The sequence below is a fragment of the Nonomuraea sp. NPDC050383 genome, assembly GCF_044459125.1.
In the GTDB taxonomy this organism is placed as follows: Bacteria; Actinomycetota; Actinomycetes; order Streptosporangiales; family Streptosporangiaceae; genus Nonomuraea.
This window is the reverse complement of record NZ_JBITIP010000005.1, coordinates 298820-355756: the sequence shown is the minus strand read 5'-3', so window position 1 is coordinate 355756 and position 56937 is coordinate 298820. Positions and strand designations below refer to the sequence as shown.

Annotated in this window: 48 protein-coding genes (2 of these 48 only partly in view); 23 read left to right on the top strand and 25 right to left on the bottom strand. The window is 72.7% G+C overall.

What is annotated here, in order from left to right; translation table 11 throughout:
* The 6 genes from ACIBG4_RS15760 to ACIBG4_RS15735 form a co-directional block, all read right to left on the bottom strand.
* A protein-coding gene (locus tag ACIBG4_RS15760; RefSeq protein ID WP_397202357.1) for an MFS transporter crosses the window boundary here: on the bottom strand, positions 1-1061 show its 5' portion. Its footprint begins 160 nt before the window's first position; the window shows 1061 of its 1221 coding nt (coding positions 1-1061); it begins with the start codon at positions 1059-1061; its stop codon lies off the left edge, out of view.
* A 49-nt stretch (positions 1062-1110) separates the two neighbouring features.
* Positions 1111-1686, bottom strand: a complete 576-nt coding sequence (locus ACIBG4_RS15755; RefSeq protein ID WP_397202356.1) for a CGNR zinc finger domain-containing protein — start codon at positions 1684-1686, stop codon at positions 1111-1113.
* 161 nt (positions 1687-1847) lie between these two features.
* On the bottom strand, positions 1848-2597 hold the full coding sequence (locus tag ACIBG4_RS15750) for an MBL fold metallo-hydrolase (RefSeq protein WP_397202355.1): 750 nt from the start codon (positions 2595-2597) through the stop codon (positions 1848-1850).
* 22 nt (positions 2598-2619) lie between these two features.
* Positions 2620-3210, bottom strand: a complete 591-nt coding sequence (locus tag ACIBG4_RS15745; protein ID WP_397202354.1) for a DinB family protein — start codon at positions 3208-3210, stop codon at positions 2620-2622.
* 27 nt (positions 3211-3237) lie between these two features.
* Positions 3238-3972 (bottom strand): 2OG-Fe(II) oxygenase, encoded by a 735-nt coding sequence (locus tag ACIBG4_RS15740; RefSeq protein WP_397202353.1) that lies wholly within the window; start codon positions 3970-3972, stop codon positions 3238-3240.
* Between the two features lie 128 nt (positions 3973-4100).
* Entirely contained in the window at positions 4101-4556 is a 456-nt protein-coding gene (locus ACIBG4_RS15735; protein ID WP_310709611.1) for a MarR family transcriptional regulator, read from the bottom strand.
* 86 nt (positions 4557-4642) lie between these two features.
* On the opposite strand from ACIBG4_RS15735, the gene ACIBG4_RS15730 reads away from it, so the two are divergent.
* Positions 4643-5092, top strand: coding sequence for an SgcJ/EcaC family oxidoreductase (locus tag ACIBG4_RS15730; protein ID WP_397202352.1), 450 nt, complete (start codon positions 4643-4645; stop codon positions 5090-5092).
* 38 nt (positions 5093-5130) lie between these two features.
* Entirely contained in the window at positions 5131-5757 is a 627-nt protein-coding gene (locus ACIBG4_RS15725) for an NAD(P)-dependent oxidoreductase (protein ID WP_397202351.1), read from the top strand.
* Between the two features lie 78 nt (positions 5758-5835).
* Here ACIBG4_RS15725 and ACIBG4_RS15720 read toward each other — a convergent pair whose 3' ends face one another.
* Entirely contained in the window at positions 5836-6552 is a 717-nt protein-coding gene (locus ACIBG4_RS15720; RefSeq protein ID WP_397202350.1) for a FadR/GntR family transcriptional regulator, read from the bottom strand.
* A 315-nt stretch (positions 6553-6867) separates the two neighbouring features.
* Between ACIBG4_RS15720 and leuA the strand changes: the two genes are divergently transcribed.
* Positions 6868-8592 (top strand): 2-isopropylmalate synthase, encoded by a 1725-nt coding sequence (leuA, locus tag ACIBG4_RS15715; protein ID WP_397202505.1) that lies wholly within the window; start codon positions 6868-6870, stop codon positions 8590-8592.
* Here leuA and ACIBG4_RS15710 read toward each other — a convergent pair whose 3' ends face one another.
* Positions 8593-9546: an oxidoreductase gene (locus ACIBG4_RS15710; RefSeq protein ID WP_397202349.1), complete on the bottom strand. Its 954-nt coding sequence runs from the start codon at positions 9544-9546 to the stop codon at positions 8593-8595.
* Between the two features lie 53 nt (positions 9547-9599).
* Here ACIBG4_RS15710 and ACIBG4_RS15705 point away from each other — a divergent pair, with 53 nt between their 5' ends.
* Positions 9600-10016: a MerR family transcriptional regulator gene (locus ACIBG4_RS15705; RefSeq protein ID WP_397202348.1), complete on the top strand. Its 417-nt coding sequence runs from the start codon at positions 9600-9602 to the stop codon at positions 10014-10016.
* A 97-nt stretch (positions 10017-10113) separates the two neighbouring features.
* Here the strand turns inward: ACIBG4_RS15705 and ACIBG4_RS15700 are convergent, their stop codons facing one another.
* The 5 genes from ACIBG4_RS15700 to ACIBG4_RS15680 all read right to left on the bottom strand — a co-directional run bounded on the left by ACIBG4_RS15700 (position 10114) and on the right by ACIBG4_RS15680 (position 15769).
* Complete coding sequence (locus ACIBG4_RS15700; RefSeq protein ID WP_397202347.1) at positions 10114-11487, bottom strand: hypothetical protein; 1374 nt, start codon at positions 11485-11487, stop codon at positions 10114-10116.
* On the bottom strand, positions 11484-12149 hold the full coding sequence (locus ACIBG4_RS15695; protein ID WP_397202346.1) for an ABC transporter ATP-binding protein: 666 nt from the start codon (positions 12147-12149) through the stop codon (positions 11484-11486). Before ACIBG4_RS15695 ends, ACIBG4_RS15700 begins: the two co-directional genes overlap by 4 nt.
* A complete protein-coding gene (locus ACIBG4_RS15690; protein WP_310709620.1) occupies positions 12142-12666 on the bottom strand; it encodes a PadR family transcriptional regulator in 525 nt (174 codons plus the stop codon). Before ACIBG4_RS15690 ends, ACIBG4_RS15695 begins: the two co-directional genes overlap by 8 nt.
* 42 nt (positions 12667-12708) lie before the next feature.
* Entirely contained in the window at positions 12709-15039 is a 2331-nt protein-coding gene (locus ACIBG4_RS15685) for a polysaccharide lyase 8 family protein (protein WP_397202345.1), read from the bottom strand.
* 193 nt (positions 15040-15232) lie between these two features.
* Positions 15233-15769, bottom strand: coding sequence for an ATP-binding protein (locus ACIBG4_RS15680; RefSeq protein WP_397202344.1), 537 nt, complete (start codon positions 15767-15769; stop codon positions 15233-15235).
* Between the two features lie 319 nt (positions 15770-16088).
* Here ACIBG4_RS15680 and ACIBG4_RS15675 point away from each other — a divergent pair, with 319 nt between their 5' ends.
* The 4 genes from ACIBG4_RS15675 (at position 16089) to ACIBG4_RS15660 (ending at position 22651) form a co-directional block, all read left to right on the top strand.
* Positions 16089-18281 carry a sensor histidine kinase gene (locus ACIBG4_RS15675; protein WP_397202343.1) on the top strand — a complete coding sequence of 731 codons (2193 nt, stop codon included), beginning with the start codon at positions 16089-16091 and terminating at the stop codon, positions 18279-18281.
* 79 nt (positions 18282-18360) lie between these two features.
* Positions 18361-19197, top strand: a complete 837-nt coding sequence (locus ACIBG4_RS15670; protein ID WP_397202342.1) for an SAM-dependent methyltransferase — start codon at positions 18361-18363, stop codon at positions 19195-19197.
* A gap of 19 nt (positions 19198-19216) precedes the next feature.
* Positions 19217-20023 carry an SAM-dependent methyltransferase gene (locus ACIBG4_RS15665; protein ID WP_397202341.1) on the top strand — a complete coding sequence of 269 codons (807 nt, stop codon included), beginning with the start codon at positions 19217-19219 and terminating at the stop codon, positions 20021-20023.
* A 42-nt stretch (positions 20024-20065) separates the two neighbouring features.
* On the top strand, positions 20066-22651 hold the full coding sequence (locus tag ACIBG4_RS15660; protein ID WP_397202340.1) for a DUF6493 family protein: 2586 nt from the start codon (positions 20066-20068) through the stop codon (positions 22649-22651).
* Between the two features lie 49 nt (positions 22652-22700).
* On the opposite strand, the gene ACIBG4_RS15655 is transcribed toward ACIBG4_RS15660, so the two are convergent.
* Positions 22701-23483: an MBL fold metallo-hydrolase gene (locus ACIBG4_RS15655; RefSeq protein ID WP_397202339.1), complete on the bottom strand. Its 783-nt coding sequence runs from the start codon at positions 23481-23483 to the stop codon at positions 22701-22703.
* A gap of 63 nt (positions 23484-23546) precedes the next feature.
* Here ACIBG4_RS15655 and ACIBG4_RS15650 point away from each other — a divergent pair, with 63 nt between their 5' ends.
* Complete coding sequence (locus ACIBG4_RS15650; RefSeq protein WP_310709628.1) at positions 23547-23945, top strand: MerR family transcriptional regulator; 399 nt, start codon at positions 23547-23549, stop codon at positions 23943-23945.
* 7 nt (positions 23946-23952) lie between these two features.
* Here ACIBG4_RS15650 and ACIBG4_RS15645 read toward each other — a convergent pair whose 3' ends face one another.
* Entirely contained in the window at positions 23953-25137 is a 1185-nt protein-coding gene (locus ACIBG4_RS15645) for a hypothetical protein (protein ID WP_310709629.1), read from the bottom strand.
* Positions 25138-25247: 110 nt separating this feature from the next.
* Entirely contained in the window at positions 25248-26879 is a 1632-nt protein-coding gene (locus ACIBG4_RS15640; protein WP_397202338.1) for a dolichyl-phosphate-mannose--protein mannosyltransferase, read from the bottom strand.
* Between the two features lie 77 nt (positions 26880-26956).
* Here ACIBG4_RS15640 and rsmI point away from each other — a divergent pair, with 77 nt between their 5' ends.
* Both rsmI and ACIBG4_RS15630 read left to right on the top strand, forming a co-directional pair.
* The gene (gene rsmI, locus ACIBG4_RS15635; protein ID WP_357633478.1) at positions 26957-27805 is read left to right on the top strand and encodes a 16S rRNA (cytidine(1402)-2'-O)-methyltransferase; all 849 of its coding nucleotides are present in this window, start codon (positions 26957-26959) and stop codon (positions 27803-27805) included.
* A gap of 10 nt (positions 27806-27815) precedes the next feature.
* Positions 27816-29396: a dolichyl-phosphate-mannose--protein mannosyltransferase gene (locus tag ACIBG4_RS15630; RefSeq protein WP_397202337.1), complete on the top strand. Its 1581-nt coding sequence runs from the start codon at positions 27816-27818 to the stop codon at positions 29394-29396.
* Here ACIBG4_RS15630 and ACIBG4_RS15625 read toward each other — a convergent pair.
* The gene (locus ACIBG4_RS15625; protein ID WP_397202336.1) at positions 29332-30873 is read right to left on the bottom strand and encodes a hypothetical protein; all 1542 of its coding nucleotides are present in this window, start codon (positions 30871-30873) and stop codon (positions 29332-29334) included. The two genes, ACIBG4_RS15630 and ACIBG4_RS15625, sit on opposite strands and share 65 nt — an antisense overlap.
* Before the next feature lie 99 nt (positions 30874-30972).
* On the opposite strand from ACIBG4_RS15625, the gene ACIBG4_RS15620 reads away from it, so the two are divergent.
* Genes ACIBG4_RS15620 through ACIBG4_RS15610 form a run of 3 tightly spaced genes read left to right on the top strand, consistent with a single transcriptional unit; the run spans position 30973 to position 34972 of the window.
* Complete coding sequence (locus tag ACIBG4_RS15620; RefSeq protein ID WP_397202335.1) at positions 30973-32277, top strand: glycosyltransferase family 2 protein; 1305 nt, start codon at positions 30973-30975, stop codon at positions 32275-32277.
* 56 nt (positions 32278-32333) lie between these two features.
* A complete protein-coding gene (gene metG / locus ACIBG4_RS15615) occupies positions 32334-34115 on the top strand; it encodes a methionine--tRNA ligase (protein ID WP_397202334.1) in 1782 nt (593 codons plus the stop codon).
* A 2-nt stretch (positions 34116-34117) separates the two neighbouring features.
* Positions 34118-34972, top strand: coding sequence for a TatD family hydrolase (locus ACIBG4_RS15610; protein WP_397202504.1), 855 nt, complete (start codon positions 34118-34120; stop codon positions 34970-34972).
* A gap of 44 nt (positions 34973-35016) precedes the next feature.
* On the opposite strand, the gene ACIBG4_RS15605 is transcribed toward ACIBG4_RS15610, so the two are convergent.
* Together ACIBG4_RS15605 and ACIBG4_RS15600 are read right to left on the bottom strand one after the other, a co-directional pair.
* A complete protein-coding gene (locus ACIBG4_RS15605) occupies positions 35017-36228 on the bottom strand; it encodes a hypothetical protein (protein WP_397202503.1) in 1212 nt (403 codons plus the stop codon).
* Positions 36228-38099 carry a serine/threonine-protein kinase gene (locus ACIBG4_RS15600; RefSeq protein ID WP_397202333.1) on the bottom strand — a complete coding sequence of 624 codons (1872 nt, stop codon included), beginning with the start codon at positions 38097-38099 and terminating at the stop codon, positions 36228-36230. The genes ACIBG4_RS15605 and ACIBG4_RS15600 overlap by 1 nt, the downstream gene beginning before the upstream one ends.
* Positions 38100-38169: 70 nt before the next feature.
* On the opposite strand from ACIBG4_RS15600, the gene rsmA reads away from it, so the two are divergent.
* The 4 genes from rsmA to rox all read left to right on the top strand — a co-directional run bounded on the left by rsmA (position 38170) and on the right by rox (position 42939).
* Entirely contained in the window at positions 38170-39036 is an 867-nt protein-coding gene (rsmA, locus tag ACIBG4_RS15595; RefSeq protein ID WP_310709638.1) for a 16S rRNA (adenine(1518)-N(6)/adenine(1519)-N(6))-dimethyltransferase RsmA, read from the top strand.
* Between the two features lie 1011 nt (positions 39037-40047).
* Positions 40048-40440, top strand: a complete 393-nt coding sequence (locus ACIBG4_RS15590; protein ID WP_397202332.1) for a C40 family peptidase — start codon at positions 40048-40050, stop codon at positions 40438-40440.
* Between the two features lie 149 nt (positions 40441-40589).
* A complete protein-coding gene (locus ACIBG4_RS15585) occupies positions 40590-41162 on the top strand; it encodes a GNAT family N-acetyltransferase (RefSeq protein ID WP_397202331.1) in 573 nt (190 codons plus the stop codon).
* Positions 41163-41511: 349 nt separating this feature from the next.
* The gene (gene rox, locus ACIBG4_RS15580) at positions 41512-42939 is read left to right on the top strand and encodes a rifampin monooxygenase (protein WP_397202330.1); all 1428 of its coding nucleotides are present in this window, start codon (positions 41512-41514) and stop codon (positions 42937-42939) included.
* A 247-nt stretch (positions 42940-43186) separates the two neighbouring features.
* On the opposite strand, the gene ACIBG4_RS15575 is transcribed toward rox, so the two are convergent.
* Positions 43187-44362 (bottom strand): arginase family protein, encoded by a 1176-nt coding sequence (locus ACIBG4_RS15575; RefSeq protein ID WP_397202329.1) that lies wholly within the window; start codon positions 44360-44362, stop codon positions 43187-43189.
* 498 nt (positions 44363-44860) lie between these two features.
* Here ACIBG4_RS15575 and ACIBG4_RS15570 point away from each other — a divergent pair, with 498 nt between their 5' ends.
* The 3 genes from ACIBG4_RS15570 to ACIBG4_RS15560 all read left to right on the top strand — a co-directional run bounded on the left by ACIBG4_RS15570 (position 44861) and on the right by ACIBG4_RS15560 (position 49186).
* Positions 44861-45763, top strand: coding sequence for a 4-(cytidine 5'-diphospho)-2-C-methyl-D-erythritol kinase (locus ACIBG4_RS15570; protein ID WP_355447685.1), 903 nt, complete (start codon positions 44861-44863; stop codon positions 45761-45763).
* Between the two features lie 424 nt (positions 45764-46187).
* On the top strand, positions 46188-47279 hold the full coding sequence (trpS, locus tag ACIBG4_RS15565; RefSeq protein WP_397202328.1) for a tryptophan--tRNA ligase: 1092 nt from the start codon (positions 46188-46190) through the stop codon (positions 47277-47279).
* Between the two features lie 62 nt (positions 47280-47341).
* Positions 47342-49186, top strand: coding sequence for an ABC-F family ATP-binding cassette domain-containing protein (locus ACIBG4_RS15560; RefSeq protein ID WP_397202327.1), 1845 nt, complete (start codon positions 47342-47344; stop codon positions 49184-49186).
* Positions 49187-49204: 18 nt separating this feature from the next.
* On the opposite strand, the gene ACIBG4_RS15555 is transcribed toward ACIBG4_RS15560, so the two are convergent.
* Entirely contained in the window at positions 49205-49705 is a 501-nt protein-coding gene (locus ACIBG4_RS15555; RefSeq protein WP_310709646.1) for a MarR family transcriptional regulator, read from the bottom strand.
* A gap of 56 nt (positions 49706-49761) precedes the next feature.
* Here ACIBG4_RS15555 and ACIBG4_RS15550 point away from each other — a divergent pair, with 56 nt between their 5' ends.
* Together ACIBG4_RS15550 and ACIBG4_RS15545 are read left to right on the top strand one after the other, a co-directional pair.
* On the top strand, positions 49762-50568 hold the full coding sequence (locus ACIBG4_RS15550; protein ID WP_397202326.1) for a trans-aconitate 2-methyltransferase: 807 nt from the start codon (positions 49762-49764) through the stop codon (positions 50566-50568).
* Between the two features lie 71 nt (positions 50569-50639).
* Positions 50640-52130, top strand: a complete 1491-nt coding sequence (locus ACIBG4_RS15545) for a CHAD domain-containing protein (RefSeq protein ID WP_397202325.1) — start codon at positions 50640-50642, stop codon at positions 52128-52130.
* A 12-nt stretch (positions 52131-52142) separates the two neighbouring features.
* Here ACIBG4_RS15545 and ACIBG4_RS15540 read toward each other — a convergent pair whose 3' ends face one another.
* The 4 genes from ACIBG4_RS15540 to ACIBG4_RS15525 form a co-directional block, all read right to left on the bottom strand.
* Positions 52143-52982, bottom strand: a complete 840-nt coding sequence (locus ACIBG4_RS15540; protein WP_397202324.1) for an NUDIX domain-containing protein — start codon at positions 52980-52982, stop codon at positions 52143-52145.
* Positions 52969-55032 carry an RNA degradosome polyphosphate kinase gene (locus tag ACIBG4_RS15535; RefSeq protein WP_397202323.1) on the bottom strand — a complete coding sequence of 688 codons (2064 nt, stop codon included), beginning with the start codon at positions 55030-55032 and terminating at the stop codon, positions 52969-52971. The genes ACIBG4_RS15540 and ACIBG4_RS15535 overlap by 14 nt, the downstream gene beginning before the upstream one ends.
* Positions 55033-55085: 53 nt before the next feature.
* Positions 55086-55997, bottom strand: a complete 912-nt coding sequence (locus ACIBG4_RS15530) for a TetR family transcriptional regulator (protein ID WP_397202502.1) — start codon at positions 55995-55997, stop codon at positions 55086-55088.
* A gap of 79 nt (positions 55998-56076) precedes the next feature.
* Positions 56077-56937 carry the 3' portion of an acyl-CoA desaturase gene (locus ACIBG4_RS15525; protein ID WP_397202322.1) on the bottom strand. It continues 78 nt past the right edge of the window, so 861 of the gene's 939 nt are visible here — the last part of the coding sequence; its start codon lies beyond the right edge, outside the window; its stop codon occupies positions 56077-56079.

Sequence of the window (56937 nt, the reverse complement as noted above, 5' to 3'; positions counted from 1 at the left end):
ATCGTCGCGCCGGTCAGCAGGAAGCCGAACGCCATCTGCAGGGTCAGCGCCGTGCCCACGTAGCTCTGGTCGGCCAGCTCGGTGACCAGCGCGGAGAACTGCACCGAGTCGCCCACGACGCTGTACCCCCACACCAGACCGACCACGACCAGCAGCCAGAGCGGCGCCCCCATGAGCAGCCCGATGAACGCGGCGCAGGCAGCCGAGACGGCCATCATGCCGATCGCGGTGCGCTCGCGGCCGAAGCGGTCGCCGAGCAGGCCGCCGGTGTAGTTGCCGAGGCCACCGACGGCGAAGACGCCGAAGGTGACGTAGATCCCGAGGAGCGAGTCCTCCATCCCGTGGACGCGCAGCGCCGCTGAGACGAACAGCAGGAACCACGTCCACATGGCGTACAGCTCCCACATGTGGCACAGGTACCCGATCGTGGCCAGCCGGGTGCCGCGGTCGCGCAGGACGCGGCGGGCCTGGCGGGGGTCCAGCACCGCGGCGGGGAACGGGTACGGCCCCTCCTTGACGACCGTGAGCGTGACCAGCCCGCCGGCCATCGTGAGCACCGAGGTGGCCACGATGACAGTGCGCCAGTTCAGCCCGCCGAGGCCGTTGATCAGGTGCGGGACGCCGGAGCTCACGGTCAGCGCGCCGATCAGCAGCCCCATCGCGGCCCCGCGCCCGTCGCGGTACCAGGTCGCGACGAGCTTCAGCGACGGCGGGTAGACGCCCGCGATGAACAGGCCGGTGGCGAAGCGGGCCAGGCTGCCCGTGAGCGCGTCGTGGGTCAGGAGCAGGGCCAGGTTGGCGACGGCGGCCCCGATCGAGCTGAGGAAGATCAGCCTGATGGGCGGTAGCGCGTCGGAGACGACGAAGACCGCCGACAGCACCGCGCCCGCCACGAACCCCCACTGCACGGAGATCGTCAGCCAGGCGGCGAGGTCGGGCGTGAGCCCCCACTCCTGCCGGACCTGCGGGATCACCGCGGTCGCCGAGAACCAGGTGGACTTGAGCAGCAGCAGCGTTCCCGCGAGGACGAACAGGGTGCGGCGGGCGTCCGGACGGGCCACGGAACCGGTCCTTTCTCGACGGTGATCAGGCAGGCGACCAGGCGGGCATTCAGGCGGGCTCGGTACCGGCGGTTGGCGCTGCCCGGCGGGCGCGGTAGGCGGCGACCGTGTTGCGGTTGAGGCAGGTCTTGGAGCAGTAGCGGCGGCGAGGGCCGCGCGAGATGTCGGCGTAGACGCGCTCGCACGCGGCGTCCGGGCACACACCGAGCCGGCCTGCCCCGTACTCGCAGATCACGAACGCCAGCCCCACGGCGGTGTTGGCCCGGACACGGTCGACGAGCGCGGCGCCGGGAGGGCCGTAATGCAGGTGCGGGCCCTCGCCGTGGTCGGAGATGTGCGGGTGCATGGGCACCTCGCCCATGACGGTGTTGAGCAGGTCGACGGCCCGCGCCTCGTCGTTCTCGGCGAACACGGGCCGCAGCCGCCGCGCCCAGAGGCGCAGCGCCTCCGCCTCGTCCTCGGTCAGCGGATGCTCGACCTTGAAGTTGTACGAGGTCAGCAGGGCGCCCAGGGCCTCGGGGGTGGGGGCGGGGGCGTCGGCGGTCACCGCGTTGACCAGGGCGACCGCCGTGCCCACGCCGTCGTTGCGGTAGCCGGTCACCTCGGTGGGGCTGGTTCTCGCCATGAGTCCATCGTAATCTCAATACGCCAGGAATGACATTACGTCCACCCCATGCGCTGCGCGTGCGGCGGCATGGCGTGCGCCTGATCGCATGCGAGGAGTCGCCGCGGGCCGTCGCCGAGCTGACGGGGCCGGCGGGCCGGTTCGCCCTTCGGCGCGGTCCGTCAGACCTCCAGGACCATGCCGTCCTCGGCGAGTTCGAGGTCCAGCTCCGCCCGCCGCGCCAGGACCTGCGGCCCCGCGTGGATGAGCAGCAGCCGCCGGCATCGCAGCCGGTCGAGCCGGGCGATCAGCTCCGGCACGTGCAGGTGGTGGCGCACGGCCCGGTCGAACGTGTAGCCCTCGCAGAGGAACAGGTCGGCCCCGTCGGCGACGTCGATCAGCGTGTCGGTCCAGGCACTGTCGCCGCTGTAGGCGATCGTGCGGCCGCCCACCTCCACGCGCAGCGCCAGCGCGACCGCCCCGGCGGCGTGGTCCGCCTCGTACGCCCGTACCTCGACGTCCTCGACCAACGCGGACGAGCCGGGCGCCACCTCGTGGACGTGCACCGGGAACCGCCTGCTCACCGACGCAGAGCCCGGGAACAGCACCTCCATCGCCCGCTCCAGCCGCGCCTGCAGGCCGGGCGGTCCCACCAGGTGCAGCGGCCGCAACCGCCGCGTGAACTGGCCGTCCAGGATGAGGAACGGCAGCCCGCCGAAGTGGTCGCCGTGCAGGTGCGACACCGCCACGACCGAGACGGCGCCCGGCTCCAGCCCGAGCCGCTTCAGCCCGGTCAGAGCCGTGGCGCCGCAGTCCACGAGCAGCGCTCCGTCACTCCCCGCGGCCTGGACGTGCACGCACGTCTGCAGCATGCCGCCGTCGCCGAACGCGTTGCCGGCCCCCGCCAGCGTGACCCGTACAGGAGCGTCCATGGTCACGAGTCTGGCATGTGGCTCATTCTCCGGCCGCCTCCCGGGCCACGCGCTCCAGGCGGCTCCGGTAATCCTCCCACCACTCCGGGCCGGCCTCCGGCAGGTTGCCGGCGTCGGCGCGCAGGCCGGCGGCGCCGTCGATCAGCTCGCGCACGATGTCGGCGTGGCCGGCGTGCCGGTTGGTCTCGGCGGTCACGTGGATGAGGATCTTGTGCAGCGTGACCTCGTTCCGGTGCTCCGGCCACCACGGCACGCGCCCCGTCGACTCCAGCGCGAGCGCGCCGATCGTGGCGTCCGTGTGCTCCCACGCGCGGTGGTACAGCGCGATGATCTGCTCGCGGGACTCCTCGGCGGTGGCCCACAGGTCGGCGTTGGGCTCGGCGCCCTCCTCGTACCACGGCTGCGGCTCGGCCGACGGCCGTCCGAAGACATCGCCGAAGTACCCGAGCTCGACGCTCGCCAGGTGCTTGACCAGGCCCAGCAGGTTCGTGCCGGTCGGGGTCAGGGGGCGGCGGACGTCGTACTCGGAGAGCCCGTCGAGCTTCCACAGCACGGCCTCGCGGGCGGTCTGGAGGTAACGGTGGAGGTCCGCTTTGGGGTCGTAGCTGGTCATGCCGGGCATTGTGTCACCGATCGGGCGTCAGGCGGCGTCGTGGAAGACCAGGCCGAGCGTGCGCCGCAGACCGTGCCGTACCGTGCTGACGCCGTGCCGTACCGGAGCGGCCGACCAGCCCCGCGCCGAGGCGACGGGCCGGTCCCGGGTGGTGAACACGAGGCCGTGGCCCTGCGGCAGCAGCGTCACGGTGCCGCGCGACTGGGCGCGGGGCCGCTGCTCGACCAGCAGGAACTCCCCGCCGCCGTAGCCGGGTCCGGGCTCGTCCAGGCCGATCACCACCTGCAACGGGAACACCAGGTCCCCGTACAGGTCGCGGTGCAGGGCGTTCCAGTCGCCCTCGCGGTAGCGCAGCAGGATCTGCGTGGACTTGGTCTGGCCGGCCTCGTGGCACATCGCCAGCCACGCGTCGAGGGTGTCCGGCCACGGCGCGGGCCTGCCGAGCCGGGCCGCCCAGTCCCGGGCGATCGGCAGCAGGCGTGGGTACAGCGCCTGGCGCAGCTCCTCGACCAGAGCGGGGAACGGCCGGGCGAAGTACCGGTACTGCCCGCGCCCGAAGCGCAGCCGCTCCATGTCGACGGTCGAACGGAACAGCGCGGCCTCCTCGTACAGCTCCGCGATCCCCTGGCACTCCTCGGCCGTGAGGAGCGGGCCGGTCAGCGCGCAGCCGTGGGCGTCCATCTCCCCGGCCAGCCGTCCCCAGTCGGCCCGCCCGACCCGTTCGGGTGAGGTGAGCTGCGAGGTGAGCTGTGATGTGTGCATGGCGACTCTCCTTTCCCTCTCTTCAACACCGGAGGGCCCCGGAATCCCGGCGGTTTTCGGACGTCACGCTGCGGTCGCGCCGGTCCCCGGGCAGCCACACGTGAGGTCGCGGCCCGGGCTTCGGAGGGTCACGCGCGCAGGTCGTCCGTGGCCTCCTGGTACGCCGCGGCGGCACGGGTGAAGTAGTCGAACAGCACGTCGAGCTGCTCGGGCGAGTATCCGCGGAGGATCTCGCCCACCTTCTCGCGGGCCGGCGCCATGACCTCGTCCAGCCGGGCGGGCTTGCCGACCGTCTCCACGATGACCTTGCGGCGGTCGTCCGGCGACGGGGTGCGCCGTACGTACCCCGCCTGCTCCAGCCGGTCGATGAGGCGCGTGGTCGGCCCCGTCGTCAGCCCGGCGCGCTCGCCCAGCTCGCCCGGCGTCATCGCGCCGTTGAGCTCCAGGATGTTGAGCGCGTACAGGTCGGTGGCCCCGAGGTCGCAGGCCCGCGCGCCGGCCTGGCCGTGCAGCAGCACCGCGCTCAGATAGCGGCGGTAGACCGCGCCCGCGTCCGGTCGCATCCCCTGTGTTGACACCGTCACGCCTCCATGTCTAATCTCTTCCTCAAAGAAGAGAAATCTTCAGAGAAGAAACTTCTTCTGTGAAGCTACCATGGAGGAGCAGGGACATGAACCACCAGCGCACCACCGAGGCCGACACCGCCGCCGTCCGGCACCTGCTGGAGCGCTCCTGCGAGGCGTGGGGCCGCGGCGACGGCGCCGCCTACGGCGAGCTGTTCACCGACGACGCCACCGACGTCACCTTCGTCGGCACCGTCTACCAGGGCGGTGAGGAGATCGGCCGCGCGCACCAGGCCCTGTTCGACAGCTTCCTCAAGGGCACCCGCCTCGCCATGGAGATCCTCGACATCCGCTTCTACGGCGCGGACACGGCCGTGGTCGTCAGCCGCGGCGACGTCCACAAGGGCCGGCCGGGGAAGCTCGGCAAGGTCCAGACCTACACGCTGGTCCGCGGCGAGGACGGCCGCTGGCGCATCGCGGCCGTCCAGAAGACCAAGCGGCAGCGCCTGATGGAGGCCGTCTCCTTCAAGTTCCAGCCCGCCACCAAGCCCCGCTAACCCCGCAGATCCCGCCGACCCCCGAGAGCAGGACACACATGGCGACCATCGCCGTCATCGGCGCCACCGGCCGCACCGGGCGCGTCCTCGTGGAGCGGGCGCTGGCCTCCGGCCACGACGTCACCGCGATCGCCCGCCGCCCCGAGACCCTGGGCCTGCGGCACCGCCGCCTCACCCCGCACGCCGCCGACGTGCTGCGCCCCGGCGACCTCGCCGGGATCCTGTCCGGGCACGACGCCGTCGTCTCGGCCCTCGGCTCGACCGGCCGCGGCCCCACCACCGTCTACTCCGCAGGCACCGCGGCCATCGTCGCCGCCATGGGCACGAGCCGCCGGCTGGTCGTCCTGTCCTCGGCCGGGCTGGGGACGCCGCCCGGCGCGGGCCTCATGACCAGGCTCGCCGGCCGGCTGCTGTACCGCGTCATGCGCCACCCGTACGCCGACATGCGGCTGATGGAGCGGCTGCTGGCCGCCACGGACCTCGACTGGACCGCGATGCGACCCACCGGCCTGACCGACCGGCCCGCCACGGGCCGTCCGCGCGTGAGCGTCGGCGCCACGGAGCGCGTCGGCACCCGCACGTCCCGGGCCGAGCTGGCGGCCTTCATCCTCGACCGGCTCGACGACCCGGCGACCTTCCGCACCACGGTGGCCATCTCGTCCTGAGCCGAGCGGCGGATCATGTCCTGCGGTCGCCCGTCCTCTCGTCCCCGCCTCGTCCGCCTCTGACGGGCGGACTTCGGCTCAACCGGCGTGACGGGCCTCCCGCTGGAAGAGGCGGAGGGTGTCACTCAGCTCGCGTTCGATGATGCGCCCCGACGCCTCGGAGTCGCCGGCGCGGATGGCCTCCACCAGCGCCGCGTGGGAGTCGTCGCCCAGCGCCGGGTCATGGGCGCGCAGGTCCACCAGGGCCATCAGGTCGGTCAGCCCCCGTCGTAGCACCGGGACGAAGTCCGCGAACAGGCCGGCGAGCAGCGGGTTGTGGCCCGCCGCCACCACGGCCGTGTGCAGCGCGATGTCGGCGTCCACGAACCCGGCGTCGTCCGCCTCCACGGCCGCCCGCCGCCGCTCCTCCAGCGCCCGGTCCATCGCCTCCAGGTCCTCCTCGGTGCGGCGGGCCGCCGCGATCCGGGCCGACTGCACCTCGACCATGGTGCGCACCTCGTACAGGTCCACCACGGCGGCACGGCGCAGACGAGCAGGCCAGTCCTCCGCCGGCTCGGTGGCGATCACGTACACGCCGGAGCCCTGACGGGCCGCGAGCAGGCCGGCACCGCTGAGCGCGCGGATCGCCTCGCGGACCGTCGAGCGGCCCACGCCGAGCTTCCTGGCCAGGGTGGTCTCGCCGGGAAGCCTGGTGCCGACCGGCCAGTGGCCGCCGGTGATCTGCTCGCGCAGCCGCTGGGTGGCCTGGTCCACGAGGGGGCTGCGGCTGAGCGGGGCGAGACCGGGCGACGTCATCCGTACCTCTCAGGTTGTCTGAGGAGCTGTGGTGTGGTTAGTGTAGCGCCCATGACGCTGCCCGGTCTTCTTCTCGGCCGCCGCGGCGGGGCCTGACGCGATCGGCGCCCCGCCGCGGGACCCCGTGCCGCCGGTCGCCTGCCGTTCCCCGTCGCCAGGCCCGTTCCAGGCCCGTTCCACAGAACGGGTCATCCCGGAGAACGGGCCGTCCCAGAGAAGAGGACCTCCATGTCCACGTCGTTCCCCGGCCTGCGCATCCCCTCCGGCGCGGTGCCCGCCGCGCAGCCGCGCTGGAACCCCCAGCGGCCCAGCGCGATGCCGTCCTTCCGCTACCGGCCCGTCCACGACCGCGTCGCCGTTCCCCTGGAGGGCCGACGGTGGCCCTCGCGGACCGTCACCGCCGCCCCCCTGTGGGTGCCGGTCGACCTGCGCGACGGCAACCAGGCCCTGGCCGACCCCATGGACCCGGAGCGCAAGCGCCGCATGTTCGAGCTGTTCCTCGCCATGGGCTTCAAGGAGATCGAGGTCGGCTACCCGTCGGCCAGCCGGACGGACTTCGACTTCGTCCGCCTGCTCGTCGAGCACGACCTGGTGCCCGACGACGTCACCCCGGTCGTGTTCACGGCCGCCCGGCGCGACCTGATCGAGCGGACGTACGCCTCGATCGAGGGGCTGCCGCGCGCCGTCGTCCACCTCTACACCGCCACCGCTCCCACCTGGCGGGACGTCGTCCTCGGGCACGGACGCGACGAGCTGCGCGCGCTCATCACCGAGGCCGCCGAGGACGTCGCCCGCGCGGCCGAGGGGCGGCCCGGGGTGCGGTTCGAGTTCTCGCCGGAGGTGTTCAACCTCACCGAGCCCGACTACGTCCTGGAGGTCTGCAACGGGCTGTCGGCGCTGTGGGACGCGAGCCCCGACCGGCCGGTGATCCACAACCTGCCGGCCACCGTCGAGGTCGCCACGCCCAACGTGTACGCCGACCAGATCGAGTACATGGACCGCCACCTCGACCGGCGCGACGGCGTCATCCTGTCGGTCCACCCGCACAACGACCGCGGCACCGGCGTCGCCTGCGCCGAGCTGGCCGTGCTGGCGGGGGCGCAGCGGGTGGAGGGCTGCCTGTTCGGCAACGGGGAGCGCACCGGCAACGTGGACCTGGTCACGCTGGCGCTCAACCTGCACGCCCAGGGCGTCGACCCGATGATCGACTTCTCCGACATCGACGTCATCCGCGAGACGGTCGAGCACTGCAACCGCATCCCCGTCCACCCCCGGCACCCGTACGGGGGCGATCTCGTCTACACGGCCTTCTCCGGCACCCACCAGGACGCGATCAAGAAGGGCTTCGCCCACCACGAACGGCGGTCCGCGGAGCTGGGCGTGACGCCGGACCGGGCGCCGTGGGCGGTCCCGTACCTGCCGATCGACCCGCGCGACGTGGGACGCGACTACGAGGCCGTCATCCGCGTCAACAGCCAGTCCGGCAAGGGCGGCGTGGCGTACGTGCTCCGCGCCGAGCACGGCCTGGACCTGCCGCGCGGGCTGCAGGCCGACTTCTCCCGGGCGGTGCAGGCCGAGGCCGAGCTGAGCGGCGGCGAGGTGACGGGGGAGCGGCTGTGGGAGCTGTTCCAGGCCACGTACGCCGGCAGGACCGGGCCCGTGGAGCTGCTGCGCTGGAAGGTGGAGGGCGCGGACGGCGAGCACGCGTTCACCGGGGACTTCGTCGTCGGCGGGCGCGAGGCGCGGGGCGAGGGGACGGGTGTGGGGCCGCTGGCGGCGCTCACCGCGGCGCTGCGCGGGCTGGGGGTCGACGTGGAGATCACCGGCTACACCGAGCACGCCGTCCCCGCCTCCGCACACCCCGCCTCGGTGGGCCCCGGCGGCGCCGAGAGCGTGGCGGCGGCGTACGTGGAGTGCCGGGCCGGCGACGCGACCGCGTGGGGGGTGGGCCTGGCCTCCTCGGTCCTGACCGCCGCCGTGGACGCCGTCGTGTCGGCCGCCAACGCCGCCCTCGGCGCTCCCGGCGCCCCGGGCGCCTGATCAGGAGAAGGCGTCCACCCCGGTGAGCTCGCCGGACAGCTTCCAGAGCCGGGCCGCCTCGTCCGGGTCGACGGCCCACGGCTTGACCCCGCCGACGAGCATGTCGTCGGTCGTGGCCGGCTCGGCGACGTCGCAGTCCTGGCAGTAGGCGCCGCCGTGGTCGTCGAGCAGGGGCGAGGTCGCCGCCCACGTGGCCGTGGCCGCCCCCTGCTGCGGGGTCTTGAAGCCGGCGGGCGGAGTGCCGTCCGGCGTGATCCAGCCGAGCGCGACCTGCTCCTCCAGAGGTACGTGCCGTTGCAGCGGCGTCAGGATGCTGCCAGGGTGCACGGCGTACGCGTGCACCCCGGCCGCGGCGCCCAGCCGGTCGAGGTGGACCGCGAACAGCGCGGCCGCGGTCTTGGCCTGGGCGTAGGCCAGCCAGCCGTCGTACCCGCGCCGGAAGTGGACGTCGTCCCACCGCATGCCGGACAGGAAGTGCCCGGAGGAGGAGACCGCCACCACGCGCGCCCCGCCCGCGGCGAGGACGGGGCGCAGGTGGTTGACCAGCGCGTGGTGCCCGAGGTGGAGGGCGAAGTGGGCCTCCCAGCCGGGGCCCACGCGGGTCTCGGGGCAGGCCATGACGCCCGCGTTGGCGATGACCACGTCGATCGCCCGGCCCTTCTCCAGGAGGTCGCCGGAGAAGCGCCGCACGTCCGCCTGGTCCATCAGGTCGAGCGGGCCCACCTCCGCCCGGGGCACGTCCCGCAGGGCCGCACCGGCCGCGTCCGGACGGCGGGCGCCCACCACCACCCGGGCGCCGGCCCCGGCCAGCGCCCGCGTGATCTCAAGGCCCAGCCCGGAGTAACCGCCGGTGACCAGGGCGGTCCGTCCTGTCAGGTCGAGGCCGGCGAGCACCTCCTCGGCCGTGCTCCACGCGCCGAACCCACTACCGATCTTGTGCTGCCTGTTCGTCATGGGCTCGACGCTAGAATCTAGAGCTCGCTCTAGGTCAAATCGTGGAGGGAAACGTGGCGGACGGTCTGTCCATCGGGGACGTGGCGGCGGCCACCGGCCTGAGCGTGCACGCGCTGCGCTTCTTCGAGCGCGAGGGCCTGCTCCTGCGCCTCATCCCGCGCTCCGCCGGGGGCCGCCGGGTCTACGAGCCGGCGGACGTGGAATGGCTGCTGCTCTGCAACCGGCTGCGCGAGTCGGGCATGCCGATCGCGACGCTGAAGAGGTTCGCCGGACTGGTCCGCTCGGGCCCCGGCAACGAGCGCGACCGCCTGGAGCTGCTGCGCGAGCACGAGCGCGACGTCCGCGCCCGGATCGCCGAGCTGACCGCGAGCCTGGAGGTCATCCACGGCAAGGTGGTCGCCTACGAGCGGCACGTCGAGGACGGCACCGCCACCGGCCTCTGGTCCCCGACCCCCTCGCCCCCCGCCTGACCGCTCGCCGGGCCGCGATGAGCCCGCGCACCTTCTACCCCTCAGGGCCGCGACCGGCACAACGCCGCTGCGGTGGCTGGTCAACCAGCCGGCGAGGTCACTCGTCCCGGAGCCGCTCCGGAGCGGCGGTCCGGCGCAGCAGGGGACGGGAGAGCCGGGCCACCACCAGGGCGGCGAGGATCCCGATCCCGGCCATGACCACCGCCCGCCCGCCCGCCACGGCCAGCGCCGCGGGCGTCTCGGCGTACACCTCCGGCGCCGTCGCGATCACGACCGCCGCCCCGGCGACGGCCGCGACGGCGCACACCGGCAGGGAGGCGATGAGCGCCTGCCGGGCGAGCACCCGGCCCAGCGAGGGCGCCTCGGTTCCGGAGGCCGCGAGGGCGGCGAACGAGCCGCGGTGGTCGAGCAGCGCCTCGGCCTGGTGCGCCACGAGGGCGGCGGCCGAGACGACGAGCGCGAACAGCAAGGACAGATCCACGAGCGCGTACGCCGTGACGGCGAACGGCGACTCGGCCACATAGCCTTTCACGATCCCCGGCCCCTGCTGGGCGCCCACCATGGCTCCGAAGAACACGGTCAGCCCCACCACGGACAGCGCGCGGGCCCACCCCCGGGGGTCCGCCTCCAGCATCCGGGCCGCGAGCAGCGTCTCCGCCTCCCCGGTGCGGCGCCCCACCCGGCGGGCGGCGGCCCCGATCAGCCAGGCCGCGCTGAGAACCAGCCCGAACAGCAGCAGCACCGCTCCGGTCACGAGGACCGCCGACATCCCGTACGCGTCCAGCCACAGGAGCCGGCCCTTCCCGGTCAGGATCGCCACCATGAGCCCCGCACCCACCGTGACCATCACCAGGTCACGGACGTGAGCTTGAGCCGGCCGGGACCGCCGCGTCACGCCCAGCGGTGAGGCGATCACGTGCCGCCCCGCCAGCAGCCCCGACAGCATCCCCCAGAGCGCGACCCCCAGCAGGACGCCGAGCGCCGTCAGCGGTGACGCGCCGCCGAGGGCCCAGGCCCCCGCCAGGTACACCGCGGCGCCGCACACCCCTCCCACCAGGGCCTGCCGGCCTCCTTCGTACGCACCGAGCAGCCGGACGTCGCCCGGCGTGGCCCCCGCCAGCCGCAGGGCGGCCAGCCGCCTCTCCCGGGTGGCCGCGGCCAGGCGGCTCACCTGGTGGACGAAGGCCGCCGCAGGCACCGCCAGCAGCGCCAGGACCAGGGCGGTGACCGCCCGCCGGTCGGGGGTGGCGAACGCGGCCATCACCCCATGCACCTGCGCCGGATCGCCGGAGCCGGCGCCGGCCAGTCCCAGCCGGGTTCCCCGGTCGAGCGCGCTCACCGCCGAGGTGAGCAGGCTGACCGCCGAGCAGAGCAGGAGCACCGCGAGCGCCGCCCCCGCGGCCATGAGGCGCCCGCGCGCCCGCTCCCTCGGGGACCCGCCCCGGGCCAGCATCCGGGCCAGCGCGATCACGTGGTCACCTCCGCGGCGACGGTGCCGTCCCGCAGGACGACCTCCCGGTCGGCGTAGGCGGCCACGCGGTTGTCGTGGGTCACGAGTACCAGGGCGGCGCCGCTCCCGCGAGCCGTACGGACCAGCTCGTCCAGCACCCGCTCTCCGCCGAGGGAGTCGAGGGCGCCGGTCGGCTCGTCGGCGAACACCACGCGCGGGCCGGTGACCAGCGCGCGGGCCACCGCGACCCGCTGCGCCTCGCCGCCGGACAGCTCGCCGGGGCGGTGGTCGGCGCAGCCGGCCACGCCCAGCCGCTCCAGCCAGGACCGGGCCGTGTTCAGCGACTCCTGGCGCGGATGGCGGCCGAACAGCAGGGGTAAGGCGACGTTCTCGGCCGCCGTCAGCTCGGGCACGAGCCGGCCGGACTGGAAGACGACGCCGAAGCTCTCCCTGCGCAGCCTCGCGCGGCCGGCCTCGTCCAGGGCGTCGACGCGCCGCCCGTCGAGGACGACCTCTCCCGACTCCGGCCGGACGATCCCGGCCAGGCAGTGGAGCAGCGTGGACTTGCCGGACCCGCTCGGCCCGGTGATCGCGACGATCTCGCCGTCGCCGATCGTCAGGGACACCTCGTTCAGCGCGACGGTCCGGCCGAACGTCTTGCGCAGCGCGCGTGCCTCAAGCATCGCCGCCCTCCTTCAGGTCCGTGAGGCGGCCGAGGGCCGTCTCGATCCAGCGCAGATCGGCGTCGAGGTGCTGGAGCGCGTAGTCGGCGGCCAGCGCCTCGGCGGGTGAGCCCGCGGCCTTCTCGGCGGTCAGCTCCCGCATGCGGGCCAGGTGCGCGGCCCGCTGCCTGAGCAGGTAACCGTCGGCGGCGCCACCGGCCAGGCCGGCGACGACGACCCGGGAGAAGAGCGGGCTGGAGACGTACGGGGCGGGCGGCTCTGTCTGTTCGAGCCAGCGCGCCAGCTCGGCGCGGCCCCGCTCGGTGATCGCGTAGACCGTCCGCTCAGGGCCGGCCTCCTGCGCCGTCTCCGCCACCTCGGCGAGCCCGTCGCGCTGGAGGCGCTGCAACGTCGCGTACACCTGGCCGTACGCGAGCGGCTTGGCGCCGGGCAGGCGCCGGTCGTGCTCGCGCTTGAGCTCGTATCCGTGCTTCGGGCGCTCGGTCAGCAGCCCGAGCATGACATGTCCTGTCGACATGGCCGCGACTATACATGGAATGTATACATGCCATGAATAGCTTCAGGCCGAAGCGGGGCGGAGGGTGATCGTGCAGGAGGCGCCGAGGTGGCCGGCGAGGCCGTCGAAGCGGGCGGTGAGCGCCGGACCGGTCGTGGCGCGGGTCAGCAGCGGGTGGCCCTGGACCAGGGCCGTCACCGGCCGGCGCCAGGTGACGGTCAGCTCGTCCAGGTCGCAGCGGGGGTCCGCCACGGTGAGGGTCGCGGTGCCGTCCGGCAGCTCGCGGAGCAGGACGGCGCAGGGCGCGGAGGCGGTCAGGGGGCCGGCCGTGCCCGGGTGCCAGAAGTTGACGCCGGTCAGCCCGAGTGACGGGACGTGGACGCCCTGCGCGCGGGAGGTGTTGGCGAGGACGCGGGCCCAGCCCGGGTCGGCGGCGCGGGCCCGGGTGCGTTCCTGAGTGGCGCCGGGGAGGAGCAGGTAGACGTACGCGGCGTCGCGCGGGTCGGCGCCGTGGTCCAGCCAGAGCGTCACGTAGTCGCGCGCCACAGCGCCCGCCGCGTCCGCGCCACCTGCCCCGGCGCGCCGCTCGCGGAGGACCCTCAGGGGACCGCCACCGGGCAGGACGTAGCCGCCGTGCCCGTCCAGGTGCGCCCAGCGCGCGACCCCCGTCCCTACCGGAAGGTCATCGGCGACCACCCGGGTGCCGTCGACCGCGAGAGGCGCGCCGGTGCGGCGGTTGTCGACGACCGTCTCGACCGGGACGCCGTCCTCGCTCCTGATGCCCGCCCCCAGGCACAGCACCGCGTCGTCCAGGAAGAACCACGACTTGAACGCCTCCATCGTGCTGTCCAGCCCGTTGAGGTGCTGCCCGACCGCCGCGTACGCGCCGTCGGACGCGCCCCCCACCCACCGGCCCGGCGGGCACGTGTCGCCCCATCCCGCGCCCGCCCCGTCGGGCAGCCGCTTGGTGGAGACCGTGGTGCCCGGCAGCCGGTACGGGTCCACGGTCGCCCAGAAGGAGTCGGAGTACTGGTCCCCGTGGCCCTCGGCCCACCAGTAGAGCATTCCGGAGCCGGTGTGCCAGCCACGCAGGTTCTCGCCGTTGCCGTGCTCGTAGTGGCCCACCCGGTACGACGCCATGCTGAGCCCCGCGCACCAGCCCTGCGCGCGGTGGACGGCTCGGGCGCTCATGGGCAGCAGCCGGTGCCCGGCCGGCTCGGGGGCCGCCGGGATCCGCTCGTCGGCCGTGACCGCCGCCAGCCGGGCGTGGAAGCCCAGGTCGCCCTCGGCCTCCGCCGTGCCGAGCATCGGCCGGGCGGTGTCGCGGGCCGCCCATCCCTTGACCATCGCCCGCCAGCGCTCCCGGTCCGCGGCCGGCGCCGTCTCGGCGAGCAGCAGGATCGACGCCGCGATCATGCGTCCCCTGCGGTGGTCACCGTACGGCCGGCGCCCGACGCCGCGCCCGCCGGCCAGATCCATGCAGAACCCGTCATGGATCACCGGCGCGAACGACCCGTCCACGCTGTCGTGGAGCACCCGCCGTTCGTGCTCGGGGATCTCCCACGGCGTGCCGCGCAGCACGGCGAACAGCGCGGCCAGCCCCGCCAGGGCCACCAAGCCGTACCCGCCCTGGTACGGCACGTACGTGTGCTGGATGAACGAGCCGTCCCGGTAGAACCCGTCGCCCTCCTCGACGTACCGCAGGACGGGGGACAGCGCGGAGGCGGCCAGCGCGGCCCGGTCCGGGTCGGCTCCGAGGACGGCGCGCAGCAACATGACCGTGCACAGGTCCACCCGGTTCGCCCCGGTGCTGTTGCCGCTGTAGTCGTACAGGCGGCGCGGCGGCACGAAGTGGTCCACGGCGTCCCGCAGCCCGTCCGCCTGCCTGGACGTGAGGTGCGGCGCGACGAGCACGGCCGCGTCGAGCAGGGCCTTGGGCACGCCGATCTGCCAGTTCCACCAGTTCCCCCTGGCCTCCGCGCCGGCGGCGTACACGTGCCGCCGGTAGTGGTCGAGGCCCGCGGCGACGGCCGAGGCGAGGCCCGGGTCGCCGGTCAGCCCGGTGCCGGGCAGCACGTACGCGCGGGCCATCGAGCGCAGCCGCGCCGGGGTGGCGTTGAACGACGGGTACGGCATGCCGGGCCAGAGCGACGTGGGGCCCGGCGCCATGGTGTCGCGGTGGCGGGCCGCCTCACGCCCCAGCTCCGCCAGCCTCTCCCGGTACGGCGGGAGCGTCGCCTGCCCGGAGACCGGATCGGTGGTCAGCGCGGTCCACCGGCGGCGCAGGACGGCGAACGCGTCACCCCACAGGCCGCCGGCGGCCACCGGGACGACCGCCCCGGCCGCCGCTGCCCCGCCGAGCACCAGGAGAGATCGCCGGGTGTATCCGCGCACGGGGCAGATTATCGCGTGACGACGAGCCTGCCCTGGGACGAAGGTCGAGGGGGAAGGGGGAGGGGGGGAAGGGGGGACCGCGATCCGATGGGGAGAGGTGCGAAGGATCGCGGCCCGTCAGGGTGGGGAAAGGGGACGCCGGGGTCGATCCTTACCCGGTGACCTGCTCGGCCCCGGCGTCCCGAGGGGGATCTCAGGAGGGCTCGGCGATGATCGCGGCCAGGCGCTGGGCGTGGCCGTGCGCAGCCCGCCTGACCGTGCCCGCGCAGGCAGTGCCCGCCGGCGCGTGCTCGGCCTGGGCGCTCACCGGCAGCTCGAACCAGACGACCTTCCCCCGCGGGGTGTGGTCGCGGCCCCAGCAGCAGGCGAGCATGTCCACCAGTTGCAGCCCGCGTCCGCGCTCGTCGTGGCGGCGGGACAGCTGTACGTCCGGCAGGTCGGGGTTGGAGTCCTCGACCTCGAAGCGCAGCAGGCCGTCGGACTCGGAGACGCTGACGCCGATCGGCCCGTGGGCGTGCTCCAGGGCGTTGCTGACCAGCTCGCTGATGAGCAGCTCGGCGACGTCGGCCTGGTCGGCGAAGCCCCATTGGGTCAGCTTCTTGCGGACCAGGCGGCGCGCCCTGCCCACCTGGTGGGGGTGGGGCGGGAGCCGCCAGGAGGCGACCCGGCTGTCCACCGCGGTGTTGCCGCCGAGGGCGGCGATCAATGAGACCCAGGAGTGCACGTTCATGACACGTCCTCCTGGTGGGCACTGTCGCCGCAGTGATGATCCACTGACGGGCTGGTGGGCCGGTGGTGGGACATGGTCGGAACCCTTGCTTCTCGCTTCCCCCGAGCGGTCTGCTCAGGTCTTAAGCCTCCCTCACTGGTTCGCCCGAGGGGACGTGAGAAATCCCGATATAGATACCTATTTCCTGAGTAGGGGGACGGCTAGGTATGGCGGCCCGGGTGGTGGCCGTAACGGCCTGGCCACGATGGGCGAAATGGCACCTTGAAGGGTCCATAATCCTGACCAGCGCGGCACGCGGGGGCGAGGAAGCGGGGACAGGATGGCCGGACTGACCGGCGCGGACGGCACCACCGAGGCGGACGGCTCGACCGAGAGGGCCGGGGGCAGGACCGAGGGGTCCGGGAGCACGGTCGAGGGGTCCGGGAGCACGGTCGCGCAGGCCGGCGCCGCCGTGGCCGCGGCCCTCGGCCCGGTCCTGGAGATCACCGCACTGCTGATCTTCGCGGGTCTGCCCGACGCGTGGCTGCCCTCCCTCACGGCGACGCCCCAGTCCGCCGCCGCCCTCACCTTCCCCGTCGTCGGCGCGTTCCTGATCCACCACCGGCCCCGGCTGAACATGGCCTGGCTGATGTGCGCGGGCGGCCTGGCGGCCGGGATCAGCGACTTCTCCCAGGCGCTGATGTTCCGGCTCGCCGCCGAGGGGGAGCTGGCCACGGCCGGCTACCTGCGCTTCGCCGGGAGCGTCGGCTGGGCGGTGTGCGGCGTGACCCTGACCACGCTGCTCCCTCTGTACTCGCCCGACGGCCGCCTGCCCTCGCCGCGCTGGCGCCCGGTCGTGGCGCTGGGGGCGGTGGCCCTGGCGGCCGAGATGCTGAGGTCGGTGTTCCGCCCGGACCCGCCGCCGTCCGGCTACGCGTTCCCGGCCGTGATCCCGAACCCGCTCCAGATCCCCGCGCTGGCGCCGTACAACGACACGATCTCCACGATCGCCTGGACCGGCATCTACGTCGCGATGGCGCTGTCGGCTCTGTCCCTGGTCGTGCGCCTGCGTCGCGCGGACCCCGTCGGCCGGCGGCAGATCGGCTGGCCGCTGCTCGCCTACATCGGGTACATCGTCTTCCTGGTCGTGGGCGCGTTCGTGCCCGGGCTGACGTGGCTGTCGATCACCTGGGCGGCGCTGATCCCGGTGGCGCTGGCCTTCTCGGTGACCCGGTACCGGCTGTACGGGATCGACACCGTGATCAGCCGCACGTTCGTGGCCGCCGGCCTGCTGGCCGTGGTCAGCGCGGTGTACTTCGGCGCCGGGGCGCTGGCCGGTCTGGTGGTCTCCGGGTACGACGAGATCGCGGGGCTGGTGGCCGCCCTGTTCGCCGGGGCGTTCTTCCAGCCGCTGCGGCGCGCGCTGCAACGCGCCGTCGACCGCTTGCTGTACGGCAGGGTCGGCGACCCGCGGCTGCTCGCCGAGCGGCTGACCCATGAGGTGCGGCGGGCCGACCCGGCGGAGGCGCTGAACTCGGTGGTGGGGGTGCTGCGCGACGGGCTCGCCGTCGAGGGCGCCGCGGTGGAGGTGGCCGACGGCGAGCCCCGCTACGTCGAGAGCGGCCGGGTGGGCGACGAGCCGCGCGAGGTGCCGCTCGTCTGGCACGGCGAGCTGGTCGGCCGCCTGCTGGTGGGGCCGCCGGGTCCGCGCCGGTTCCCGGCCGCGCACGACGAGCGGGTGCTGGCCACGCTCACGCCGTACGCCGCCGACGTGGCCCACGCCGTGCGGATGGCCGCCGACCTGCAACGCTCCAGGGAGCGCATCCTCACCACCCGCGAGGAGGAGCGCCGCCGCCTGCGGCGGGACCTGCACGACGGCCTCGGCCAGACCCTGTCGGGCATGGCCATGACCATCAACATCGCCCGCAGTCGCCTCAAGAGCTCCCCCGACTCCGCCGACACGCTGCTCCAGGCCCTCCGCTCGGGCATGGACGCCGTCGCGGGCGACATCCGCGAGCTGGTGTACGGCCTGCGTCCCCCGGCGCTCGACGACCTCGGCCTGGCGCGGGCCGTACAGGAGCTGGCCGGCCAGTCCTCGCCCGAGACGGTGGTCGAGGTCGAGACGGTGGTCGGGGTGGAGACGGTGGTCGAGGTGGAGGCGGGCGGCGACCTGGGCGGCCTGCCGGCGGCCACGGAGGTGGCCGTCTACCGGATCGTCCAGGAGGCCCTGACGAACGTCCGGCGGCACGCCGACGCCCGCCACGCCCGCGTGGTGCTGCGGCGGGAGCCGTCGGCGCTGCGGGTGCGCGTCAGCGACGACGGCCGGGGCCTGCCCGACGGGCACCGGGCGGGCGTCGGCCTCGGCTCGATGCGGGAGCGCGCGGCCGAGCTGGGCGGAGTCTGCGTCATCGGCCCCGAGCCCGGAGGCGGCACCCGCGTGGAGGCCGTGCTGCCCCTCCCGGCGGCCGGACCGGACGAGCCCGGGACCCCGCCCGAACCGGCGCACGGGACCGCCGACCGAACTTCGTTCTGACGTACTTCGCCGATCTTGTGGCACGGGGCCGGGTTTTTCCTAGAATCAGGCCCAGAAGATCACAGCGAGAGGGGGTCGTGTGAGCGACCTGGACCGCGTGCCACCGCCCGGAGTCGACACCCGAGTCCCGAGCGTCGCCCGCATGTACGACTACTACCTCGACGGGAAGGACAACTTCGCGGCCGACCGCGAGGCGGCCGAGAAGATGATCGAGCTCGGCCTCCGGATGGGCAACGACGCCCGCCAGATCGCCCGGGCCAACCGCGGCTTCCTCGGCCGGGCCGTCCGCCTGCTCGCCGAGAGGGGGATCACCCAGTTCGTCGACATCGGCGCGGGCCTGCCCACCCAGGACAACGTCCACCAGGTCGCCCGGCGGCACGCGCAGGGGTCGCGCGTCGTCTACGTCGACAACGACCCCATCGTGCTGGTCCACGCGCGGGCCCTGCTCGCCCGCGACCCCGACGTGCTCGCCGTGGCCGGCGACCTCAAGGACCCGGACGCGATCCTCGACGACCCCGAGGTGACCGCGCACATCGACTTCTCGCGCCCGTACGCCGTCCTGCTCGTCGCGGTGCTGCACTTCGTCACCGACGACGCCGAGGCCGCCGCGGTCGTCGCGCGGATCCGCGAGCGGCTGACCCCCGGCTCCTACCTCGTGCTGTCGCACCTGTACGAGGGCAACGCCACCGACGACATGGCCCACGCCGGCCAGAAGGTCTACTCCGGCACGACCTCGGGCGGCCTGGCCCGGCGCGGCTACGACCAGATCGCCTCCTACTTCGACGGCCTGGAGCCGCTCCCGCCCGGCATCGTGCCGGTGGACGCCTGGGACCCGCAGGGGGAGCCCGGTCTGGACCTCGACCTCGACCGTCCGGGCATCCTGGCCGGTGTCGGCCACGTATCCGCAAGCGACTGAGACCTCCGATCGGAGACCAATGGACGACCAGAGCGCTCGCTCCGCCTGGGACCGGGTCGACACCACCAAGCCGCACTCGGCCCGTGTGTGGGACTACCTGCTCGGAGGCAAGAACAACTACGCCGTCGACAAGCAGGCCGGCGACACGATCCTGACGCTGTTCCCGGCCTTCGCCGAGGTCGCGCGCCTCCAGCGGCGCTTCCTCAACCGCGCGGTGCGCTTCCTGGCCGGGCAGGCGGGCATCCGCCAGTTCCTGGACATCGGCACGGGCCTGCCCACGGCCAACAACACCCACGAGGTGGCCCAGGCGGTCGCCCCCGACTCCCGCGTCGTGTACGTCGACAACGACCCGCTCGTGCTGGTCCACGCGCGGGCGCTGCTCGCCGGCACGCCGGAGGGCGTCACCGAGTACATCGACGCCGACGTCCGCGACCCGCAGCGGATCCTGGAGGGCGCCGCCAAGGTGCTGGACCTGTCTCAGCCGGTCGGGCTGACCATGCTGAGCATCATGGGCCAGGTCCCCGACGCCGACGACCCGGACGGCATCGTCCGGCAGTTGCTCGACGGGCTCTCCCCGGGCAGCTACCTCGCCCTCAGCGACGGCACCAACGGCAACCCGGCCCTCGTCACGGCCGTCGAGAGCTACAACTCCCGGGCCGCCTACCCCTACCACCTGCGCGCCCCCGAGCGCGTCGCCGCGTTCTTCGAAGGACTGGAGATGGTGGAGCCGGGCGTGGTCCCGACGCCGCTGTGGCGGCCCGACGCCGAGAGCGTGAACCCCTCCGAGCCGGTCAGCGCCGTCTGCGGGGTGGGCCGCAAGGCCTGAGCCTCCGGTGATTGTCGGCGGGCGCCGCTATGGTCCCCGATCATGACTGGAGCATGGGAGGCGGTCCGCGCCGCCGTCGCGAAGGAGGACGCCGCCGCCACGGCGGCCGTGGTCGCCGGGCTGACCGGCGACGAGCGGGGCGAGGTGGCCCGCGAGCTGCCCGGCCACCTGGCCGTGCTGAAGCGCGAGGCCGCCGGTGGTGACAGGCCCTGGGGCATCTGGTCCGACGGGGGACGCGGCTGGGTGGAGCCCCTTCGGGTCGCCGGGGCGGGCACGATCGGCGGGGCCGCCGCCGCGGCCGCGTGGCTGAACCGCCGCGAGTTCCAGCGGTTCTGGGACCAGCCCGACGACGTGCCGCACATCCTCCACGCGGTCGCCGCCCGCTCCCCGGAGTGGCAGGCCGATCTCGCCGCCCGCCTCGCGCTGCGGCTGCGCGGCACCGACAACGACTCCGGCCGGTCGGTACGGCTGGCACTGGAGCTGCTGCGCCGCACCGGCGCCGAGCCGCCCGCGCACGACCCGCTCACCCTCGCCTGGGTCCGCGTCTGGCCGGCCGACCCGGGCGGCGCGCCGCTGCTCGACGCCATGCTGCCGCGCCTGTTCGAGGTGGAGGGGGTGGGCCGGCTGCTGCGCGCCGACGAGGACCGGCCCGTCCGGCTCGCCGCCCTCGCCGCCCGCGGCCGGATCTCCCGGGCGCTCCTGCTCGACGGCTGCGTCAGCCGGTTCCTGCGCGGCGGCACCGCTGCCGACCTGCGCTTCTTCGTCCGCCTGCACGAGGCCCTCGATCCGGCCCCCGATGAGGTGGCCGGGCGGCGGCGCGACTACGCCCGGCTGCTGCCCGCCGCCCCCGCCAACGTCGCCGACCTCGCGCTCAGGCGACTGCGCTCGGCCGGCCCGCTGGACCCGGAGGAGGCCGCCGAGGCGGTGGAGGGCCTGGTGTTCCGCGCCGAGGGCAGGCTGGTGCGCGCCGGGCTGGCCTGGCTCGACCGGCTCGTCCGTGACCACCCGGGCGACCTCGACGGCTACGCCCCGGCCCTGGCCACGGCGCTGGTGTGCGAGGCCGGCGAGGCCCGCGACCGCGCCGCGCGGCTGGCGCTCAAGCACGCCGGGCGCTTCACCCCCGACGGCGCGTCGGCGATCCGCGACGCCGTCGCACTGATGCCGGCCGGAGAAGGGGTGGAGCTCGCCCAGGTGTTCGGCGGGGACCCGGTGCCCGCCTTGCCGGACCCGGCCCGGTTCATCCCGCCCGCACTGCCTCCGGCTCCAAGGCCGGCCCGCATGCCGCCGCCGGTGACGGCGCCCGACGCGTTGACCGGCTTCACGCCGAGCGAGTACGACTGGCTCGCGCCGGAGCGCTGGCTGGACGCGTTCGTCCGGCTGGCCGCGAGCGACCGGCGGGGCCTGACCGAGGCCCTCGCCCCCGTGGCCGCCCGCTTCCGCACCCGGGAGTTCTGGGGACGCCCCTGGTGGCACGCCGACGAGTGGGTGATGGCCATGGCGAAGGAGCTGGCCGACCCTGGCACGGAGCGCAGGGCCGCCGAGCGGACCACGAGCTTCGGCGCGCCCGCCACGATCCAGGAGCGCGTCCCCGAGTCCGGGCACGCGAGGCTGAGCCGGCTCATGCCGCTGCGCCGCTACGCCGAGGTCTACGAGGCGCTGACGGCCGGCACGCTGCCGCCGTACCTGCTGGCCACGCCCACCTACGCCAGCGGCGTGCTCGACGCGGCCGAGCTGGTGGAGCGCCTGGAGGGCTACGAGCGCGACGGCGTCGAGCCGCTGCCCGTCGACCTGGAGCAGGCACTGCTCCGGCTGTCGCGGACCGCGTCCGCCGAGGTCGCCGGGCGGGCCGCGCGTCTGACCGGCGCGGCGGGCCGGACGGTCGCCCGCCTGCTGTCCGCCGACCGCGTCGACCCCCGCGTGGAGCTGCGCTGGGAGGACACCCCGAACGGCCCGCTGATCGTGCCCGTCCTGTTCGCGGGCGGCTCGGGGATCACCGTGCTGGACGGGGAGATGACGCACTCGCGGCGCGACGAGGTGCTCGAACTGCTGCTGCCCGTGCTGGCCTCCCACCGGGATCTGGCCGCGGCCCACGCCGTTCACGGCCTGCTGTCGTACGCCCCGTACAGCAAGCCGGGGCTCGACGCCCTGACCGCGCTGGCCGCCGCCGAGGGCCCCGCCGGGGACGGAGTGGGCTTCCTCGTGGCGTACCACCTGTGCGAGAGCCCGGAGGAGGTGGTGCCGCGCCTGCTGGAGCTGGCCGCCTCCGGCGGGCTGCCGGGCGAGGGGACGGGCCGTGGGCTCGCCGCGCTGCTCCGGTATGACGAGACCCGGTGGGAGTACCGCTGCTACAGCCCCGCCGGGGTGCTGCGGGCCCTGGAGGAGCTGGCCCGGCGCGGCGCGCACCGGGAGGTGTGGGGGGTGCTGGCCGGGCTGCTGACCGGCTACCTGCCGGGGCCGGGCGAGCGGGCCACGAGCACGCACACCCGGATGATGACGCTCGCCGCCGACGTGGCCGGCTGGGCGGGGGCGCGCGGCGCGCTGGCGCCGGTCGCCGAGCTGGCCGCCCGCCCACGCGAGACCGGCCTGGTCCGCCAGGCCCGCCGCCTGCACGCCACGCTCACCGCTTAGCCGCCAGGCCCGCCAGGCCCGGCTCACGCACGCTCCTTACGGGTCCGGTTCACCGCTGGGCGAGCTCCCACGGGTCGTGGGCGGAGAACACGTCCACCCCGTGCTCGTGGGCCAGCGTGCGCAGCCGGGCCTGGTTGGCCATCCGGAGCTCGGCGTCCACCTGAGCCAGTTGCTGGACGAAGTCCATCAGCGGGTGCGCGACGGGCTCCGGTTCGAGCTCACGGTGGTAGAAGTAGGCGTCGCCGGCATGCAGCAGCCAGCGCTCGCCGTCCCTGACCGCCACGCCCGCGTGTCCCCGCGAGTGCCCGCCGAGCGGCACGAGCAGCAGGTCGTCCAGCCCCTCCAGGGGCCGCGCGCCCTCCATCCCGAACCAGGTCTCGCCGCCCTCGCCGTAGGTGACCCAGCGCGGGCCGTGCGCCCAGTGGCCGGGCCGGTAGCGCCGGCTCGGCGCCTGCTCCGCGGCGGCCTCCAGCTCGGCCGCCATGACGTGGACGGCGGCACCGGGGAAGTCGGGCAGCCCGCCGCTGTGGTCCACGTCCAGGTGGGTGAGCACGATGTGCCGCACGTCCGCGGGGTCGTACCCGAGCGCGGGAAGCTGCCGGGCGGCGGTCTCGGCGGGGGCGAGCGCGGGCACCACCTGCTCCACCCACTCGGTGTCGAGCAGTTCTCCGGGGCGGGTGATGTCGTCGAGCCCGAGGCCGCTCTCGACGAGCACGAGGCCCGAGGAGGGCGTCTCGATGAGCAGGGCGTGGCAGACCGCCGGGGCGGAGGGCAGGCCGGTGGTGGACTCGATCTCACGCATCGAGCCGAGGTTGAGGTGGTGAATCTTCATGCGCCTACAATGCGACTTGAAGCGCGGTTCAAGTCAAGCGCGCGAAAAGAAGGGCGTCGTTTGATGGAAGAGACACTGCTCGACATCGGTGAGGTGGCGCGGCGGTCCGGCCTGGCCCCGTCGGCGCTGCGGTTCTACGAGCGCAAGGGCCTCATCGAGTCGGCGGCGCGCAACGGCCTGCGCCGCGCGTACCGGCCGGAGACGCTCGACCGGCTGGGGCTGATCGGCTGCGCCCGCGACGCGGGATTCACGCTGGCGGAGATCGGCGCGTTCCTGGGGGCCCGGCCGTCCGACACGGCGCTGCGCGAGCGCATGGCGGTCAAGGAGCGGGAGGTGGACGCGCGGGTGCGTCAGCTCACCCGGCTACGTGACAGCCTGCGCCACGCCGCCGTCTGCGCCCACGACCCGCTCGTCGAGTGCCCCGACTTCAAGCGAGCCATCCGGAACGTCAGCGCCCCCTGAGGAGAGGTCAGCCCGCGCTGACGTACTGGCGGGGCCGCAGCGCGTGGCCGCGCAGCGCGGCCAGGGCCGCGAAATGGCCCACCCGCGACATGCGTACGGCCAGCTCGTCGCCGAACGCGAGCCCGAGCGCCGTGAGCCGCTCCACCAGGTCGTCGACCGGCTTGGCGACGTCGCCCGGCTCCGTGGCCGGATGCCAGCCCTCGTCGCCCACCACCTCGGCCACCCGGCGGCGCAGCTCGGCCGGCGAGATGAGCGACCCGTCGGCCAGCAGCATGAGCGCCGCCTCCCGGGCCGACAGCTCGAACTCCTGCTCACCCTTCGGCAGCAGCAGCCGCGTGACCGCCTCCCACATGGTGTCGGGGGAGAGCAGCAGCCGCCTGCCCACGGCGGTGATGGACAGCCTGGCGCCGTCGCGGCGCAGCGCGCTCAGCTCCCGCTCGGCCAGGTCGCGCAGCCGCAGCGCCTCCGGCGACGGCGCGAGCCGCATCGGCAGGCTCTCCTCCGAGGCCGCCAGCGACAGCAGCCGGTGGAGCTGGGGGACCGGCTGGGCCGGCACCGGCGCGTGCAGCCGCACCTCGAACGGCTGCGCCAGCTCCCGGCGGGCCGGACCGCGGCCCAGCACCCACCGGTTGAGCCGCTCGCCGTGGACGCGGTTGAGCCAGCTGTCGCCGCCCAGGTCGGCCCGGGGCTCGGTGAGCCAGCGCCGGGTCAGCGCGACCCGGTCGACCTCCTCACCGGCCAGGATGGCCAGCTCCAGCGCCGCGGAGCAGGCCACGTGCGCGCCCAGCTCCTCCGGCCCCATGATCGTGCTCCACTGGAGGTCCGGCACGTCCGGCGGCAGCACCCCCGTGGCCTCCAGGGCCTCCTGGTAGGCGACGGTGCCCGCGTCCTCGCCCTCGCGCGCGTACGTGCGCAGGATGTCCAGGGTGGTCGGGGAGACGCACAGCGCGGCGTAACGCCGCAGGCCGCCGAGGTGGAGCAGGCGGCCGAGCGAGCGGGCCAGCCGCTCGTGGTCGCCGCCGACCTTCAGCGGGAGCGTGTACCAGAGGAACTCGCAGACATCGAGCTGCGTCACCGTCTCCAGCGGCTCGCCGCCGGTCAGCCACTCGACGGCCGTTCTGGCCTCCTCGGCCAGATCCGGCTCGGAGCGCTCCAACTCGGCGAGGAGCGCGGCGACGTCTGGTGCACTCATGCCTCGAAGTTTGCCGTATCGACCCCGGGCCTGACGATGCCCGAAGCCGGTGCGTATTGGGTCGTGCACGGATCTACCCTACGAAACAACTGGTAAGTGGGCCGCCACTGTCAGATCCACCGTTTGTCGAAGAGCATGCGGGCCTTCCATTCGGTGTAGGGGATGAGCTCGCCGGACAGGATCGGGTGCAGCCACCAGAAGTTGATGAGAGCCAGCAGCGCGAACGCCCCGACCACCGCCGCGCCGATCGTGCGCCTCATCGGCAGCGCCCCGGTGGCGGTGCGCGTGGCCGGCCCGATCAGCCACCCCGCGCACAACGTGATGGCCAGCACCATGAACGGCACCATGGGGATCGCGTAGAACAGGAACATCGTCCGGTTCTGGGCGATGGCGAAGTAGAACCAGGGCAGCCAGCCCATGGCGTAGGCCAGCAGCACCGCCCCGGCCCGCCAGTCGCGGGAGGCGACGTACCAGGCGATGAGGGCGACCAGCGCGAGCAGCGCGCCGAACCAGATCACCGGCGTGCCCACGCCCAGCACAGCCTCGGAGCAGTCGCGCGTGCCGCAGACGTTCTGCCGGCCCTCGTAGTAGAAGGCGACCGGGCGCAGCAGCAGCGGCCACTGCCACGGCTCCGACATGTACGGGTGGGACGTCTCCAGCCCGCTGTGGAAGGTGAAGACCTGCCACTGGTACTTCACCCACGACCGCATCGAGTCGAACACGAAGTAGAACGGCCCCGCCGAGGTGGCCTGGTCCCAGTTGCGGCCGTAACCGCCCGCCGTGACGAACCAGCCCGTCCACGTCGCCATGTACGTGACGAACGGCACCACCCCGAAGGCCGCCACCGCGGGCGGCACGTCCTTGGTGAAGGCCCCCGCGTACGGCCGGCGCAGCCCGACCGCCCGGCGCGCCCCGAAGTCCCACAGCACCGCCATGACGGCGAACGCGGCCAGGAAGAAGATCCCCGACCACTTCACCGCGCAGGCGGCCGCCAGGCAGGCGCCCGCGGCGATCCGCCACGGCCGCAGCCCCAGCGACGGGCCCTCCGGCGACAGGGGGCCGTTCTCGTACCACTCGACCAGCCGCCGCCGCGCCCAGTCGCGGTCGGCGACCAGGCAGGCGAACCCGGCCAGCACCCAGAACATCAGGAAGATGTCGAGCAGCGCGGCCCGGGACAGCACGAAGTGCAGGCCGTCCAGCGCGAGCAACAGACCGGCGAAGCAGCCCAGCATGGTCGAGCGGGTCATCCGCCGCGCCACCCGGGCCAGCACCAGGATCGACAGCGTGCCGACGACCGCGGCGGCGAAGCGCCAGCCGAACGGCGTCATCCCGAACAGCCACTCGCCGGCGCCGATCATCCACTTGCCGAGCGGCGGGTGGACCACGTAGGAGGCGCACTTGTCGAGCTGGTCGGGCGCGCACTTCTGCCAGATGTCCAGATTGCCGGCGAGGATCGCCTTGTCGGCGTCCTTGACCGTGACCCGCTCCACCAGCCACGAGATCAGCGAGTAGGCGTCCTTGGCGTAGTAGGTCTCGTCGAAGACCACGGCCTTCGGATGGGCCAGGCCGATGAAGCGCAGCGCCCCGCCGAAGGCCGCGACGAGCAGCGGCCCGAGCCAACCCCACAGCGGGTTCGAGGGCATGGGCGGGACCATCCGCTCGCGCACGGAACGCGCCGGGGGACTGCTCTCGTCGGCCTTCGGCTCACCAAAGGCGTGGTACGCGAAATCGGTCACCGCCATTCGGACATCGTACGGGCCTCAAGCCGGTGTTTACCCGTGAACACGGTCCGATCGGGAGGTCCTGCCACAATGGCCGGGTGAGAGAAGACGGCAGGCTGGTACTGGCGGGAGCCCCGATAGGCCAGGCGGGCGACGTCTCGCCACGGCTGCGCGACGTGCTGCGGAGCGCCGACGTGGTGGCCGCCGAGGACACCCGGCGGCTGCGCAGGCTGGCCGCCGACCTCGGGGTGGAGATCGGCGGCCGGATCGTCTCCTACTACGACGCCAACGAGGCCGGCCGCGCCCAGGAGCTCATCGAGACGCTCAAGGAGGGCCGCACGGTCGTCGTCATCACCGACGCGGGCATGCCGGGCGTGTCGGACCCCGGCTACCGGCTGACCCGCCTGGCGGTCGAGGAGGGCGTCACGGTCACCGCGCTGCCCGGCCCGAGCGCCGTCACGACCGCCCTGGCCGTCTCCGGGCTGCCCAGCGACCGGTTCTGCTTCGAGGGGTTCCCGCCGCGCAAGCAGGGCGAGCGCGCCCGCCGCCTGGCGTCGCTGGCCGGCGAGGAGCGCACGATGGTGTTCTTCGAGGCGCCCCACCGGCTGCGCGAGTCGCTGGAGGCGATGGCCGGGGCGTTCGGCCCCGACCGGAGCGCGGCCGTCTGCCGGGAGCTGACCAAGACCTACGAGGAGGTGCGCCGCGGCGGCCTGGCCGAGCTGGCCGCGTGGGCGGCCGGCGGGGTCAAGGGCGAGATCACCGTCGTGGTCGCGGGCCACGTGCCCGACGAGGGGCCGCCCGACGTGGAGGCGCTGGTCGCGGAGGTCGATCGCCGCGTGGCCGCCGGCGAGCAGCGCAAGACCGCCGTCGCCGACGTCGCCAAGGCCGCCGGGATGCCCAAGCGGGACCTCTACGACGCGGTACACAAAAGATCTACCACGCCTTAGGGTGCAGTCCGTGAAGGACTGGGGGGTTTCACCGCGCAGGCTCGTGCCGCCGATGCAGGGAGCCCCCCTGTGGGGCTGGCTGGGTCCCGTCCTCGTCGCCGTCTTCGGCGGGATCCTGCGCTTCGTCCGCCTGGGCGAGCCCCGCTCGATCGTCTTCGACGAGACCTACTACATCAAGGACGCCTACTCCCTGCTCACGTTCGGCGTCGAGCGCACCACCCTGGGCGACGCCAAGAACCCCATCGCCGACCGGCGCATCATGACCGGCGACCTGGACATCTGGCAGCACTGCCCGAACCCCGCCGACTGCGCCGCGTTCGTCGCCCACCCGCCGCTCGGCAAGTGGATGATCGGCGCCGGCGAGTGGCTGTTCGGGATGACGCCGTTCGGCTGGCGCTTCGCCGCCGCGGTCGTCGGCACGCTGTCGATCCTGGTGCTGGCCCGGGTGGCGCGCCGGATGACCCGCTCGACCATGCTCGGCTGCCTGGCCGGTCTGCTGCTGGCCCTCGACGGCCTGCACCTCGTGCTCTCCCGCACGGCGCTGCTCGACATCTTCCTGATGTTCTGGGTGCTGGCCGGGTTCGCCTGCCTGGTCGCCGACCGCGACTGGGCGCGCGGCCGGCTCGCCGCCCGGTACGAGAGCTCGCCGCTGACCTCGTACGGCCCCCGGCTCGGGTTACGGCCGTGGCGGGTCGCCGCGGGGGTGTGCCTGGGCGCCGCCTGCGCGGTGAAGTGGTCCGGAATCTTCTTCCTGGTCGCGTTCGCCCTGATGAGCTTCGCGTGGGACATGGGCGCCAGGCGCGCCGCCGGGCTTCGCGAGCCGTACAAGGGGGCCTTCTCGCTGGACCTGCCGGCCGCGAGCGCGGCGCTGGGGCTCGCGCCCGCGCTGACCTTCCTCGCCTCGTGGGGGAGCTGGTTCGCCCACGACGGCGGGTACGGGCGCGACTGGGAGCGGGCGACCTCCTCCGGGCCGCTGTTCTTCGTCGTCGACTCGGTGCGGTCGTGGCTGAAGTACCAGATGCAGGTCCTCGGCTTCCACACCGAGCTCGACGCCTACCACGAGTACATGTCGGAGCCGTGGACGTGGCCGGTGCTGTTCAGGCCCGTCACCTTCCACTACGTGGGCGGCAGGGCCGGCTGCGGCGCCTCCGCGTGCTCCGAGGCCGTGATCGGCGCCGGCACGCCCGCCCTCTGGTTCGCCGCCTGGCTGGCCCTGCTGTGGCTCGTCGTGCGGTACTCCGCGGCCCGCGACTGGCGGGCCGGGGCGGTGCTGCTCGCGGTGGCCGCCGGCTGGCTGCCCTGGTTCTACTACGCGATCGCCGACAACCGCACGATGTACCTGTTCTACATGATCCCCGTCGTGCCGTTCATGGTGCTGGGGCTCACGCTCGTCGCCGGACTGGTGCTCGGCCGGGAGGACGCCAGGCCCGCGCGGCGGGCCGTCGGCGCCGCCGCCGTGGGGGCGCTCGCGCTCGTCGTGCTGATCGACTTCTGGTGGTTGTCGCCCGTGCTGACCGGCGAGCTGCTCACGCAGGCACAGTGGTGGGCTCGGATGCTGACGCGCTCGTGGGTCGAGGTCGCCCCCAAGTGATGCCGCGGCGCAGCGTGATGGCCGCCGCGACGCACGCCAGCGGCACCGCGGGCAGCACGTAGCGGTAGTCGAACTCCGCCGTCGCCGCCGGCGCCAGCAGCAGCCCGAACGCCCCCAGCCACGGCAGCGCCACCGGCCCCCCGAACCTGCGCCAGCGCACCGCCACGCCGTACAGGCCGACCAGCATGATGCCGCCCAGCAGGATGCCCCGCAGGTAGAACACCTTCTGGTAGCCGCTCATGATGTCGGCCCACGGCGAGACGATGCGCGTCTCCGGCGGGCCCTGCTCGTAGGAGAACGCGTCGGTGTCGGTGCGGCCCTGGTAGGACGGCCAGTTGGGCAGCCGCTTCGGCCGGCCGCTGGTGTCGAGGTCGTAGTACGGGCGGAACTCGTACATGTTGTACGTCTGCTCGTCCGGGAAGCGCGGCCGGCCCCAGTGGAAGGCGCGGAAGAAGTCACGCGTCACCACCTTCAGGTAGTCGCCCGGCTGCGACAGGATCGCCCGCGTGGCGAACGCGCTGGCCGCCTCGTTGGTGATCTCGGTGAACTTCTTGCCGGCGCCCCACCGGTGCAGCACCTCGCCGGTGCCCGTGCCGCCGCCGCCCTGGCCCCACAGGTACCACTGGGCGTAGTCCTTGCGCTGGTCGACCGGGTCGTTGATGCACAGCAGGAGGAGCTCGAGCTCCTTGTACTTGTCGATGTGCATCTTCGAGCAGTCGGCGAAGATCGCCGTGCGCATGTACAGGATGAGCCCGTCGCTGTTGGTCATGGCGAACTTGCCCATGCTGGCGGAGAACCAGCCCATGTAGCTGAGGATCGGCACCGCGCAGGTCAGCACGACCGCCACGATCGCCTTCCAGCTCGTGCGCTTGACCACCAGGTACGCCACCACGAGCGCGAGGATGGGCAGCCCGATCGAGCGGGTCAGCCAGGTCAGCGCCAGCAGCAGGCCGACCAGCGCCCCGACCTGCCACGACATCCGCCGGTGCCACAGGACCAGCGTGACCACGCCCACGACCAGCAGGATGAACATCGAGTCGGACATGATGAGCTGTTCGAGCTGGATCTGGTAGGCGTCGAAGAGCACCGGCGCCGCCGCGAGCGCCGCTCCCCACTTCGGCAGCGCGAACCTGCACCGCAGCAGCGCGTAGATCAGCACCGCCGTGGCCAGCCCCATCAGGTGCTGCGTGAGCACGACCAGCGTGAAGCTGTGGAACGGCTTGAGCGCGAGCAGCCAGAACCCGTAGCCGTCGGGCCTGATCGGGTGCGGTCGCGGATGCAGCGCCACCGAGACGTACTCGTACGAGTCGTTGAACCACATCGCCGGGCTGTATCCCAGCATGGTGACGATCCGCAGCACTCCGCCCAGGGCGAAGGCCACGGCGAACACCCGATGACGGCGCAGAAGGCCCAGCGCGCGCGCCGTCCGGCCAGGGGCGGAGTGGTCCACAGGGGTAATCTCCGCGACGCTCACCATGCTGTAAAGAATGCCAGCCGTTTCTAGGACTTGCCCCGACCAAGTCTGGGCAGAGGGCATGATGGTGTGCCTGAAGTGTCCTAACTGAAGGGTTGAGACGTGGAACTGACGGTGGTCATGCCCTGCCTCAACGAGGCCGAGACCGTGGAAGTCTGTGTGCGCAAGGCTTTGGCGTGCATGGAGGAGCACGGCATCGAGGGCGAGGTGCTGATCGCCGACAACGGCAGCACGGACGGCTCCCAGCAACTCGCCCGAGACGCCGGCGCCCGCGTGGTCCACGTCGACGAGAAGGGCTACGGCAACGCCCTCATGGGCGGCATCCGGGCCGCCCGCGGCAAGTACGTCATCATGGGCGACGCCGACGACTCCTATGACTTCACCGCGTTGCTGCCGTTCGTGGAGCAGCTCCGCGACGGAGCCGACCTGGTGATGGGCAACCGGTTCAAGGGCGGCATCTCGCCCGGCGCCATGCCCCCGCTCCACCGCTACCTGGGCAACCCGGTGCTGTCGTTCGTCGGCCGGCTGTTCTTCCCCTCGGCCATCGGCGACTTCCACTGCGGCCTGCGCGGCTTCCGGCGCGACTCGATCCTGCGCCTGCAGCTGCAGACCGGCGGCATGGAGTTCGCCTCCGAGATGGTGGTCCGCTCCACGCTGTCCGGCCTGGACGTGCGCGAGGTGCCCACCACGCTGTCGCCCGACGGCCGCTCCCGCCCGCCGCACCTGCGCTCCTGGCGCGACGGCTGGCGTCACCTGCGGTTCCTGCTGCTCTACAGCCCCAAGTGGCTGTTCTTCTACCCCGGCCTCGTCATGATGGCGATCGGCCTGGTCGCCGGCACCGCGCTGACCTTCGGCCCGGTGGAGATCGGCGAGCTGGCCTTCGACATCGACACCCTGGTCGGCGCGTCGGCGGCGGTGGTGATCGGGTTCCAGGCGGTCCTGTTCGCCGTGTTCACCAAGGTCTACGCGGCCGAGGAGGGATTCCTGCCGGAGTCGCCCCGCATCCGCAAGCTCATCGACATCGTCAGCCTGGAGAAGGGCCTGGTCGTCGGCGGCGTGCTCGCCCTGGCCGGCCTCGTCGGCCTGGTGATGTCGCTGGTGCACTGGCAGGTCCGCAGCTTCGGCGAGCTCGACCCGCGCGAGTCGCTGCGCATCGTCGTGCCCTCGGCGACGGCGCTCATCATGAGCTTCCAGACCATCTTCGCCGCGCTGTTCGTCAGCATCCTCGGCATCCGCCGTACCCGCGAGACCCCCGTCGACGTGGCCGCCAAGGCCGCCGAGGAGGCCGCCGAGGCCGTGTCCCGCGAGCAGGCCGAGAAGGCCGGGAAGGCCGTGGAGAAGACCGTCGAGCAGGCCGCGGACAAGCCGGCCGAGGCGGCGCCGCGCGAGGACACCACCACCCGCTGACCCGAGGGGCGGGAATCGGTTCGAGCCGCCCGCCCCCGACCCGTAGTCTTGGAACCATGTCCCAGCACATCTTGACCGCCGTCGCGTGGCCGTACGCTAACGGACCTCGCCACATCGGGCACGTCTCCGGATTCGGCGTGCCGTCCGACGTCTTCAGCCGCTACCAGCGGATGGCGGGCAACAAGGTGCTGATGGTCTCCGGCACCGACGAGCACGGCACGCCCATCCAGGTCCAGGCCGACAAGGAGGGCGTGAGCGCCAAGGAGCTCGCCGACCGCTACAACCGCGTCATCGCCGAGGACCTCACCGGGCTGGGCCTGTCCTACGACCTGTTCACGCGCACCTCCACCCGCAACCACTACGCGATCGCGCAGGAGATCTTCAAGGGCCTGTACGACAACGGCTACATCTTCCCCAAGACCACGATGGGGGCGATCTCGCCGACCACCGGGCGCACCCTGCCCGACCGCTACATCGAGGGCACCTGCCCCATCTGCGGCTATGACGGCGCGCGCGGCGACCAGTGCGACAACTGCGGCAACCAGCTCGACCCGATCCAGCTCATCAACCCCAAGAGCCGCATCAACGGCGAGACCCCGGTCTTCACCGAGACCGAGCACTTCATGCTCGACCTGCCCGCCTTCGCCGAGGTGCTCGGCTCCTACCTGCAGGCCAAGCAGGGCGAGTGGCGGCCCAACGTGCTGAAGTTCGCCCTCAACCTGCTCGGCGACCTCCAGCCGCGGGCGATCAGCCGCGACCTCGACTGGGGCGTGCCCATCCCGCTCGACGGCTGGCGCGACCAGCCCAACAAGCGGCTGTACGTGTGGTTCGACGCGGTCGTCGGCTACCTGTCCGCCTCGATCGAGTGGGCCAGGCGCTCCGGCGACCCCGAGGCGTGGCGCCAGTGGTGGCAGAACCCCGACGCCCGCGGCTACTACTTCATGGGCAAGGACAACATCGTCTTCCACGCCGAGATCTGGCCGGCGATGCTGTTCGGCTACAACGGCCAGGGCGCCCGCGACGGCAAGCCCGGGTCGCTGGGCACGCTCGACGTGCCGTCCGAAGTGGTGTCCAGCGAGTTCTTGACCATGGAGGGGCGCAAGTTCTCCTCCTCGCGCCAGGTCGTCATCTACGTGCGCGACTTCCTGGAGCGCTACGACGCCGACGCCCTGCGCTACTACATCGCCGTGGCGGGCCCGGAGAGCCAGGACACCGACTTCACCTGGCAGGAGTTCGTCAACCGCAACAACGGCGAGCTCGTCGCCGCCTGGGGCAACCTCGTCAACCGGTCGATCTCGATGGCCGCCAAGAACTTCGGCCAGGTGCCCGAGGCCGGCGACCTCACCGACGCCGACCGGCGGCTGCTGCAGCGCTCGCGCGAGGCGTTCGGCCCCGTGGGCGCCGAGCTCAACCGCTCCCGGTTCAAGAACGCCATCACCGAGGCCCTCGACGTGGTCCGCGACGCCAACCGCTACCTCGCCGAGCAGGAGCCGTGGAAGCTCAAGGACGACCCGGAGCGGCAGAAGTCGATCCTGCACGTCGCCCTCCAGGTCGTCGACGACGCCAAGACCATGCTGACGCCGTTCCTGCCCGGCTCGTCCAACAAGGTCCACGCCATGCTCGGCGGCGAGGGCGTGTGGTCCGGCATGCCGGAGATCCGTGAGGTCGACGAGGACGGCGGCGCCCCGTACCCGGTGATCACCGGCGACTACGACGGCGCGGCCCGCTGGGAGCACCAGCCGATCAAGCCGGGCGTCCCGCTGGCGCCGCCGGTGCCGCTGTTCAAGAAGCTCGACCCGAAGGTGGTCGACGAGGAGCTGGCCCGGCTGGGCCAGTGACGGTGAGCACGCCGCCCGCCGCACCGGAGCCGCTGCCCGCTCCGGTGTTCGACAGTCACTGTCACCTCGACATCATGGTGGGCGACCGGCAGGCGTCCTCGGGCGACCCGGTCGCCCAGGCGGCGCAGGCCGCGTCGGCCACCGTGAGCGGCATCCTCGACGACGCCCGCGCCGTCGGGGTGACCCGGCTCGTCACGATCGGCTACGACCTGCCGTCCTCCCGGTGGAACGCCGAGGTGGCCGCGGCCCACGCCGACGTCCACGCCGGGGTGGCGATCCACCCCAACGAGGCGCACGCCGCCACCCCCGAGGCGCTGGCCGAGATCGAGGCGCTGGCCGGGCGGCCGGAGGTGCGCGCGGTCGGCGAGACCGGGCTCGACTACTTCCGTGACTGGGCGAGCCGCGACGACCAGCACGCCTCCTTCCGGGCGCACATCGAGATCGCCAAGCGCACCGGCAAGGCGCTGGTCATCCACGACCGCGAGGCGCACGGCGACGTGCTGAAGGTGCTGGCCGAGGAGGGGGCGCCGCCGGTCGTGGTGTTCCACAGCTTCTCGGGCGACGCCGAGATGGCCGCGGAGTGCGCGGCGGCGGGCTACCACATGTCGTTCTCCGGGCCCGTCACGTACAAGAACGCCGGTTACCTGCGTGAGGCGGCCCGGGTGGCGCCGGTGGAGCTGATGCTCGTCGAGACCGACGCCCCCTACCTGCCGCCGGTGCCGCACCGCGGCAAGCCCAACGCGCCCTACCTGATTCCGCTGACGCTGCGCTGCCTGGCGGAGGTCAGGGGCGTCGACCCGGGCTCGCTGTGCGAGGCCATCAGCGCCAACGGCGTCGCCGTCTTCGGCGCATGGTGACCTGGCTCGAATCCGGCTCGAATCTGCTCGGACCTGGCTTCGGCCTAGCTCCCGAGCGACATCCCGAAGTCGGCCCCCTTGAGGGGCCGCACCTCCTGCGGGTCCTCGGCGTTGCGGCCGGTCACCGCGACCTTCCCGTACGGCGCGGCGTCCGGGCGGCCCACGAACAGCTTGTTGCCGGCGAAGGCCACGGCGTAGCCCATCAGATCGTCGCCCGTGCCGGGCAGCACGCGATCTTCTCCCGGGTTCTTGAACGGCATCACGCGGACGCCGCCGCCGTACGGGGCGCCGACGGCCAGCCGGCCGTCGGCGGAGGCGGCCAGGGCGAAGCCGAACGCCTGCTTGCCGTCCTGCCGTACGGTCCTGAGGGGGGTGAGCTTGGGGTTGAGGAGCTGCACGTAGCCGGCTCCGGGCGCGCCCACCGCGAGGCCCACGCCCTCGGCGTACGCCACCGCGTAGCCGTACCTGTCGCCGTCGGCGTCGGAGGGCGAGTCGATCTTCACGCCCGACAGGCCGGGCGCGAGCGGGTCGGCGATGGCCACGACCGAGCCCGAGTCGATCTTGCCTGAGCCGACCTGCCGGCCCGCGCCGTCGTCGTTCTCGTACGGCACGCCGACGATCAGCTGGTCGCCCGCCCCGAAGGCCAGCGACCAGCCGAACTGGTCGCCCACCTCGCCGTTGCCCGGGACCTCCGGCGACTCCTGGCTGATCCGGCGCGGCCGGCCTTCGCCCTTGGTCACGTAGACGGCGCCCGTGTCGGTCACCCGCGCCTCGTCCTCGTAAGGGGCGCCGATCGCCACCAGGTCGCCCTTGCCGGCCACGGACCAGCCGAAGTGGGCGTCACGCTGCGGCTCGGACGCGGTGAGCTGCCTGGGCGGCGCCGCGCCACCGCCGTACACGACGTAGGCGGCGCCGGCGTCCTCGCCGCCGCGCACGTCCGTGAACGGCGCGCCGACGACCAGGTCCGCGCACGAGTCGGCGTTGACCTTGGCCAGCCGCACCGACCAGCCGAACCCGTCACCACGCGCCAGGCCGGGCACCGGGACGGGCACGACCTTCTGCCCGGAGACGACCTGAACGGCGCCCTTGTCGTCATCGGCGAACGGGTCACCCACGGCCACGTCGTCCACGCCGTCACCGTCGAAGTCACTCGGACTCGTACAGGCGACTGCCCGTGTCCGGGTGGACAGCGTGGTCGTGTGAGGGGCCGTCGCGGACAGCGCGACCGCCAGGGCGACCGTCGCCCGCAGGATCATCACAGCCTGACCTCCACCTGGCGGCCGCCATTGAGCAGGGTCGCCGTGAGCCGGACGGGCGTGCGGTAGAGCGGCAGGTCGAAGACGTAGGCCCGGTCCAGCCGGCCACCCGGCGCGATCACGTCAGGAAGCCGGACCGGCACCGGGTCGTGCCGGCCGCCCTTGTCGTCCAGGATCGACACGGCGGGGTTGCCGATCTCCCGCGGCGCACCGCCCGGGTTGATCATCGACCAGCGCACCACGCAGAGCTGCCCCTGGGTCTGCCGCGTGCCCTCGTACTCCTTCAGCCCGCACGTCGGCGACGTGGCGACCACCAGCACCGGATCGTCGAAAGCCGTGCCCAGCGCGAATCTGCGGCCGAGGTCGCCCGGCTCCCGTTGCGCCGCGGGGGAGGCGGTGCGCGTCCGGGTGGGGGAGGCGACGTTGCGGCCGGAGGTGACGATGAGGACGGCGGCGGTGACGGCGATGGCCAGCACGGCGGCGGCCGCGGCGATGAGCCACCGGGTGCCACGCGGACGCCGCCCGTGGTGATCCTGCGGCGGGGTCGTGTCGGACGCCTCCACGGGCCGGGCGGCCCGCCCTAGCACCACCGCAGCCCCCATCCCGGCCTGGGCCTGTCGGACCTCCTGCCCCTTCCCCCTGTCCTCGGCCGGGGCCTTCCCCCTGGCCTGGGCCTCGGCCTCCGCGTGGGCCCGCGCCTGGCTTTCGACCTGAGCCTGCGCCTCGGCCTCCCAGCGGGCCAGCTCCTCCCTGGCGGCCAGCTCCTCACGCCGCGCCAGCTCCTCCTCCGACAGCCCGCCCATCCCCTCCTTGCGCGACCTCTCGGCGTGCGGCGTCGAGGGCGAGGGCGAGGGCGGCACGGTGGGGGCTTCCACCGCCGTTCGGCTCGTCAGGGTGTCGGCGGGCGGGGGAGTGGCGAACGTCGCGGTGATGTCGGGCTCGTCCACCACGTTCTGCGGCGCCTGCCACTCGCTCATCAGCTCGGTCGCCACGAGCGTCGGCGGGTCCACCGCCGGGGCGGCCTTGGCGGTCGCGCCGGGAGCGGGCAGCGCGCCGCCGACCAGGGCGATCACCAGATCCTGCGCCGAGGGCCGCTGGGCGGGGTCCATCGAGGTCGCCTGCCGTACGAGATCGTTGAGCGGGGCGGGCAGCGTGCCGAGCTCCGGCGTCGTGTGCAGCACCCGGGAGGCCAGCGTGATGACGTCACCGCGTCCGAACGGGTGACGGCCGTTGCCCGCGTAGGCGACCAGACAGCCCCAGGCGAAGATGTCCACGGCCGGGGTGATCGCCTCACCGCGTACCTGCTCGGGAGCCCACCAGCCCGGGCTGCCGATCAGCTCGCCGGAGAGGGTGAACCCGGTCTCCCGGTCCAGCGCCCGCGCGATGCCGAAGTCGATCACGCGCGGGCCGGACAGCGACAGGATGACGTTCGCCGGCTTGAGGTCGCGGTGGACCAGCCCCGCCACGTGGATGGCGGCCAGCGCCGCCGCGACGCCGAGCGCGACGCCGTGCAGCGGACCGGGGTCGAGCGCGCCGTACTGGGAGATCTGCGCCGACAGGGGGGTGCCCGCGATGTACTCCGTCACCATGTACGGGCGGCCGTCGCCGGTGTTGCCGTTGTCGAGGACCTGGGCGGTGCAGAACGACGCCACCTTGCGCGCGTTCTCCACCTCGGCGTGGAAGCGGACCGCGAACCCCTCCTGGTTGGCGAACTCCACCTTCACCACCTTGACCGCCACGAACCGCCCCGTAGGAGCGCGGGCCAGGAACACCGTGCCCATGCCGCCCTCCCCGAGGCGGCCGAGTAACCGGTATGGACCGATTTCCCGCAGATCCGTCGGGCGGAGCGGCGCGGCGCCCGTTGGCTCCATGAGGGATGTCCCTTCCTGTTCCACGCCATCCTCCCCTGTGGTCCCCCCGTACGCCATCGCACGTTCTTCGATGCGGGAGACTGGTTGGATGATGAGGCTGCTGGGCCCAACAGAGATACGTATTTTGGCGGACAAGCTCGATCTTCGTCCTACGAAAAGGCTAGGACAGAACTTCGTCATCGACGCGGGGACCGTCCGGCGCATCGTACGGGCAGCGGACCTGTCGCCGGAAGACGTGGTGATCGAAGTGGGACCGGGCCTCGGGTCGCTCACACTGGCGCTGCTGCCCTCGGCCCGGCACGTCGTGGCCGTCGAGATCGACCCCGTGCTGGCCGCCCAGCTCCCCGTCACCGTGGGGGAGCGCGGCCTCGGCGACAAGCTGACCGTGATCCCGGCCGACGCCATGCGCGTCGCCCCTGCCGACCTGGGCGGCCACACTCCTACGGCGCTGGTGGCCAACCTGCCGTACAACGTGGCGGTGCCGGTGGTGCTGCACCTGCTGGAGGCGCTGCCGTCACTGGCCAAGGGCCTGGTCATGGTCCAGTCGGAGGTGGCCGACCGGCTCGCGGCGGGGCCGGGTTCCAAGGTGTACGGGGTGCCGTCGGTGAAGGCCGCCTGGTACGCCGACGTCCGGAGGGCCGGGCCGGTGGGCCGCACGGTCTTCTGGCCGGTACCGAACGTGGACTCGGGCCTCGTCTCGCTGGTCCGGCGTGACCCACCGCCCACCAGCGCGACGCGGCGGGAGGTCTTCGCGGTGATCGACGCGGCGTTCGCCCAGCGCCGCAAGACCCTGCGGGCGGCTCTGTCGTCATGGGCGGGCAGCCCGGCGGCGTCGGAGACGGCACTCAGGGAGGCCGGCGTCGACCCGTCGGCGCGCGGCGAACAGCTGGACATCCACGCCTTCGCCCGCATAGCCGAGCACAAGCCCCAGCCGTAAGGCGCACCGCAGCCACTTCCGCAGCCACTTTTCCACAGCCACGCCCCCCGGCCGGTCGCTCTTCCACAGAACCCCGCTCGGCTCCCCGCCCCCACGGCCGCCCGGACGATCCTGGGGCCTCCATCCCGCAACGGCACTGGAGGCCTCATGCACCCCCACCCCGTGTCCCTGCTCTGCCGCGCCTCGCTCACGATCGGCGGCGGCCTGTTCGCCGGCCTCACGGTCCTGCCCGGCCCGGCATCCGCCACGGCCCCTGGCCCCTGCTTCGGCACCGTCACCCTCTCCAGGACGTACGCCCGGCTCCTGAACGACGGCCACCTCGCCCACCTCACCGGCGGCCTGTCGCGGAGACCCGGTCGCCTCGGGGGCACCGATCAGCCGATCCTCTTCGCCGCCCGTCCCGGCAGCCCCGCAAGGGGCCAGGTACGCGTCATCGTCGCCCTGCCTCCCCAGGCATGCGCGCGGCGCGCGCCCCTGACGGACGCACTCGCCCACGCGGGCATCACCCTCACAGATCCCCTGTCCACACTCGTCAGGCCCACCTGGTGGCCTCTCTGGCCCTACACCACCCCCTTCTCAAGCCACCCCTCACACGCCTCGGCGGCCGCACTCACCACACCGTGGAAGCCCTACGGACAGAGCGGGCAGGAGCCCTTCCCGAGGTCGTCAGGACCCACAGACCCCCTCGGCAGGCCCCACTGGAGCCCCCTCCGGAACCCACGAACCGCCACCCCACCACCCACGCGGCCCAAGACCCATCCGCCCACGCCTCCCATCTCCCCGAAGCCCGCCCCAACCGACCCCACCCTGACCCTGCCTCCAGACCCGCCCGCCACCTCCCTGACCCTCCCGCCTCCTCTCGATGAGCCGATCATCACGCCGATCCCTCAACCCCGTACTTCCACAGCCCCGGATCACCGGGGAGACAGCAAGAGGGACGGCGCCACCACCGCGAGCAAGCGGGACGGCGCCTCGCCCACCGACAGCAAGGAGGCCCGAGGGGATCTCGCCGTGGCGGCCGCCCTCGACCAGCTCGGCACCCCGTTCTCGTGGGGCGGAGGCTCCTCCTCAGGCCCGACCAGAGGTGTCGGGAGAGGCGCGGGAACCACGGGCTTCGACTGCAGCGGCCTGACCCTCTACGCCTGGTCCAAGGCGGGGGTGAAGCTGGGTCACTACACCGGCTCCCAGTTCCGCCAGGGCCGTCGCGTCTCCCTGGCCGACCTGCGCAGGGGCGATCTGGTCTTCTTCGGCGGCGGCGCCGGCGACCCCACCCACGTGGGCCTCTACCTGGGCGAAGGCATCATGATCCACGCCCCCAGGACGGGAGACGTGGTACGCAGGACCAGCTTCCTCCAGTCCACCCACTACCGCCCCCTCTACCGAGGCGCCGTCCGCCCCGGCTGACCACCCCAATGCCGCCGACGTGAGATCGGGCGTCTCCCTCCTTGGAGTCTCCTGGCCGGGTTCATGCCAAGGATCCGAAGTGGCCTTCGGTTCCCGGACTCCTTCGGTCAGGCGATGCGCGCGATCGTCGTTCCCGCGATAATCGGCGGGTGCCCTTGCTCGTCGAACCTTCGTTGCCCCCGGGCAGGATGGCGACGCTCTCGCAGCCCATGCTCGACGCCGGCGGCATCCTGCTGCGGCCGTGGCAGCGGTCGGACCGGCCCGCCGTTCTCGCCGGTTACGCCGATCCGGCCATCCAGCGCTGGCACTGCCGGTCCATGACCGCCGACGAGGCCGACGACTGGATCGGTTCCTGGGCCGGGCGGTGGCGTCAGGAGACCGGTGCGGGATGGGCCGTGGTGGACGCGTCGGAGGTGGTCGGCCAGGTCAGCCTGCGCCGGCTGGACTTCCGGGACGGTTGGGCGGAGGTGTCGTACTGGGTGCTGCCCGCCGCGCGGGGCCGTCGCATCGCCACGCGGGCCCTGTCGGCCGTGACAGCGTGGTCGTTCGTCGCGATCGGACTCCACCGTGTGGAGCTGAACCACTCGACGGCCAACATGGCGTCGTGCCGGGTGGCGCAAGCCGCCGGTTTCGCCATGGAGGGAACGAAACGCCGCGAGGCGCTCCACGCCGACGGCTGGCATGACATGCACCTGCACGCCCGCCTCGACACCGACGACTGACATCGGGTGGCGCGTCCGAAGCCGTACGCGGCGCGCTGCCGCCTTGTGCGGGGGTTGTCCGTCCACGGCAGACGACAAAGGCAAGGAGTTTCCGCACTCCTTGCCACTCTCAATCTATAGCGCCCCCAGGGGCTTGCGGCAAGACCCGGGTCGTGCTGCAGAATCTCCCACCGAAGCCGGCACCTGCGAAATTCAGGGATGTACGGCGTAGGCGGGCGTGCCGTTCGTCGACGGCCGCGGCTCGCCGGACGTCGAGCCGGTGGTGGACTCGCGACGCGGTCGGAGGTGCGCGCAGTCGGGCTGCGCGGAGCAGGTGGCCGAGAATGCGACTTTGTTCAATGGGGGGTTCATGTTCGACGTGATCATTGTCGGCGGCGGACCGACCGGCGTGATGCTGGCCGGCGAGTTGCGATTGCACGGCGTGCACGCGCTCGTGCTGGAGAAGGAGGCGGAGCCGACCAAGGTCGTCCGCGCGCTCGGCCTGCACGCCCGCAGCATCGAGGTGATGGACCAGCGCGGCCTGCTGGAGCGGTTCCTCGCGCTCGGCAAGCAGTACCCGGTCAGTGGTTTCTTCGCCGGCATCAGCAAGCCGCGGCCGGACCGGCTCGACACCGCGCATCCGTACGTGCTCGGCATCCCGCAGCCCATCACCGAGCGCCTGCTGACCGAGCATGCCACCGGGCTCGGCGCCGAGATCCGGCGCGGCTGCGAAGTGGTCCGGCTGAGCCAGGACGAGGACGGGGTGACCGTCGAGCTGGCCGACGGCACGGAGCTGCGCTCGCGTTATCTCGTCGGCTGCGACGGCGGCCGCAGCACGGTGCGCAAGCTGCTCGGCGTCGGCTTCCCAGGTGAGCCCGCCCGGGTCGAGTGGGTGCTGGGCGAGGTGGAGGTGACGATGCCGCCGGAGGAGTTGGCGGCCCTGGTGGCCGAACTCGGCAAGACCCACAAGGGGTTCGGCGCCGTACCCCTCGGGGACGGGGTGTATCGCGTCCTCGCGCGCGCCCAAGGGGTGGCCGAGGACCGTGCGGTCCCGCCGACCCTGGATGAGCTGAAGCAGGGGGTACGGGCGATCGCCGGCACCGACTTCGGCGTGCACTCACCGCGCTGGCTCTCCCGCTTCGGCGACGCCACCCGGCAGGCCGAGCGCTACCGGGTCGGCCGGGTGCTGCTGGCCGGCGACGCGGCGCACGTCCATCCGCCGACCGGCGGGCAGGGGCTCAACCTCGGCGTCCAGGACGCGTTCAACCTGGGCTGGAAACTGGCCGCCGAGGTCGGCGGCTGGGCACCGGAGGGGCTGCTGGACAGCTACCACACCGAACGGCACCCGGTGGCCGCCGACGTGCTCAACACCACCCGCGCGATGGTCGAGTTGACGTCCGTCGAGCCCGGTCCCCAGGCAGTGCGCCGGCTGATGTCGGAACTGATGGACTTCGAGGACGTGAACCGGTACCTGATCGAGAAGATCACCGCGATCGGCGTCCGCTACGACTTCGGCGAGGGGCACGAACTGCTCGGCCGGCGGCTGCGGGACGTGGGGTTGAAGCGGGGTCGCCTCTACGAGCTGATGCACGGTGGCCGCGGGCTGCTGCTCGACCAGACCGGCCGGCTTTCGGTGGCGGGGTGGGCGGATCGGGTCGACCACGTCGTCGACGTCAGCGAGGAACTGGACGTGCCTGCCGTGCTGCTGCGGCCGGACGGCCACGTGGCGTGGGTCGGCGAAGATCTGACGGATCTCCTCAGCCACCTGCCCAAGTGGTTCGGCGCGCCCGTCAGCTGAAGGGGCGGTCTGGCCCGAGAGGGCGGGCCGTTGTGACGGGATACGCGACCCGTTGTGACGGGATACGCGACGTCGCGGCGACGATCCGGGCCGAGCAGGGCGAGATCATCCGTCCTCGATCACCTCGGGGTGCTGGTGACCGAGGACGGCCCAGGCGCAGGGAGCAGAGCGAAAGAGGGTTGGACGGGTCGCCCATGATGAGCAGGCTCCCCGTCCGTGGCCTGGAGTTCGGTGATGACTTCTTGCCTCAGGGGCGTGCGCACGCCTCCACCAGCGCCTTGACCAGAGGCACGAGGAGCGCCTGGTCCTCTGGACGGGAGGGTTCGTACTCCGTGATGCCGAGCCCGGCCATCTCGAAGCGATCCGCTGTCGCCCTGACCATGGCGAGAAGCTGGTCCGGCTGAAGTCCGCCGGGGGCAGGCGAGCCGACGCTGGCGAAGGTCTCGGGGTCGAGCACGTCCAGGTCGATGTGGATGTACACGGCCGCGCGCTCACCCCGATCGCCCTCGTCGCGGACGGCTGACGCGATCGCCGCCGTCAGCGCCTCCGGGGCTGTCAGCGCAGCCGGGACCGTCGCCGAGGCTGCGGTCGTCAGGTCGGCCGGGACTGTGGGGGAGCTTGCGGTGATCGGGGGAGCCGGGACCGCCGGAGAGGTTGCATTGGTGGGAGCCGAGACCGCCGGAGAGGTTCCGGTGGTCAGGGGAGCCGGGATTGTCGGCGAGGTTGCGGTGGTCGGGGGAGCCGGGATCGTCGGCGAGGCTGCGGTCGTTGGTGGAGCCGGGGGAATCGGTCCGGCCGGGGTAGGGGGCGGTGCGCTGACGTGCTGGATGCCGCTGCTCCGGATGAAGTCCGTCTCGCCCGGGTCGAGATCCCGGGCTCCGGCGAGCACGATGCGGCGTGGGTCCAGCGGGCGGTCCGGTACCAGGCCCGTGGGGCCCTCGCCGGTCAGGGCGCGGAGGACCATGCCGTGGAAGGCGCCCGAGGGTGACGTGGCCGGTGTGTTGAGGTCTCCGTGCGCGTCGAACCACACGACCACCAACCGGTCCCCGTACCGGCGCAGCGCCTCTGCCACGGCTTCCAGCTCGACCCCGCAGTCGCCTCCGGCCGTGACCACGAACCCCCCGGCCTCCGACACCGCCGACCGCACCCGCGCCGCCGTCGCCGGCAGGTCGTCGTCATCGACGTCGACGCGTACGCGGTGGGTCGCGGGCACCATGCCGGCCAGCAGCCGTGCCCCTTCGCGCAGCCGCTCGGCCGTGGGCGCCCCGGAGCCACGCCACTGCGGCACTTCCACCACCGTGACCTCGGTGCTCGCCGCGACGGTCGCACCGGCCTCGGCGACGGCCCTCGCGTCGAGGGTCGCCCTGGCCGGAGCTGCGGATTCATCGGCGGTGTTCGTCATCGCCCTGGCCGTCTCGTCCACTCTGCCCCCTCACCGATCCGAGCGACATGATGGCACGGTCACAGGCCTGGCCGGCGTGCCGGGTCGTCACTCCCACGGGCATCCGCCCCGTCAGCCGGACCGGCGTCCACGCCGTACGACCGGCAGGCGTCCGCCCCGTCAGGTGGACCGGCGTCCACGCCGTACGACCGGCAGGCGTCCGCCCCGTCAGGTGGACCGGTGTCCACGCCGTACGACCGGCAGGCGTTCACGTGGTCAGCCGGACAGGTCGTGCGCGCGTACGGTCAGTAGGCGTCCACGCCGTACGGCCGGTGATGCGTCCACCCCGTAACCGGGTCGGGCGGGGCGGGGCATCGCTGCCGTTCGGGTGGCAAAAGACCAGGCCAGTACAGAACCGTGTATTGCCGCACCCTCATAAGGGATGACCCCGGCCACTTCCCGGAGAACCGCGTGACAGGGCTACGGGCCGTATACCATCGGGTGTCCTTCCCGGCAGGCGATGAGAGTGGCAGAAGATTCATGAGTTCGGTGACCGTACGGGTGCCCGCGAAGGTCAACGTCCAGTTGTCCGTGGGGCCGCTGCGTGAGGACGGCTACCACGACCTGGTCAACGTCTTCCATGCCGTGTCCGTCTTCGACGAGGTCGTCGCCAAGGAGTCCGACTCCATCACCGTGTCGGTGGCAGGCGAGTGGGCCGACCAGGTGCCGGTCGACGACGGCAACCTCGCCATCCAGGCCGCCCGCGCCCTGGCCAAGCACGCGGGGCGTACGTACGGGGCCGAGCTGATCATCCACAAGTCCATTCCGGTGGCGGGTGGCATGGCCGGAGGCAGTGCCGACGCGGCGGGCGCGCTGGTGGCGTGCAACGAGCTGTGGGGCTTGGGCCTGCCGGTCGAGGATCTCATGGAGATCGCCGCCGATCTGGGCAGTGACGTGCCGTTCTCGCTGCTGGGGGGAACGGCGGTCGGCACCGGGCGGGGCGAGCGGCTGAGCGACGCGCCGACGGGCGGTGAGTTCCACTGGGCGTTCGCCGTGGCGCACGGAGGGCTGTCCACGGCCAAGGTGTACGCGGAGTGCGACCGGCTGCGCGAGTCGTCCGGCGCGGAGGTGCCGTGGCCGCAGCTCAGCGAGCCGCTGCTGGCGGCGCTGCGCACCGGCGACGCCGAGGCGCTGGGGGCCCGGCTCGGCAACGACCTCCAGGCCGCCGCGCTGTCCCTGCGCCCCGATCTGAGCCAGACCCTGGACGCCGGTCGCGAGGCCGGAGCCCTGGGCGCCCTGGTCTCCGGCTCGGGCCCCACCTGCGCCTTCCTCGCCACGGACGCCGACCACGCCCAGCGCCTGGCCGACACGCTGACCGCCCTCCCGACCTGCCGCACCGCCCTCGCCGCCCACGGCCCGGTCCCGGGCCCGCGCCCGGTCTGAGGAGACGGCCGGGTCGCCGGCTCGCGCCCGGTCTGACGGCCGAAGGTCGGGGCGCCGGCCCGCGCCCGCTCTGAGGCGCAACGGTCGAGTCCCGCGCCCGCGCCCGGTCCGAGGCGCGACGGCCGGGTCCCGTGCCCGCGCCCAGCCTGGCGGGTGGGAGTTGCGTGAGGCTCGGAACGCCGGGGCCGCAGGCAGGGACGCGCGTGGGCGAGGTGACAAGCCCGCCGATCTCCTTGAGATCACTCCGGCTGACGTTATGATGAGCCCATGCATCTTTCGTCATGTCTGAGCTGGTGGCGCTCCTCCTAGGAGCGGCCGCCTCTCACGCATGACAAGGGCCGTTCGGACGGACGGCCCTTCTGTGTTCCCTGGATCAGGGGTCGCGTCGTCCTGACGGCGATACCGACCCACTCAGGAGACGCTCATGAACACCATCGCAGAGCCCGAGACCCTCCCCTCCGACTCCCTCGGGGTGTCCGCCGCGCAGGCTCGCAGCACGGAGCTGGAAGAGCTGATCCGCAAGGACCCGGGGCAGTTCCGGGTGCTGACCGGCGACCGCCCCACCGGACAGCTGCATCTGGGCCACTACTTCGGCACCCTCCACAACCGGGTACGTCTGCAGAACCTCGGCGTGGAGATGTTCGTGGTCATCGCGGACTACCAGGTCCTGACCGACCGCGACGTGGCCAGCAACCTGACCGGGTACGTCGAGGAGCTCGTACTGGACTACCTCGCCATCGGCGTGGACCCGGCACGCAGCACGATCTTCACGCACAGCGCCGTCCCCGCCCTCAACCAGTTGCTGCTGCCCTTCCTCAGCCTCGTCTCCACCGCCGAGCTCAGCCGCAACCCCACGGTCAAGGACGAGATCGCCCACTCGCGGCAGTCCTCCGTCAGCGGGCTGATGTTCACCTACCCCGCCCACCAGGCCGCCGACATCCTCTTCTGCAAGGCGAACCTGGTCCCGGTCGGCCGGGACCAGCTTCCCCACCTGGAGCTGACCCGGACCATCGCCCGCCGCTTCAACGACCGCTACGGCGCCGGCACCGCCGTGTTCCCCCAGCCTGACGCCCTGCTGTCGAACGCGCCGCTCCTGCTCGGCACGGACGGCACCAAGATGAGCAAGAGCCGGGGCAACGCCATCACCCTGGCCGCCGACGCCGACGAGACCGCCCGCCTGATCAAGGGGGCCAAGACGGACTCCGAGCGGCACATCACCTACGACCCGGCCACTCGCCCGGAGGTGTCCTCGCTCCTGCTGCTGGCAGCCCTCTGCCAGGGCCGGACCCCCGAGCAGGTCGCCGCCGAGATCGGCGCCGAGGGAGCGGCCGCGCTGAAGAGGACCGTGACCGAGGCGGTCAACGAGTACCTGGCTCCGATCCGGGCCCGCCGGGCCGAGTACGCGCAGGACCGTGCCCACCTCCGCCAGGTGCTGCGTGAAGGCAACGAGCGGGCCGTGGCCGTGGCCGATGTCACCCTCGCCGAGGTGCGTACCGCCATGAACAGCCACTACTGACGCCCTCACCGGGCAGCGCGGGGGCTCGGCCGGGCGGTTGGGGCCGATACGCTGGTGTAGCCATGAATCTGGTCAATCTTGAGTCTGTCTCCCATGCCTACGGGCCCAAGCCGCTGCTCGCCGACGTCTCCCTCGGGGTCGAGGCCGGTGAGCGCATCGGTGTCGTCGGCCGCAACGGCGGTGGCAAGACCACGCTGCTGTCGGTCATCGCCGGTGACGTGCAGCCCGACACCGGCCGTGTCACGCACACGCGGGGCCTGCGCGTCGGGTTCCTGTCCCAGCGCGACGACCTCGACCCGAGCCTGCCCGTGCGCGAGCTCGTGCTCGGCGGGCGCGCGGAGCACGAATGGGCCGGTGACCAGTCCGTCCGCGAGATCCTGACCAACCTCATCGGCGACCTCGACCTCGACGCCAAGGCGGGCGAGCTGTCCGGCGGCGAGCGGCGGCGTACGGCGCTGGCCCGGCTGCTCATCGACGAGCATGACCTGATCATGCTCGACGAGCCCACCAACCACCTCGACATCGAGGCGATCGCCTGGCTGGCGGCGCACCTGTCCGGCCGCAGGAGCGCGCTCGTGGTCGTGACGCACGACCGGTGGTTCCTCGACGCCGTTTCCACCCGTACGTGGGAGGTCGTGGACGGCCGGGTCGAGCGCTACGAGGGCGGATACGCCGCGTACGTGCTGGCCAAGGCCGAGCGGGCGCGCATCGCGCAGGCCGCCGAGGAGCGCCGCCAGAATCTCATGCGCAAGGAGATCGCCTGGCTGCGGCGCGGCCCGCCCGCCCGTACGTCGAAGCCGAAGTTCCGCATCGACGCCGCCCAGGCGCTGATCGCGAACGAGCCGCCGCCGCGGGAGAGCGTCGAGCTGGTGAAGTTCGCCACGGCGCGGCTCGGCAAGACCGTGTACGACCTGGAGGACGTGACGCTCCACGCCGGCGGTCCCGGCGACGGTCCGCTGGTGCTCGACCGCACCACGTGGCAGTTCGGGCCGGGTGACCGCATCGGTCTGATCGGCGTGAACGGCTCGGGCAAGTCCTCGGTGCTGCGCCTGCTGGCCGGCACGGTCGAGCCCGACTCGGGCCGGCTCGTGCGGGGCAAGACGGTGCGGCTGGCGCACCTGTCCCAGGAGCTGGCCGAGCTGGACCCGGGGCGGCGCGTGCTGGAGACGGTCGAGGAGATCCGCAAGTACGTGCAGGTCGGCAAGAAGGAGTGGACGGCCTCGCAGCTCCTTGAACGCCTCGGGTTCAAGGGCGACGCCCAGTGGAAGGTCGTCGGCGACCTGTCGGGCGGCGAGCGGCGGCGCCTGCAGCTGCTGCGGCTGCTCATGGACGACCCGAACGTGCTGCTGCTCGACGAGCCGACCAACGACCTCGACATCGAGACGCTGAACGAGCTGGAGGACCTGCTCGACGGCTGGCCGGGCACGCTGATCCTGGTCAGTCACGACCGCTACTTCCTGGAGCGCGTCACCGACCGCTCGGTGGCCCTGCTGGGCGACGGCCGGCTGTCTCTGCTGCCGGGCGGCGTGGACGAGTACCTGGAGCGGCGGGCGTCGGGCCTGGCCCTCACGGCCCGGACCGGCGCGGGCACCTCCGGCGCCCCCGCGAAGAACACGCTGAACGGTCCCGCCAGAGAGGCGAGAGAGGCGGCGGCGGCCGAGGGCGAGGCGGCGCCGGGCGGGCTGTCCGCCAAGGAGGAGCGGGAGCTGCGCAAGGAGCTCAACCGCCTCGAACGTCAGCTCGACAGGCTCGGCGAGCAGGAGGCCAAGCTGCATGCGGCGATGGCGGACGCGGCCAGCGACTACGCCCGGCTCGGCTCCCTCGACGCCGAGCTGCGCGACGTGCTCGCCCAGAAGGATGCGGTCGAAGGCGCCTGGCTGGAGCTGGCCGACCGCCTCGGCGACTGACCCGTCCGAGCCGGGCGGTCAGGAGTCGAACGGCGTCAGGAGGGTGCGGAGGAGGGCGGCCAGGGCCCGCTGGTCCTCCGCGCTCAGCCCCGCCAGCAGCTCGTGCTCCCTGCGCAGCAGCCCCGCGAACGCCGCGTCCACCCGGTCGAGCCCGGCCGGGGTGAGCGACACGAGCACGCCCCGCCGGTCCTCCGGGTCGGGCCGCCGCACCACGAGCCCGGCCTGCGCCAGCCGGTCGATGCGGTTGGTCATCGTGCCCGAGGTGACCAGCGTGGCTCGCAGCAGCGCGCCGGGACTCAGCTCGTACGGCTTGCCGGCACGTCGCAGCGCCGTCAGCACGTCGAACTCCCACGGTTCGAGGTGGTGCTCGTCGAAAGCGGCACGTCTTGCCCGGTCGAGGTGTTTGGCAAGCCTCGATACGCGGGAGAGCACCTGGAGGGGCTCGACGTCGAGGTCGGGCCGTTCGGCCCGCCAGGCCGCGACGAGCCGGTCCACCTCGTCCTGCGCATCCTGCGTCATGACATTCAGTCTACTATCTTGACATCGAGATATGTGTCTCGATATCAATTATCTTTATGTCGAGAGATATCTGGGACCCCGCGACCTACGCAAGGTTCGCCGACGAGCGGTCGCGCCCCTTCCACGAGTTGCTCGCCCGCGTCGGCGCCGACGAGCCGGACTACGTCGTGGACGCGGGATGTGGCACCGGAGAGCTCACGCTGGAGCTGGCCCGCCGCTGGCCCGGGGCGACCGTGGAGGGCTTCGACTCGTCCCCGGCGATGATCACCAAGGCGCGGGAGCTGCACGCGGCGCCGAGGTTCGCGGTGGCCGACATGACCATGTGGCGGCCCGACCGCCCGGTGGACGTCATCGTCTCCAACGCCGCCCTCCAGTGGGTGCCCTCGCACCGCGACGTGCTCGAACACTGGGTGGAGGCGCTCGACGACGGCGGCTGGCTGGCCTTCCAGGTGCCGGGGAACTTCGACGCGCCCAGCCACGCGGCGATCCGCGAGGTGTGCGCCTCGCCCCGCTGGGCGGACCGGCTCGGCGACTTCGACCGCGGCAGCCCGGTGGGCGACCCGGTGGAGTACCTGGACCTGCTGGACTCCTGCGGCTGCCAGGTCGACGCCTGGGAGACCACGTACATCCACGTGCTCCAGGGCGAGAACGCCGTGCTCGACTGGATCTCCGGCACGGCCCTGCGGCCCATCCTCGACCGGCTGTACGTGGACGAGCACTACTCCTTCAAGGAGGACCTCGCGGCCCGGCTCGACGAGGCCTATCCGGCCAGGGAGTACGGCACCCCGTTCCCGTTCCGCCGGATCTTCGTGGTCGCACACAAGGGGGCACCCGCCGAGCAGGGCGGTGGCGACCACCGGTAATCGATTCGGGCTTATGTGATTGTTCGCCGCACAGTGGCATGATTGTCCATATATGGACCTTGTGAGGTGTGGTGGGCATCGAGATCGAGGACAAGTTCGACGTTCCCCCCGATTACGCGATTCCGGACCTGAGCCGGGTCGGACAGGTCGTGGGGCCCAAGAGCCACACGCTCGTGGCGATCTACTACGACACGCCTGACCTGCGGCTGGCCGCCCACGGCATCACGCTCAGGCGCCGCAGGGGCGGCGACGACGCCGGCTGGCACCTCAAGCTGCCCCAAGCCAAGGGCGCCCGCCAGGAGATCGGCCGGCCCCTGACCCGCAGCGTCAGGGTGGTGCCGGACGACCTGGCCGAGCTCGTCCGCGGCCACACACGGGGCGCGCCGCTCCAGGCGGTGGCCGAGCTGGAGACCCGCAGGAGCGTCACGGTCGTCCGTGAGGGCGACAGGCGGCTCGTGGAGGTCGCCGACGACCGCGTCAAGGGCACGGTCTTCGGCGAGCAGCTGCGGATCGTGCGCTGGCGGGAGGTGGAGGCGGAGCTGCTCGACGGCGACGCCGCGGTGCTCGCCAAGGTCGGCAAACGGCTCAGGAAGGCGGGAGCGACCCCGTCCGGCGCGGCCAGCAAGCTCGCCCGGCTCCTCGACGTGCCCGCCCCGCCCGCGCCGCCGACCGAGCCGGGCAGCGCCGGCGAGGTGGTGACCGGATACCTCTCCGGCCAGGTCCGTGCCCTGCTCGCCCAGGACCCCCAGGTACGGCTGGCGGAGAAGGACGCCGTCCACCAGATGCGGGTCGCCTCCCGGCGGCTGCGCAGCGCGCTCAAGGCGTTCAAGAAGATCGTCAAGAACACCGGCCAGGTCCAGGACGAGCTCAAGTGGCTCGGCAGCGTGCTCGGGGAGGCCCGCGACCTGGAGGTGATCCGGGGCAGGTTCGCCGAGGAGCTGGCGGAGCTCGCGCCCGAGCTGGTCACCGGCCCCGTCCGGCACAGGCTCGGCGACGGCCTGCGCGCCCGCGAGGCCGAGGCGTACGGGCGGATCCGCGAGGCGCTGAGCGGCGAGCGCTACTACCGGCTGCTCGACGCCCTGGAGCAGCTGGCGGCCGAGCCGGAGCAGGGCAAGCGCGCCGTCCGGCCGGCAGGGGAGGAGCTGGCCGCCGTGGCCGCCGCGAACTGGGAGCGGGTGGCCCGGAAGTACGAGGCCGCCCAGGCGATCGACGACCCGCAGCGCCACGAGACGGCCATGCACGAGGTCCGCAAGGCCGCCAAGCGCGCCCGCTACACCGCCGAGGCGGTCAGAGCCGTCCTCGGCCCCGGGACGCCACGGCTGGCCAAGCTGGCCGAGGGCGTCCAGGACGCGCTGGGCGCCCACCAGGACGCCGTGGTGGCCCAGGAGACGCTGGTCAAGGAGGCGGAGAGCGCCCGCGAGGCGGGGGAGGACACCTTCACCTACGGGCTGCTGATCGGGCTGGAGCGCGCCGTCGCGGACCGCGCCCTGGAGGACTTCCCCCGGACGTGGGCCCGCACGGCCACGGCGGCCGGCAAGGCGCTCAGCAGGCTGAACCCCTAGGAACGGCCGGCGTCAGGTGGGGTAGCGCTCCACGCCGACGACCCGCCCGTCCACCCGGTGCAGCACCGCGAACTCCCCCTTCTCCAGCCGGACGTCGTCGCCGCTGAGCCGCATGATCAGGTGGGGCAGCACCTTGCCGTGGCTGCACACGACCGCCGGCCCGCGCAGCATGGCCACCAGCGCGGGGGTCTTCTCCGGGTCCTGGCTCTCCTCGCTCAGCAGCGGCTCCAGCCGCACCGGGGCGCCGTACGGCTCGACCGTCTGCACGCAGCGCAGGCTCGGCGAGCTGACCACCTCCTCGGGCCGGTAGGCGGGGAGCACCGCGGCCAGCGTCGCCGCCTGGGCCACGCCGTCGGCGTCGAGCGGGCGCAACATGTCGTCCCCGTCCCATTCCCGCCGGGACCCGGCGAAGCCATGCCGTACGAGGACGAGCGGGGTGGTCGTGAGCGGCGCGGCCATGAAGGCGTCGGTCAGATCGGCGTCCCACGCGTGGGTGAGCAGGGCGCGGGCCTCCTCCGCCGGCAGCCAGCGCAGCTCGTCCACCTCGTCGCCGGGCGCGAAGCCGTCGTCCCCCACGACCCGGGCCGTCCAGTAGTCGACCCGCTTGAGCCGGTCCTTGTACGGATAGTGGACGGGCGGCAGGGCGCGGCCGAGCGCGATCCTGAGGCCCGTCTCCTCGCGCACCTCGCGCAGGGCGGCGGCCACCGGGTGCTCGCCGGCCTTGAGCTTGCCCTTGGGGTACGTCCAGTCGTCGTAGCGGGGGCGGTGGATGAGGGCGACCTCCGGCGCGGCCGCGTCGCCGCGCCAGACGACGGCTCCGGCCGCGCGCAGCGGGTCGTCAGTCGTCGTCAACGGTCCTCCAGCGGCGCGTGGCGATCAGGTGGTTCTGCAGGTCCTCGCCGGGGTGGTGGATCCACTTGCCGTCGCCGTCGAGCCACCAGGCGTTGGTGGTCTCGGCCATGACCCGGTCCATGAGGTCGATCAGGTACGCCCGGTGCTGCGACGAGGTGACCTTGACCAGGGCCTCGACCCGGCGGTCCAGATTGCGGCGCATCAGGTCGGCACTGCCGATCCACACCTCGGGGCGCCGGCCGAGCCCGAACTCGTACACCCGCGAATGCTCCAGGAACCTGCCCAGCACCGACCGGACCCGGATGTTCTCCGACAGGTCGGGCACGCCGGGCCGCAGGATGCACACGCCCCGCACCCACAGGTCCACGGGCACGCCCGCCCGTGAGGCGCGGTAGAGCGCGTCAATGAGCGGCTCGTCCACCAGGGAGTTCGTCTTGATCCTGATGCGCGCGGGCCGCCCGGCCCGCTGGTGGGCGATCTCCCGCTCGATCCGGGCCAGCAGCCCGCCGCGCAGCGAGTGCGGGGCGACCAGCAGCCGGCGGTAGGCCGAGTGGTTGGAGTAGCCGGTCAGGTGGATGAACAGGTCGGTGACGTCCTCGCCGACCAGCGGGTCCGCCGTGAGCAGGCCGAAGTCCTCGTACTGCCGGGCGGTCTTGTTGTTGTAGTTGCCGGTGCCGATGTGGCAGTAGCTGCGCAGCTCCCCGGAGGGCTCCTGCCGCACGACGAGGGCGAGCTTGCAGTGGGTCTTGAGCCCGACGACGCCGTAGACGACGTGGCAGCCGGCACGCTCCAGCTTGCGGGCCCACGAGATGTTGGCGTGCTCGTCGAAGCGGGCCTTGATCTCGACCACGACGACGACCTGCTTGCCCGCCTCGGCCGCGTCGATGAGGGCGTCCACGATGGGGGAGTCGCCGCTGGTCCGGTAGAGGGTCTGCTTGATGGCCAGCACCCTCGGGTCGGCGGCGGCCATCTCGATGAAGCGCTGCACGCTGGTGGAGAACGAGTCGTACGGGTGGTGCAACAGCACGTCACGCTCGCGCAGCACGCTGAAGATGTCGTCGTCGGCGCTGACCACCTCGGCCGGCACGAACGGCCGGTAGCTGAGGTCGCCGCGGTCGAGGTCGGCGATGGCGTGCAGACCGGTCAGGTCCAGCGGCCCGGCGATGCGGTAGATCTCGTGGGGCGCCACCCCCAGCTCGTCCACCAGCAGCTCCAGCACCTCGGGCGTGATGGTGTCCTCGACCTCCAGCCGGACGGGCGGGCCGAAGCGGCGCTTGAGCAGCTCCTTCTCCAGGGCCTGCATGAGGTTCTCGGTGACGTCCTCGTCGACGTCGAGGTCCTCGTTCCTGGTGACGCGGAAGACGTGGTGCTGGACGATCTCCATGCCCTTGAACAGCTGCCCGAGATGGGCCGCGATCACGTCCTCCAGCGGCACGAACCGGCTCGGCGACGCCTGCACGAACCGGGGGAGCTGGGAGGGCACCTTGACCCGGGCGAAGACGGTGTGGTCGGTGGACGGGTTGCGCACCACGACGGCCAGGTTGAGGCTGAGGCCCGAGATGTACGGAAAGGGGTGGGCGGGGTCGACGGCCAGCGGCGTGAGGACGGGCCTGATCCGCTCACGGAACAGCTTGCGCAGCTCGGTGCGCTCGTCCCGGCCCAGGTCCTCCCAGCGGGCGATCTCGATGCCCTCCGCCGCGAGCTTCGGCACGATCGTCTCGTGGAAGACGGCCGCGTGCCGTCTGGCCAGGTCCTCGGCGATGGTGGCGATCCGGGCCAGCTCCTCGCTGGGTTTCAGCCCGCTCTTCGTTCTCAGCAGCAGGCCGGTGGCCATGCGTCGTTTCAGGCCGGCCACCCGCACCCTGAAGAACTCGTCGAGGTTGCTCGCGAAGATGGCCAGGAAGCGCACCCGCTCCAGGAGGGGGAGCGACGAGTCCTCGGCCAGCTCGAGGACCCGCTCGTTGAACTGGAGCCAACTCTCCTCGCGGTTGAGGAACCTCTCCTGGGGCAAGGGCAGGTCACTTCCAGGATGCAGCAGTTCCACGGACATATGTGAAATATGCCCCACAAGTCTGAACGGAACGTTAACTAACTCGCAATGACTTAATCCTGCTGGTCAACCGGCCCAGAATCGCTCTGCCCGAGCCGCGCGGCCCGCTCGGCGAGACGGGCCTCGCGCAGGCGCAGCTTCTCCTCGCGCTCGCGAACCTTCTCCGCCTCCTTCAGCAGCCGCTCCTGCTCCTTCTCGGCCTCCTTGAGCAGGCGCTCGCGCTCCTTCAGCTCGCGGACGCGGGCCTTCTCGGCCTCACGCAGCTCCCGCAGCCGGGCCTTCTCCGCCTCCATCAGCTCCCGCTCGCGCGCCTTGTCCGGCACCCCCTTGTCCACGGGCCGCGGCGGCTTGGCCAGGCTCGGGTGCGACCGGGTCGTCACCGTGATCGACGGGTCCGGGTTGAGGCCGGTCAGACCGTTCCAGGCGAGGTTGACCAGGTGCGCGGCGACCTCCTCGCGGCCAGGCTTGCGCACGTCCAGCCACCACTGACCGGTCAGGGCCACCATGCCGACCAGCATCTGGGCGTACATGGGGGCGAGCTTCGGGTCGTAGCCCCGCGAGGAGAACTCGTCGGCGAGCACGTCCTCGACCTGGCTCGCGATCTCGCTGATCAGGCTCGCGAACGTGCCCGTGCCGGAGGCGGCGTGGGAGTCGCGGACGAGGATGCGGAACCCCTCACTGCTCTCCTCGATGTACTGGAGCAGGGCCAGGGCGGCCCGCTCCAGCTTGATCAGCGAGTGGGAGGCGGAGAGCGCCCCGGTGATCATCGTGAGCAGCTTCTGCATCTCACGGTCCACGACCACCGCGTAGACGCCCTCCTTGCCGCCGAAATGCTCGTAGACGACAGGCTTGGAGACCTGGGCCGTGGCCGCGATCTCCTCGATGGAGGTCCCGTCGAACCCCTTCTCGGCGAACAGCGTGCGGCTGATGTTGATCAGCTGCTCGCGTCGCTCTCTTCCGGACATGCGCCTGCGAGATCGGGGTTCGGTCACGGGTTCCATCATGGCGGTGCCGGACGTGCGACCGGTCACCACGGTCTGACTGTCAGGCAAGCCTCTTCGCCGCCAGCCGCTCAGGAGTCGGCCAGCGCACGTCGGACGCCCAGCCGAGGCGCTCGAAGCCGCGGATGACCTCGGCGCTCAGGTCGATCTGGCCCTTCAGCGCGCCGTGCCGCGCGCAGGTCGGGTCGGAGTGGTGCAGGTTGTGCCACGACTCGCCGAAGGACGGGATCGCCAGCCACCACACGTTGCGGGACTTGTCGCGGACCTGGAAGGCCTCGTCGCCGAACACGTGACAGATCGAGTTGATCGACCAGGTGACGTGGTGCAGCAGGCCGATGCGGACCAGCGAGCCCCAGAACAGCGCGGTCAGCGCGCCCTGCCAGGACCAGGTGAGCAGCCCGCCGAGGACGCCCGGGAGCAGGAGCGAGGTGAGCGCCAGCGCGGGGAACCACTTGTGCAGCTTGCGCACGTCCGGGTCCTTGCACAGGTCGGGGGCGTACTTCTCGCGGTTGGTGCGCTCGGCGTCGAACATCCAGCCCATGTGCGCGTACATCAGGCCCTTGGCCATCGACCTGAAGCCGGGGCCGAAGCGCCACGGCGAGTGCGGGTCGCCCTCCTTGTCGGAGAACTTGTGGTGCTTGCGGTGGGTGGCCACCCAGTCGAGCACGGACATCTCCAGCGAGAGGCTGCCGGCGATGCCGAGGGCGATCTTCAGGGGACGCTTGGCCTTGAACGAGCCGTGCGTGAAATAGCGGTGCAGCCCGACGGTGACGCCGAGCCCCGAGACGGCGTAGAAGACGAACATGATCACGATGTCCGTCCAGCCGAGGCCCCATCCCCATGCCAGCGGCACGGCTGCCACGAACGCGATCAGCGGCAGCCCGACCACCAGGGCGAAGGTGAC

What these genes read in the sequence shown, in the direction of transcription:
- ACIBG4_RS15710 (WP_397202349.1), bottom strand. Translation starts at nt 9,546, where the DNA reads ATGACGAACAGGCAGCACAAGATCGGTAGTGGGTTCGGCGCGTGGAGC.
- ACIBG4_RS15660 (WP_397202340.1), top strand. Translation starts at nt 20,066, where the DNA reads ATGACTGGAGCATGGGAGGCGGTCCGCGCCGCCGTCGCGAAGGAGGAC.
- ACIBG4_RS15750 (WP_397202355.1), bottom strand. Translation starts at nt 2,597, where the DNA reads ATGGACGCTCCTGTACGGGTCACGCTGGCGGGGGCCGGCAACGCGTTC.
- ACIBG4_RS15605 (WP_397202503.1), bottom strand. Translation starts at nt 36,228, where the DNA reads ATGATCCTGCGGGCGACGGTCGCCCTGGCGGTCGCGCTGTCCGCGACG.
- ACIBG4_RS15645 (WP_310709629.1), bottom strand. Translation starts at nt 25,137, where the DNA reads ATGAGTGCACCAGACGTCGCCGCGCTCCTCGCCGAGTTGGAGCGCTCC.
- ACIBG4_RS15530 (WP_397202502.1), bottom strand. Translation starts at nt 55,997, where the DNA reads ATGTCCGGAAGAGAGCGACGCGAGCAGCTGATCAACATCAGCCGCACG.
- ACIBG4_RS15650 (WP_310709628.1), top strand. Translation starts at nt 23,547, where the DNA reads ATGGAAGAGACACTGCTCGACATCGGTGAGGTGGCGCGGCGGTCCGGC.
- ACIBG4_RS15550 (WP_397202326.1), top strand. Translation starts at nt 49,762, where the DNA reads ATGTCGAGAGATATCTGGGACCCCGCGACCTACGCAAGGTTCGCCGAC.
- ACIBG4_RS15600 (WP_397202333.1), bottom strand. Translation starts at nt 38,099, where the DNA reads ATGGAGCCAACGGGCGCCGCGCCGCTCCGCCCGACGGATCTGCGGGAA.
- ACIBG4_RS15680 (WP_397202344.1), bottom strand. Translation starts at nt 15,769, where the DNA reads ATGAACGTGCACTCCTGGGTCTCATTGATCGCCGCCCTCGGCGGCAAC.
- ACIBG4_RS15560 (WP_397202327.1), top strand. Translation starts at nt 47,342, where the DNA reads ATGAATCTGGTCAATCTTGAGTCTGTCTCCCATGCCTACGGGCCCAAG.
- leuA (WP_397202505.1), top strand. Translation starts at nt 6,868, where the DNA reads ATGCCGTCCTTCCGCTACCGGCCCGTCCACGACCGCGTCGCCGTTCCC.
- ACIBG4_RS15695 (WP_397202346.1), bottom strand. Translation starts at nt 12,149, where the DNA reads ATGCTTGAGGCACGCGCGCTGCGCAAGACGTTCGGCCGGACCGTCGCG.
- ACIBG4_RS15675 (WP_397202343.1), top strand. Translation starts at nt 16,089, where the DNA reads ATGGCCGGACTGACCGGCGCGGACGGCACCACCGAGGCGGACGGCTCG.
- ACIBG4_RS15570 (WP_355447685.1), top strand. Translation starts at nt 44,861, where the DNA reads ATGAGTTCGGTGACCGTACGGGTGCCCGCGAAGGTCAACGTCCAGTTG.
- rsmA (WP_310709638.1), top strand. Translation starts at nt 38,170, where the DNA reads ATGCGGGAGACTGGTTGGATGATGAGGCTGCTGGGCCCAACAGAGATA.
- ACIBG4_RS15690 (WP_310709620.1), bottom strand. Translation starts at nt 12,666, where the DNA reads ATGTCGACAGGACATGTCATGCTCGGGCTGCTGACCGAGCGCCCGAAG.
- ACIBG4_RS15640 (WP_397202338.1), bottom strand. Translation starts at nt 26,879, where the DNA reads ATGGCGGTGACCGATTTCGCGTACCACGCCTTTGGTGAGCCGAAGGCC.
- ACIBG4_RS15740 (WP_397202353.1), bottom strand. Translation starts at nt 3,972, where the DNA reads ATGCACACATCACAGCTCACCTCGCAGCTCACCTCACCCGAACGGGTC.
- ACIBG4_RS15755 (WP_397202356.1), bottom strand. Translation starts at nt 1,686, where the DNA reads ATGGCGAGAACCAGCCCCACCGAGGTGACCGGCTACCGCAACGACGGC.
- ACIBG4_RS15535 (WP_397202323.1), bottom strand. Translation starts at nt 55,032, where the DNA reads ATGTCCGTGGAACTGCTGCATCCTGGAAGTGACCTGCCCTTGCCCCAG.
- ACIBG4_RS15725 (WP_397202351.1), top strand. Translation starts at nt 5,131, where the DNA reads ATGGCGACCATCGCCGTCATCGGCGCCACCGGCCGCACCGGGCGCGTC.
- ACIBG4_RS15665 (WP_397202341.1), top strand. Translation starts at nt 19,217, where the DNA reads ATGGACGACCAGAGCGCTCGCTCCGCCTGGGACCGGGTCGACACCACC.
- ACIBG4_RS15745 (WP_397202354.1), bottom strand. Translation starts at nt 3,210, where the DNA reads ATGACCAGCTACGACCCCAAAGCGGACCTCCACCGTTACCTCCAGACC.
- ACIBG4_RS15655 (WP_397202339.1), bottom strand. Translation starts at nt 23,483, where the DNA reads ATGAAGATTCACCACCTCAACCTCGGCTCGATGCGTGAGATCGAGTCC.
- ACIBG4_RS15625 (WP_397202336.1), bottom strand. Translation starts at nt 30,873, where the DNA reads ATGGTGAGCGTCGCGGAGATTACCCCTGTGGACCACTCCGCCCCTGGC.
- trpS (WP_397202328.1), top strand. Translation starts at nt 46,188, where the DNA reads ATGAACACCATCGCAGAGCCCGAGACCCTCCCCTCCGACTCCCTCGGG.
- ACIBG4_RS15730 (WP_397202352.1), top strand. Translation starts at nt 4,643, where the DNA reads ATGAACCACCAGCGCACCACCGAGGCCGACACCGCCGCCGTCCGGCAC.
- metG (WP_397202334.1), top strand. Translation starts at nt 32,334, where the DNA reads ATGTCCCAGCACATCTTGACCGCCGTCGCGTGGCCGTACGCTAACGGA.
- rox (WP_397202330.1), top strand. Translation starts at nt 41,512, where the DNA reads ATGTTCGACGTGATCATTGTCGGCGGCGGACCGACCGGCGTGATGCTG.
- ACIBG4_RS15720 (WP_397202350.1), bottom strand. Translation starts at nt 6,552, where the DNA reads ATGACGTCGCCCGGTCTCGCCCCGCTCAGCCGCAGCCCCCTCGTGGAC.
- ACIBG4_RS15555 (WP_310709646.1), bottom strand. Translation starts at nt 49,705, where the DNA reads ATGACGCAGGATGCGCAGGACGAGGTGGACCGGCTCGTCGCGGCCTGG.